Annotated in this window: 52 protein-coding genes and 2 pseudogenes; 10 read left to right on the plus strand and 44 right to left on the minus strand. The window is 41.0% G+C overall.

Going from position 1 to position 57,671, the window contains the following annotated elements; genetic code table 11:
* From IEY34_RS28840 to IEY34_RS28915, 16 genes are all read right to left on the minus strand, one after another.
* The coding region (locus IEY34_RS28840; protein ID WP_189018582.1) for a hypothetical protein at positions 1–215 on the minus strand (215 nt) is incomplete at its 3' end.
* Positions 202–747, minus strand: coding sequence for a hypothetical protein (locus IEY34_RS28845; RefSeq protein WP_189018584.1), 546 nt, complete (start codon positions 745–747; stop codon positions 202–204). The genes IEY34_RS28840 and IEY34_RS28845, both read right to left, overlap by 14 nt.
* Before the next feature lie 17 nt (positions 748–764).
* Positions 765–1,130, minus strand: a complete 366-nt coding sequence (locus tag IEY34_RS28850; RefSeq protein ID WP_189018586.1) for a hypothetical protein — start codon at positions 1,128–1,130, stop codon at positions 765–767.
* Between the two features lie 71 nt (positions 1,131–1,201).
* The gene (locus IEY34_RS28855) at positions 1,202–1,714 is read right to left on the minus strand and encodes a DUF1634 domain-containing protein (RefSeq protein WP_189018587.1); all 513 of its coding nucleotides are present in this window, start codon (positions 1,712–1,714) and stop codon (positions 1,202–1,204) included.
* Between the two features lie 42 nt (positions 1,715–1,756).
* Positions 1,757–2,254: a hypothetical protein gene (locus IEY34_RS28860; protein WP_189018589.1), complete on the minus strand. Its 498-nt coding sequence runs from the start codon at positions 2,252–2,254 to the stop codon at positions 1,757–1,759.
* Positions 2,255–2,266: 12 nt separating this feature from the next.
* Positions 2,267–4,351, minus strand: a complete 2,085-nt coding sequence (locus tag IEY34_RS28865; RefSeq protein WP_189018591.1) for a hypothetical protein — start codon at positions 4,349–4,351, stop codon at positions 2,267–2,269.
* Complete coding sequence (locus IEY34_RS28870) at positions 4,348–6,198, minus strand: P-loop NTPase family protein (RefSeq protein WP_189018593.1); 1,851 nt, start codon at positions 6,196–6,198, stop codon at positions 4,348–4,350. Before IEY34_RS28870 ends, IEY34_RS28865 begins: the two co-directional genes overlap by 4 nt.
* Positions 6,191–7,030, minus strand: a complete 840-nt coding sequence (locus IEY34_RS28875) for a hypothetical protein (RefSeq protein WP_189018595.1) — start codon at positions 7,028–7,030, stop codon at positions 6,191–6,193. The genes IEY34_RS28870 and IEY34_RS28875 overlap by 8 nt, the downstream gene beginning before the upstream one ends.
* The gene (locus IEY34_RS28880) at positions 7,024–7,605 is read right to left on the minus strand and encodes a hypothetical protein (RefSeq protein ID WP_189018597.1); all 582 of its coding nucleotides are present in this window, start codon (positions 7,603–7,605) and stop codon (positions 7,024–7,026) included. Before IEY34_RS28880 ends, IEY34_RS28875 begins: the two co-directional genes overlap by 7 nt.
* 4 nt (positions 7,606–7,609) lie before the next feature.
* A complete protein-coding gene (locus IEY34_RS28885) occupies positions 7,610–8,773 on the minus strand; it encodes an SAF domain-containing protein (protein WP_189018599.1) in 1,164 nt (387 codons plus the stop codon).
* A gap of 273 nt (positions 8,774–9,046) precedes the next feature.
* Positions 9,047–10,405, minus strand: a complete 1,359-nt coding sequence (locus tag IEY34_RS28890; protein WP_189018601.1) for a stalk domain-containing protein — start codon at positions 10,403–10,405, stop codon at positions 9,047–9,049.
* An 89-nt stretch (positions 10,406–10,494) separates the two neighbouring features.
* Positions 10,495–10,791 carry a WXG100 family type VII secretion target gene (locus IEY34_RS28895; RefSeq protein WP_189018603.1) on the minus strand — a complete coding sequence of 99 codons (297 nt, stop codon included), beginning with the start codon at positions 10,789–10,791 and terminating at the stop codon, positions 10,495–10,497.
* A gap of 90 nt (positions 10,792–10,881) precedes the next feature.
* Entirely contained in the window at positions 10,882–11,244 is a 363-nt protein-coding gene (locus IEY34_RS28900) for a hypothetical protein (RefSeq protein WP_189018605.1), read from the minus strand.
* Positions 11,241–11,915, minus strand: coding sequence for a hypothetical protein (locus IEY34_RS28905; RefSeq protein ID WP_189018606.1), 675 nt, complete (start codon positions 11,913–11,915; stop codon positions 11,241–11,243). The genes IEY34_RS28900 and IEY34_RS28905 overlap by 4 nt, the downstream gene beginning before the upstream one ends.
* 49 nt (positions 11,916–11,964) lie before the next feature.
* Positions 11,965–15,975, minus strand: a complete 4,011-nt coding sequence (gene essC, locus IEY34_RS28910; protein WP_189018608.1) for a type VII secretion protein EssC — start codon at positions 15,973–15,975, stop codon at positions 11,965–11,967.
* A gap of 34 nt (positions 15,976–16,009) precedes the next feature.
* Positions 16,010–17,245, minus strand: a complete 1,236-nt coding sequence (locus IEY34_RS28915) for a hypothetical protein (protein WP_189018610.1) — start codon at positions 17,243–17,245, stop codon at positions 16,010–16,012.
* 211 nt (positions 17,246–17,456) lie between these two features.
* Here IEY34_RS28915 and IEY34_RS28920 point away from each other — a divergent pair, with 211 nt between their 5' ends.
* Positions 17,457–18,146 (plus strand): YHYH domain-containing protein, encoded by a 690-nt coding sequence (locus IEY34_RS28920; protein ID WP_189018612.1) that lies wholly within the window; start codon positions 17,457–17,459, stop codon positions 18,144–18,146.
* Between the two features lie 214 nt (positions 18,147–18,360).
* On the opposite strand, the gene IEY34_RS28925 is transcribed toward IEY34_RS28920, so the two are convergent.
* From IEY34_RS28925 to IEY34_RS28970, 10 genes are all read right to left on the minus strand, one after another.
* Complete coding sequence (locus IEY34_RS28925) at positions 18,361–18,528, minus strand: hypothetical protein (protein WP_189018614.1); 168 nt, start codon at positions 18,526–18,528, stop codon at positions 18,361–18,363.
* Between the two features lie 300 nt (positions 18,529–18,828).
* Positions 18,829–20,916, minus strand: a complete 2,088-nt coding sequence (locus IEY34_RS28930) for a TerD family protein (protein ID WP_189018616.1) — start codon at positions 20,914–20,916, stop codon at positions 18,829–18,831.
* Between the two features lie 448 nt (positions 20,917–21,364).
* The gene (locus tag IEY34_RS28935) at positions 21,365–21,598 is read right to left on the minus strand and encodes a hypothetical protein (protein WP_079414673.1); all 234 of its coding nucleotides are present in this window, start codon (positions 21,596–21,598) and stop codon (positions 21,365–21,367) included.
* Positions 21,599–22,021: 423 nt separating this feature from the next.
* On the minus strand, positions 22,022–22,366 hold the full coding sequence (locus IEY34_RS28940) for an RNA polymerase sigma factor (RefSeq protein WP_189018618.1): 345 nt from the start codon (positions 22,364–22,366) through the stop codon (positions 22,022–22,024).
* 186 nt (positions 22,367–22,552) lie between these two features.
* Positions 22,553–22,903 carry a DUF805 domain-containing protein gene (locus IEY34_RS28945; RefSeq protein WP_189018620.1) on the minus strand — a complete coding sequence of 117 codons (351 nt, stop codon included), beginning with the start codon at positions 22,901–22,903 and terminating at the stop codon, positions 22,553–22,555.
* A 212-nt stretch (positions 22,904–23,115) separates the two neighbouring features.
* Positions 23,116–23,793, minus strand: coding sequence for a DUF1266 domain-containing protein (locus tag IEY34_RS28950; protein WP_189018622.1), 678 nt, complete (start codon positions 23,791–23,793; stop codon positions 23,116–23,118).
* 17 nt (positions 23,794–23,810) lie between these two features.
* Positions 23,811–25,772: a J domain-containing protein gene (locus IEY34_RS28955; protein ID WP_189018624.1), complete on the minus strand. Its 1,962-nt coding sequence runs from the start codon at positions 25,770–25,772 to the stop codon at positions 23,811–23,813.
* A gap of 2 nt (positions 25,773–25,774) precedes the next feature.
* Positions 25,775–27,472, minus strand: coding sequence for a molecular chaperone HscC (locus IEY34_RS28960; RefSeq protein WP_189018626.1), 1,698 nt, complete (start codon positions 27,470–27,472; stop codon positions 25,775–25,777).
* A 163-nt stretch (positions 27,473–27,635) separates the two neighbouring features.
* The gene (locus IEY34_RS28965) at positions 27,636–29,546 is read right to left on the minus strand and encodes a leucine-rich repeat domain-containing protein (protein ID WP_189018628.1); all 1,911 of its coding nucleotides are present in this window, start codon (positions 29,544–29,546) and stop codon (positions 27,636–27,638) included.
* Positions 29,547–29,600: 54 nt separating this feature from the next.
* Positions 29,601–32,369, minus strand: a complete 2,769-nt coding sequence (locus tag IEY34_RS28970) for an AAA domain-containing protein (RefSeq protein WP_189018630.1) — start codon at positions 32,367–32,369, stop codon at positions 29,601–29,603.
* Positions 32,370–33,024: 655 nt separating this feature from the next.
* Between IEY34_RS28970 and IEY34_RS37610 the strand changes: the two genes are divergently transcribed.
* Positions 33,025–33,366: a helix-turn-helix domain-containing protein gene (locus tag IEY34_RS37610; protein ID WP_189018632.1), complete on the plus strand. Its 342-nt coding sequence runs from the start codon at positions 33,025–33,027 to the stop codon at positions 33,364–33,366.
* 203 nt (positions 33,367–33,569) lie between these two features.
* On the opposite strand, the gene IEY34_RS28980 is transcribed toward IEY34_RS37610, so the two are convergent.
* The 3 genes from IEY34_RS28980 to cysD all read right to left on the minus strand — a co-directional run bounded on the left by IEY34_RS28980 (position 33,570) and on the right by cysD (position 36,895).
* On the minus strand, positions 33,570–34,193 hold the full coding sequence (locus tag IEY34_RS28980; protein WP_189018633.1) for a hypothetical protein: 624 nt from the start codon (positions 34,191–34,193) through the stop codon (positions 33,570–33,572).
* 118 nt (positions 34,194–34,311) lie between these two features.
* A complete protein-coding gene (locus tag IEY34_RS28985) occupies positions 34,312–35,970 on the minus strand; it encodes a GTP-binding protein (protein ID WP_189018635.1) in 1,659 nt (552 codons plus the stop codon).
* A 1-nt stretch (position 35,971) separates the two neighbouring features.
* Positions 35,972–36,895: a sulfate adenylyltransferase subunit CysD gene (gene cysD / locus IEY34_RS28990; protein WP_268240196.1), complete on the minus strand. Its 924-nt coding sequence runs from the start codon at positions 36,893–36,895 to the stop codon at positions 35,972–35,974.
* Positions 36,896–37,357: 462 nt separating this feature from the next.
* On the opposite strand from cysD, the gene IEY34_RS28995 reads away from it, so the two are divergent.
* Positions 37,358–37,696 carry a hypothetical protein gene (locus tag IEY34_RS28995; RefSeq protein ID WP_189018637.1) on the plus strand — a complete coding sequence of 113 codons (339 nt, stop codon included), beginning with the start codon at positions 37,358–37,360 and terminating at the stop codon, positions 37,694–37,696.
* A gap of 369 nt (positions 37,697–38,065) precedes the next feature.
* Here the strand turns inward: IEY34_RS28995 and IEY34_RS29000 are convergent, their stop codons facing one another.
* Positions 38,066–38,710, minus strand: coding sequence for a DUF7986 domain-containing protein (locus IEY34_RS29000; RefSeq protein ID WP_189018639.1), 645 nt, complete (start codon positions 38,708–38,710; stop codon positions 38,066–38,068).
* 191 nt (positions 38,711–38,901) lie between these two features.
* Complete coding sequence (locus IEY34_RS29005; RefSeq protein WP_189018641.1) at positions 38,902–39,159, minus strand: hypothetical protein; 258 nt, start codon at positions 39,157–39,159, stop codon at positions 38,902–38,904.
* 260 nt (positions 39,160–39,419) lie between these two features.
* On the opposite strand from IEY34_RS29005, the gene IEY34_RS29010 reads away from it, so the two are divergent.
* Together IEY34_RS29010 and IEY34_RS29015 are read left to right on the plus strand one after the other, a co-directional pair.
* On the plus strand, positions 39,420–39,767 hold the full coding sequence (locus IEY34_RS29010) for a helix-turn-helix domain-containing protein (protein ID WP_189018644.1): 348 nt from the start codon (positions 39,420–39,422) through the stop codon (positions 39,765–39,767).
* Positions 39,768–39,894: 127 nt separating this feature from the next.
* The gene (locus IEY34_RS29015) at positions 39,895–40,278 is read left to right on the plus strand and encodes a (deoxy)nucleoside triphosphate pyrophosphohydrolase (RefSeq protein WP_189018646.1); all 384 of its coding nucleotides are present in this window, start codon (positions 39,895–39,897) and stop codon (positions 40,276–40,278) included.
* 7 nt (positions 40,279–40,285) lie between these two features.
* Here the strand turns inward: IEY34_RS29015 and IEY34_RS29020 are convergent, their stop codons facing one another.
* Positions 40,286–43,480 (minus strand): DUF3427 domain-containing protein, encoded by a 3,195-nt coding sequence (locus IEY34_RS29020; RefSeq protein ID WP_189018648.1) that lies wholly within the window; start codon positions 43,478–43,480, stop codon positions 40,286–40,288.
* 557 nt (positions 43,481–44,037) lie between these two features.
* Here IEY34_RS29020 and IEY34_RS29025 point away from each other — a divergent pair.
* On the plus strand, positions 44,038–45,384 hold the full coding sequence (locus IEY34_RS29025; protein WP_189018650.1) for a fibronectin type III domain-containing protein: 1,347 nt from the start codon (positions 44,038–44,040) through the stop codon (positions 45,382–45,384).
* Positions 45,385–45,705: 321 nt separating this feature from the next.
* Here IEY34_RS29025 and IEY34_RS29030 read toward each other — a convergent pair.
* The 3 genes and pseudogenes from IEY34_RS29030 to IEY34_RS29040 all read right to left on the minus strand — a co-directional run bounded on the left by IEY34_RS29030 (position 45,706) and on the right by IEY34_RS29040 (position 48,360).
* Positions 45,706–46,303, minus strand: a pseudogene (locus IEY34_RS29030) (recombinase family protein).
* Positions 46,304–46,423: 120 nt separating this feature from the next.
* Entirely contained in the window at positions 46,424–47,221 is a 798-nt protein-coding gene (locus IEY34_RS29035) for a hypothetical protein (RefSeq protein WP_189018652.1), read from the minus strand.
* A 242-nt stretch (positions 47,222–47,463) separates the two neighbouring features.
* Complete coding sequence (locus IEY34_RS29040) at positions 47,464–48,360, minus strand: helix-turn-helix domain-containing protein (protein WP_189018654.1); 897 nt, start codon at positions 48,358–48,360, stop codon at positions 47,464–47,466.
* A 202-nt stretch (positions 48,361–48,562) separates the two neighbouring features.
* Here IEY34_RS29040 and IEY34_RS29045 point away from each other — a divergent pair, with 202 nt between their 5' ends.
* A complete protein-coding gene (locus IEY34_RS29045; RefSeq protein WP_189018656.1) occupies positions 48,563–49,075 on the plus strand; it encodes a nuclear transport factor 2 family protein in 513 nt (170 codons plus the stop codon).
* Here IEY34_RS29045 and IEY34_RS29050 read toward each other — a convergent pair.
* Both IEY34_RS29050 and IEY34_RS29055 read right to left on the minus strand, forming a co-directional pair.
* Positions 49,008–49,574 carry a YdeI/OmpD-associated family protein gene (locus IEY34_RS29050; RefSeq protein WP_189018658.1) on the minus strand — a complete coding sequence of 189 codons (567 nt, stop codon included), beginning with the start codon at positions 49,572–49,574 and terminating at the stop codon, positions 49,008–49,010. The two genes, IEY34_RS29045 and IEY34_RS29050, sit on opposite strands and share 68 nt — an antisense overlap.
* A gap of 82 nt (positions 49,575–49,656) precedes the next feature.
* A complete protein-coding gene (locus tag IEY34_RS29055; protein ID WP_189018660.1) occupies positions 49,657–50,121 on the minus strand; it encodes a VOC family protein in 465 nt (154 codons plus the stop codon).
* A gap of 97 nt (positions 50,122–50,218) precedes the next feature.
* Between IEY34_RS29055 and IEY34_RS29060 the strand changes: the two genes are divergently transcribed.
* Complete coding sequence (locus IEY34_RS29060) at positions 50,219–51,130, plus strand: helix-turn-helix transcriptional regulator (protein WP_189018662.1); 912 nt, start codon at positions 50,219–50,221, stop codon at positions 51,128–51,130.
* Here the strand turns inward: IEY34_RS29060 and IEY34_RS29065 are convergent.
* Positions 51,121–52,644, minus strand: coding sequence for an MFS transporter (locus IEY34_RS29065; RefSeq protein ID WP_189018664.1), 1,524 nt, complete (start codon positions 52,642–52,644; stop codon positions 51,121–51,123). The two genes, IEY34_RS29060 and IEY34_RS29065, sit on opposite strands and share 10 nt — an antisense overlap.
* Before the next feature lie 174 nt (positions 52,645–52,818).
* Here IEY34_RS29065 and IEY34_RS29070 point away from each other — a divergent pair, with 174 nt between their 5' ends.
* Complete coding sequence (locus tag IEY34_RS29070; RefSeq protein WP_189018666.1) at positions 52,819–53,271, plus strand: Lrp/AsnC family transcriptional regulator; 453 nt, start codon at positions 52,819–52,821, stop codon at positions 53,269–53,271.
* 44 nt (positions 53,272–53,315) lie between these two features.
* On the opposite strand, the gene IEY34_RS29075 is transcribed toward IEY34_RS29070, so the two are convergent.
* The 3 genes and pseudogenes from IEY34_RS29075 to IEY34_RS29085 form a co-directional block, all read right to left on the minus strand.
* Positions 53,316–53,765: an SRPBCC family protein gene (locus IEY34_RS29075; protein WP_189018668.1), complete on the minus strand. Its 450-nt coding sequence runs from the start codon at positions 53,763–53,765 to the stop codon at positions 53,316–53,318.
* Positions 53,766–53,779: 14 nt separating this feature from the next.
* Entirely contained in the window at positions 53,780–54,154 is a 375-nt protein-coding gene (locus tag IEY34_RS29080; protein WP_229757896.1) for an ArsR/SmtB family transcription factor, read from the minus strand.
* A 52-nt stretch (positions 54,155–54,206) separates the two neighbouring features.
* A pseudogene (locus IEY34_RS29085) lies at positions 54,207–54,835 on the minus strand (NAD(P)H-dependent oxidoreductase).
* Positions 54,836–55,567: 732 nt separating this feature from the next.
* Here IEY34_RS29085 and IEY34_RS29090 point away from each other — a divergent pair.
* Complete coding sequence (locus tag IEY34_RS29090; RefSeq protein WP_189018669.1) at positions 55,568–55,942, plus strand: hypothetical protein; 375 nt, start codon at positions 55,568–55,570, stop codon at positions 55,940–55,942.
* A gap of 95 nt (positions 55,943–56,037) precedes the next feature.
* On the opposite strand, the gene IEY34_RS37950 is transcribed toward IEY34_RS29090, so the two are convergent.
* From IEY34_RS37950 to IEY34_RS29105, 3 genes are all read right to left on the minus strand, one after another.
* The gene (locus IEY34_RS37950) at positions 56,038–56,145 is read right to left on the minus strand and encodes a hypothetical protein (protein ID WP_189018689.1); all 108 of its coding nucleotides are present in this window, start codon (positions 56,143–56,145) and stop codon (positions 56,038–56,040) included.
* Positions 56,146–56,251: 106 nt separating this feature from the next.
* Entirely contained in the window at positions 56,252–56,707 is a 456-nt protein-coding gene (locus tag IEY34_RS29100) for an Rpn family recombination-promoting nuclease/putative transposase (protein ID WP_189018691.1), read from the minus strand.
* Positions 56,708–56,933: 226 nt separating this feature from the next.
* Positions 56,934–57,299, minus strand: coding sequence for a hypothetical protein (locus IEY34_RS29105; protein ID WP_189018671.1), 366 nt, complete (start codon positions 57,297–57,299; stop codon positions 56,934–56,936).
* Between the last annotated feature and the right edge of the window lie 372 nt (positions 57,300–57,671).

The raw sequence follows: 57,671 nt of genomic DNA on the forward strand, positions 1-57,671 counted from the left end.
TGCTTTTGTTCATGATACCGAACGGCGGTCGTCGTTTGTTGTGACTCCATTCTAGCCAAATATGCACCCGCATCGTCCACCGCAGCCTGAAAATCATCCTCATATTGTTTGTGCAGGGTAACACTTCGATCGTACGAATCCTGTCTGGCATCATGCACAAATACGAGGGGGATGGCGATAATTAAAAATAATAAGACAAGACTAAGGGGCTTCACTTCGTACCATCCCCCCCTTTTTAATGGCAATCGGAACCGCTTGTCCTCTGAATAGGAAAGAGCGAAGCCTGCCTGCAAGGGTAATGCCACGTGATTGAATGCGAACGTTAAATATATCTCCAACATGCATGGTATATCTCCGCGATACATCATCATCTGCAAGCCGCGCACTTGGATACAGCGTACTGAGTATTTCTTTGGTAAAGTATCCGTCATACCGAACTGTAAATGTCTGTTGGAACGTCCCAAAGTTATTGGGATTCGTATAGGTAGGTTCAATGACCTTTTTGTAGCGCTCCAAGGTAACATCGAATACAGCATTAGAAGTATCCAGCGAACGTAAGAATTGGTTGTAATCCCGCACGTCTACGTAGCCCTTCCCCCTAACGGTATCAACAAACTGTGTAATCGCCGCATCGGATACTTGGTAGGTCATATCGTCGACCTTCTCGGCTTGTCTGTATGCGGGGTACACACCGAATACAATTGCAAGAAGCACAATAATAACTGCTCCTTTAAAGGCATCGATCACTATGGCAGCCTCCCTTCTTAATGAGTTGCACGGATCGTTGCAATGTTGCCGACTGCATCTCTAGTTATACGGATGTTGTAAGACAATCCAGGAACTCCTCGCAAGTCAACAGTTGTAATATCCGTCGTGTCCGTAATGCTCAAACCATCGATAATTAATTGAAAGTTGCCTGCAAGCGCAGAAGGAACCATACCGATTAGCTGCTCACCTTTTATGGAGGTTAGATCGGCAGTTCCTGTGTATTTGGCTGGCGCGATTTGCTGCGACACAGCTTCACCTGTATGAATAGTGCCTATAGATTCATGCTTTAGAAAAATAAATCCACTTACAGCAAAGAGAATCCAAGCAAATATCGTTAGTAAGAAACTCCGGAGATTTTCCAAGTAGGCTGCCTCCATACTAATTTAAGTAAAACAATGAAAACCGTCCCTTCAAGGAACGGCATCAAAAAGCATTATTTTTGCTTAAACTCAATTAAACGTACTTCAGAGTTCGCATCTCGGAAAATATTTGACGCAAAAATACCTGTTGGATTAATGTAATTATCACTTTTTGTTGCATCTTGCATCTGTGAAAGTGTTATTTGTTTTCCAGAGCAAGTATAACTTGACACTTGTACTTGCTCACCTGAACTTGGTGGTGTTGCATAGCAAATATCGTAGTTATTTTTAGAAAAAAACCCACTTCCTGTCGTTTTACCATTAACCCCAGTATTGACATGAATCGAAAACTGCGGACGTCCCGCATACTTCGTAGCCGCGTCAATCACATCTTGCCCCGTAACATCCTTATTATCGTAAGTGCTGAACTCGGCTTGACTTAACATCTGCGACTGAGACATCGTCTGCTCATGAGCACGGTTGAAGTACCCATTAGCAACAAAGTAAATCCCCACTCCCGCTGCAATAATTAACAGCGTTACAATCACGCCAATTGCCCATTTTAACCCTATCGAAATATTTTCCATAATAAATTCCCTCCTAATAGTTATGTTGTTATTGAGCCATTGTTATTGAGCCATGAAATAGATGCCGGTCACTCGATCATTGGCATCCTTAAGCACCGTAGATCGGAAACGAGCTTGTGGCGGGATATAATACGAGCTTGTATTGTTCGTAACCTGATTCAAGCTGATATTACAGCTTTGAGTCCCTGTTGTTAGTTTCCCCGTAGAAAAATCAAACCCAGCACAAGATGAAGTACTTTCATTAGGCTGCATGCCGAAGTTAAGGGTCCAGCTATTCGTGTTCGTTTGAATGTAGAGATAAAACACATCGTGATACGAGTACCGACGATAAGCGGTTAGAATTTGAGATCCACTTGTTATCTGGTTGTCATAAGCAGAATATTCATCATCCACCACCGCTCTTGCTTGCTGAGCCGCTTGCGCATTGGAAGTCGTAATAATGGGTACTACTTTATTCCAGAGAGCAACACCGGCCATGATGATTGTTAGTGTAAGGCATACGCCTATCGTCCACTTTAGAAAGGTCGCTATATTTTCCACGTCGCTCCCCCTTTACATCGTATTCGTTACGGTCGTTAATTCGCCGAGTTGTTGGAATGCTAGATAGACGAATGGAATTAACAGGTAAAGCGCAAAGGTTGCAGAAAGCGGGACAAACCCGATGAAGTTTCCGATCGTGCTTTTATTGGTGACCATTTTCTCGTAGTATTCTTTCCGCTGTTCCATCGCAAAGCTTCGTTCAATCTCCATATCATCGAAGGCGTCCTTGACGGGAATTAACTCTGCAGCAACCTGAAGCCGGTCTGCCAGCCTTTCCAGCGGTATGAATCTGGCATCATCTTTCAAGTTCTCCAGCGCTTGCCAGGCTCCCGCTTCATAATCCAGTGTGCAGCGTAGAAGCTGGTCATTAAAGATGTAGCTATATCGGTGAAACCACTCGATAATTTCGTAAACCGTTATGCTTGGTATACGAGAAAGCATCATGACAATGGTGTTAAAGCCATCCACTTCGTTCTGCATCTCCCACATGCGCATTTGCTTTTTAATTGTCATAATCAAGTTGGGCAATTGATAGGACACTACCGCAAGGAAGAAAGCAATAATGAGTTCATACCATCTGTAATACTCATTTCTGTATTCACTGACTTGTTTGCTTATTTGCAAAGCATACTTATTGCGATCGAGATCATAAGGGAGAAATGTATTATTCCCTTGTATACGTTCAATCACCAAGGGAACAATTTCTTCTTGTTTCATATTCTTAGCAAGGATCTCATTGACTAAGGCCACTTCAAACTCATAACGCTCCCGGCTAAGCAGCACCTGCGAGGAGGATTGATTGCCCCCCGTCATAATTTCCTGATTGGGATACACCAAATTGTGCTTAACATGCTCATGGATATACACTTGTGAAACGATAGTGCCTATGAATAGAAAGACTGCAAACAAGAACTTCTGCAAGTAAAAGGCGTGCAAGGTAAGCTTGGAATTCGCATCCTTCAATTGCTGGGATACTTTGAAATGGGTCCCTTCATATTCAGCCGGAACAACGCGATCCACGATAGAATATAGCCACTTGAATTTCAAAAGACGATTCAGCCATTTCCCCTCGTCTTGCACAGCCTGTGCATCTCCATCCAAGCCCTTCACAACCCGCAATGCGAAGAATGAAGCAATATAGATGACATAGAGTAAAATAAGCGAATACAAGCCCCATGCCGAGTTATAGTAGTTGGAGACAATCGGAAATTGGGATTCCGACCACTTCCGCATAGGCTCAAGCATAAATACCGGAGATACGGCGACGAATACGATTCCTGCGAGCATACGATCTAAGCGATCTCTGCGGCTCACATCCATATGGATTTCTTCGCGTATGTTGCCAAGCGCTTGCAAGTACAGTGATTTTTCTCCTTTGGTCACATCGGCATCCCCGTACTCACTTATCTTATAGCTGACTCCCGCTAGTTGTTTCATGTATCGATTCGGAGCAACATCATAATAGATTCTTAGTTCCTCTTCAGGATCAACGGCCTCCAGAATCTCTGCTATTTTGCGAGCATGAGCAGCTACAATGGGTTTAGAGCGTTCACTAGAACGTTCAATACTTTCTCTGACCCTGTGAGTTTGATGATATTCGTGTCGGATATCCAGAATCATTTCGGCTTCGCCTCGAAGCATTTGTTTTTCCGTCCTGCCAATGAACATATCACTCATGAAACTTCCGATATATAAGGATGTAAGCACGATGGCGAATCTTGTAGACCACGCGCTTGTCAATATAAAAGAAAAGATCAGAATGATAAGAATCAAGCCAATAATTAAACTTGTAATACTCGCTGCTTTTCCTCTTACAATGTTCTCGTCGCCTGCATGGATGATCATTAAGCGAGATCGAATTCGAAGCAGCATGTTTCTAATAACTGGAATTTCAAGCAGATAAGGGTACATACTTTCACAAAAGCGCAGCCATCTTCCATCCTTAGGCTTCTGAGCCATCATAGCTAGAATACGTTTTTGTTCCTGATAATTGGAGCCTTGCATTTTGTTTTGAACAACAAGCAGAAGCAACAATAAAACACCCAGCAAGGAAACAAGTGAAATGAGAATAACAGCTATCATATTTTGTATACTCATGCGACCTGACCCCAATGCTTATCTAGAAATTGAAGAAACCCTTCTGCGTCTTCCTCATCCATTTTGCTTATCATTTCCTTGACCCGATCCAAGCTGATTGGATTCTTGGCCACATACTGCCCCTCTTCAAAAGCAATAATGGTGTTAATTTCGTATGTCTTTGGCTTCAGGGACTCGTAATGAGCCACCATCGTATCCATGAAAGCATCTAGCTTATCTGTGAGCTGCTGCTTCTCCTTATAGGCCTTCGGCAATTCATTCTGTTCATCTAGAGCCACTATTTCTGTAATGTGAGCAATATTACGACGTCCTTCACCTGACAAGTTCAAATGAGCATTCCATCCTAGAGCTTCAGCAACTTGTTTCTCAGCTTCCTTCTCATCTCTGAAATCACCATTAGCAATAAGGCTGTTTCGCAAAGAATTCATCAGTTTAGATGGCGTCTTGGCGTGGTGGGAGAAAAGCGTATAATCCGATCCCGTTTGCGACATCTGAATGGCATAACTAACTTGTGCATGTGTCGCTGCTTCACCTAGAATGTTGACCGCACCATCCGTTTTCTTCTGAATATCGAGTCCTTCCTGCCCGCTATTGGTAGCCGTTTCACGGAAGGTTAATATATTTTTGTGAGGATACAACCTTCTTGCCCACATTTCGAAACTCAACTCTTGAATACGAATATTCTTCATCTGAATCAGGCCGATCAACGACTTTAATAAGGTTGTTTTACCTGCTCCCTGTCTTCCCGTAATAGCGGTAACCTGCTGCCCTAATATTAAATAAGTCAAAAGAGTAATCGGTAATTCAGCATTATCGTCCTTAAACTGCTCTTCTAGTGCAACGAGCTCATCATTAAATTTTCGAACGAAAAATGCCCAGCTTTCCGCCATTTTAGGTCGTACAACGACCACCCTGCTGCTATCCGCCATATCGTTAACGACATAGCCTCTGGCCTGATTAAGTTGATACGGGTTACCAAAGCCGTATATATTCGAGCATACCCGAATCAACTCTTTTTCCGTACCGAAGCTCAAGTATGCCAGATGAATAGATTTCCCCTGATAGAAAATCCATACGGCATCGTAGGAACGTGCGACTTCTTGTTTCTGATCCATATATTTCTGTGCATCCAAGGCTTGAATAACATCCGGCGGTAAGCCGCTCGTGCCCCCATTAACACCATCAATATTCTGATCTCTGATTTCATCGATAACACCTAGACCCTTGTACTTTTGATAAACACGCTGCACAACAATATCCAACTTATCATCAAACGTTAACACAGGATCTTCAAGTGCATAGACCTCGCGAATTTGATCTTTGGTAATGCGATAGCCCTTGGTGCCATCCGAATACAAGGTCTTTTGATCCAAATGATGTTTACTAATGAGCTTCTTCAGCGCATCTTGGCCGAATTCTTTCTGGAAAACATGAAGCAATATTTCCGCACAATCTTGTTCGGTTAAACGCTGTGGACGATCGAAAGGAATGACTTTATTAATGTTCTCTTCATTCAATTGGTATTTACTTATTAACGTGTTTTTCATGTATAGTTTGACATATTTCTTGGATGCAATATTGCCATACATGCAAGAACGGAGTGCCTTGCGCAAATCATTTCTGCGAGATTTCCTACGATTGTATTCCTCTTTAGATGGATTCCCTTTGTAGAGAGAGGCAGACATGTAGTCTTGCAAGTTCTTTGCAATGAAGTTCTTTATTTCTTCAATATCATAGATGAGATGCTCATCTATATTGCTTTTTAAGCCCCGCTTCCGAATAAGCATATAGCCTAACCCAATGAGTATTAGTACAGCAATTAGGACGGTTAAAAGTACGTTAACCATACATCTCTTCCTCCGAAGGAGGTAAGATCTCAAGCGATGTTAAAATTCGCTTCCCCATTTCACGAACGGCCTCGGTAAAGAAGACATCCTCATTGAAACTAAGAAACTTCTTTTTCACGGATCTTACTTTCATTAGAAATTGGATAATATGCTGCTCATTCTGTGCATCCAAATATTTGAAATGGTGTGGCACATAACCAATATGCTTCATAGATATCTTGTGTTCCTTGGCAATGCGATTTCGTGACATACTTGAAGCACGGAGATAGGATCCAATACAAAAAATAACCGGCTTCTTATTGAGAACCTCAGGCCAATCCTCTCCTCGATTGAAAAAAGGATCCAGCACCGATTTGTTCTGATTGATATTAACCACAATTAAATCGGCCTGCTCCATGACTAAATTAGATAGTTCATTTCTCGTTCCCGAAGAAACATCCACGAACATGAGCTCATAAGCCTGCGGTTTCTGAGCTTGCTTAATAAATTCGGGCAATATGCTCTTGAATTTATGACTGTCACCAGAAGTCATACCGGCAAGCATATCCAATCGGTTTTTCACAAGAGATTCAGCGTTATCCCTTACTCGCTCTGGTGTGAGCATATTGCATTCCGCTAGTCGGTAGATACCGTCCATACCTCCAGCCGATTCCGAGTCTCTCTCAACTTGTCGAAGCTTCGAATAGGCCTTCTCCAATGTGGAGCGTTCGAGGTGGGTGTGCGTTAACAGAATACGAATATGGTGATCCAATGCAAGCATGGTTGCTATTGCAATCATGTTGCTTGTTGTATTGACTTGACCATGTACTGGCCCCCAAAAAGCGACTAACACGTAAGTACACCTCTTTTCCTTGCATATGACCACAGTTTCTTAATATCCTTGATCGGGAGCTCACAAATGTCTGTCAGCACGTTTCCTACTGTTTCGCTAAACTCCTTATCCAGGTCCTTAAGCTCAACGCGACCGTCATGTACCCAGTCAATTCGTCGTCTTGGGTCATCATAATAGGAATAGACTGGTGCTTCACTTGGCACATTTTTCTCGATGTAGTTAAGATTGACACCACATTCTGCTTCCATAACCAGAAGCGCATCAGGTGTAATCGTTTTGAGAAGTTCATCGATATGCGCTAGTGAACTCCTTTCGAAATTTGTGGCAAGAAGACACTTCGCAAATTCAACATCAACCGGATAACGGTTATGCCAATCATAAATGGTTATAGCAAATGGGAAAGGGGGAATGTGATTTACGATTTTCACACCGGATGCCTCCCCTTGGAAGTAGCGATAATGACGGTCATTGTCTGTAACGATCATGACGGATTCTTCCTTATAGGCACCAAGCATAATTGCAAGAGTAAGAACGAAATCATATTTATCACAATTTCCAGCGACTAGAATATTCATACACTCATTCTCCTCCCAACAAGTTAGGTGTGCTCGATGAATCTGCAGGGGCAAGATTAGGTGGAATTTCGCTTACCGTTGAAGGGAAGATCGTATCCTGGCCCGAATTGGAACTTGCAGCACCATTCTTAGCCGCCTTATCTTTACTAGTGGATTCCTTAGTTGAGTTATTGGTTGTTCCTGGTTGTTGAATAGTAGGGTTATTGGATTGGTTGGCGATACTGTTAACTCCGCCTTGAACTGGTTTCTGTTGCTGGTCCGTTGGTGTTGCTGCTGTTGCACCATCTGGTTTCTTCCTTTTGATGACACCACTATTCTGTGGGGCATCTGCACCGACACGAACCTTCTTCGCCTCTTCTATCTCTTTTAATCGATCATCTAAACTTTTGCGTAATCGATCTACTAATCCCCATTTGGCTCTATCAACAATCATGGGATCTGATTTCAGAAGTGAAATAACATCCAAATTAGGCAAATAATTAGCTATAGGAGCCGCTTGCATTTCAGGCTCGACATAAGCCTTCATATACAGTTCAGCGTTATTGATATAGGCATCTACCAAGGCAGATTGGAGCATCAATGCCTCTTCTTCATTATCCGTAAAAAATGCTTGCTGCTTATCTAAATCGAAATCATTCAATTTCTTCTTAGAGATGACAACGTAGTCTTCCCCATTGGGAAATACAACGCGAATATCAACCGTAGTCTGACCTTTCTCCGCTCTCAGAGGCAGCTTGATATACTCCGTCTCTTCTTTCCTAACATCTGCAGCCAGCGGCCCGCTCGCATAGACCATCTCGACAGTAATGGCTGATGAGGTAAGAGCATTAATTTTAATCGTCTTGCCCACGACATCTTCCTTTTTCAGTACTAAATTGGTAGGCGTGAAGTAATCCGGCAATTCTTGTTTTTTTACGTCCGCTTCTAGAATGGTCTCTCCTGCTTTTTTATCTGTAAGTAGGACCCAGCCCACCCGATTTTTACTCTCGTAAATCTTTAGCTTTTCTTTCTCTTCCAGTAATTGTTGTTGGAAATTAGAACGTTCTTTAATTAACTTCGCATTATAAAACCTATAACTAGCGAAACCCACTGAGCTTGTTGCTACAGTTACAATAATTCCAACATAAATAGAATACTTCAGGATCGTCTGTCTTCTACGCGATTTCAAACCTAAACCACCTTTCTAGGTGAATACGACTATATGAAATGGTGCCATTTTAGGACTTTATTGCTTACTTCGTCAAATAAAAACAACACAGAAATTAAATTGTGTCTTTAAGACTATCTTTCATATATACCTCATCTTTCCAGTTGAATTATAAGTTAACAATAGTCATATGAAAAGAGCTTTTGGTAAATTTTGTGTCGATATTAGGCAATTCTTTGTCTAAAACAAGGATGAACAACCAATTCATGTCGAATTAAGTCGAATCATAAAGTTTTATCTATTGAAAACATGAAGCTCCATTACTGGCTTGCGCTCGAATAGGGTACTAGACCAGAATCGAATTTCACTATCGGTCAGTATAATTCGACTATTCTCAATACTACCTACTTTGATTTGGGTCGGAATCCCCGATACATAGGTCATATCCTGATTTAGAAAACCAAATTTATAGGACGAACCTTGACCATCCATGTATAAGTAGTACAAATTACCTTCATGAAACCATTTCAAAGGATTACCCATGGCTGTAGGACTAATCTTTTCAACCAAATCATTACCCTTAGAATCATAGAGAAGATCACCAGTATCAATTTTCAGCTGTTTATAACCGTTATCCGTTAGGATATAGAGAATTTTCTTGGCAGATGAATAGATGTAACTAGTGTTTATACCACTTTGGGGAAGAATCTTGAATATATCTTTGACTTCGATATAATTATTGCTCTCCCAGTAGCCATTGCTTGTCTTATAGATTCGATAGTCGCCGCCACTGCCATAAAGTAAATTCATTTCACCATCTATGTAGACGGGATTAATACTCTCGACTTTATTGGTTGGATAGGACATCTTAAAAATGTAGGATTCGTTGCTAAATCCATACTCATTTGAAGTTATCTTCTTGAGCCCCACATCATCTCTCCAATAGAACGATCCATCTTCGAAGAAATAGGAATACCTTACGATCTGACTATCTCGTCGCTGACTCGACATCAATTGATTTTTAATGATCCATTTCCCATCTTTGGCCACGGAGACATATATATTCGTCAAGGCTGTCTGGGTCCATGGAAACTGTTCCTCTTTAACCCACATTGCATAGGTATAGCCATTCTTCTCGCTGATGTAAGGTTGCGTGTAACTTGGAAATTTAGGCGTGTAGTCTAGGTCTATGAAACTTTCCCCAGCGTAAGGCTTGTAGCTCCCTTTTTTTTCTACGCCATTCGTAATATCGACATAGTTAGAGCTTTCATACCATTTTACGATCTTCCCCGATGATTCACTGATGAATCTCAAAGGTACCATGGTACTTCCATTCCTAATTTGCGGAACAACCTGAAGCTCTTTCGTAGTTTGATTGACGATGGCATATTTATTGCCAAGAAATAAATCAATAACAAGATCATTTTTCTTACCGCTAATCTTACGGGTTTGTTCATCCCACGTCACAGTTAAACCCATTTTCTCGAAAACAGGTCTGAACTGAACCATTAGCGTCCCATCTATCATGACTGGCTTCACATCGAAATCAATTTTAGTACCTAAATAGTAAACACCTATCTCATTCTCCGCATAGACCTTATGCGTACTTGCCATGCTTAACACAATCAGGATTAACACGATTAATTTCCTCATCAACCCTATCACCCTTTCTAAACCCCTACGGTCATTATGAGCCTAAAAAAAAGCCGTGCATTGGCTGCACAGCAATTCTCTTCATCCTATTAAAATTTCTTGATTGCACTCTGAATGGCTTCGTCTGCTGTCCTATAGTGGCCTGCAGAAGCTTTTAGAAATAATGAATAGTCTTCGAGCATTTTCGAGAAATTATCGAATGTTTGCTTTAATTCTTTAAACTTGTCTGCAAATTGTTTCTGTGCAGTACTGTCCCAAGCATTTGATAATCCGTCAATCGTAGTATTTGCTTGAACGATCATCCTATCAAAACTATCCTTATGCCCCGCCATTTCTTTTGACTTGCCCTCAAGTAAGTGATAGTCCACTTTTAAATATTCTGTCATCTTATCCAATCCCTCCAATAATAAATTTATGATATCAACTCTTCAAATTTAAAAAGAGTAATAACCCATCAAAGATTTTCCCTGCCTCATTTACGCTTTTCGTGATTGTGTATTCGATTGTGCTTGTGCATAAGCTTGTGCTTGTGCATAGGCTTGCGCTTGTGCTTGAGCCCTTACTGCAGCTTGTCTTTGTTGCTCTTGCCTAATCTCTTCCCCTTGCAGGGTTGTTGCGATGCCTTGAATCCTGCTTTGGAGGGATTGCAGCAAGCGTGTGACACTATCACAATCTCGTATCCATTCATCGCACTTCCCTTGAAATTCAGCCTGTCCCAGTTTATTCCAATAACTTGAAGTGTCCTTGGACTTCGATCTCATCTCATTTGCTAGATTAGTAGCACTAGTAATTATGGGGTTAAGCTTAGTAGCCGCAGCGAAAGCATAGGTTGAGTTCATACGATCACTCCTAAATCCATCACATAGTGGACCAACTTATTCATCATTCCATCGTAATCTATCGGGATAAGTCGAAATTTATGGCTTTCACCATCGGAATCTGCCTCTAATTGCGCATACAGCAGCGTTGAATCCTTCTTAATAAAACTTAACTCGCTAACATCGATAATTTCGTTTTCTTGGATCTTATAAGAAATTAGCGTACAGGAGTCTGCGCCTGCTTCTTCGCCTTGCGACTCCACTGTTAGTCCTTTTCTTTCAACAATAATCGCCAGTAAATCATGAGCAGCCCATATTTGCTGAAGCAGATAGACATCTTGTTCTTTTCTCACTAATTCCACGATATTGTTATCATGTAGAAAGTATTGGAAGTGAAACTCCTCGCCATGCATACCTACTGTCTGTGTGATGACTCTATCCGCATAGGCGATAGCACTTAACAGCGTATGAAAGTCTTCTTGAATCTTCACTGTTCCATCGAAATTAACTTGAATGAGAGATTTGCCCTCAAGCTTCCGTATAACTTGATCTACGAACTTCCGAACCTCCGGAAGCGACATCTCCGCTAACCCATCAAACTCAATGCCAGGGAGCGTTTTACCCCCAATAAGTGCAATGAGATAACAGAGTTCGCTAGTTGAAAGAGAATTCTTGCTAAGTATGCTGTTCATAGTTACCTCCAACAACTTATTCCCATTTTAGTTAAAATATTGATATTCGTCAACATTGCTCATAATTCGACACAAGTTTGATTTTTATTTTTTGATTTTGTCGAATCAGCCAGCCAATATCTTCGCCTAATTCTCGGTTCTGTTCGGAGTATGACATACCCATCAATTCTTGATTGAAAGCCGTGTGTTGCTGCAGCGTACCCCCTGTAAGAATCGCATTTTTTTGTTCAATTAATGCGCTCAGGAAGTTGAATGAATTTTTCAATCTGTTCAAATCACCTGCCAGTGAACTAACGAACATATAGATGCCAAGACCTTTTCCGTACCGAGCCATTCTCTCCAAATTCTGTTTGACCTCATCGTTTAGAAGTGATTCAGACTCTTGTAAGCTAGGCATACATATTAGCTGCATGGGATAGTGATCATGTATAAACTTGATCTCATTAAACGTCTCAGGATCATCCAGATTTGCTGCTGCCTCACGTGCTGCATTCTTTCTGTTCTGAAGCTCATCAATGATTTGATTGATACAGATTTGCACTGCTTCTTCGGAAGTCAGATAGGATTCTATGTCTCCCGACTTTTTGAGCTTCTGCAGTGGAGATACTGCACCCTCAATGACATGAATGTTAAGATGATGGGTGTTAAATAACTTGTTCCAAATCTGGATCCAAGCATGCATCATCTGCTGATTCTGAACATCATCGGTATAGGAGAAGACACAACTAAAGAAATCTTTGGACTTCAAGGCAACCGGGAAGGTACTCTCTAAATCTAACCCGATTGGGAATGGAGCAGGACCATCTAACTCCACATGACTTTCCTCATTTTGTGCAAAGCGATTCATTAACTCTTGAACACTTAATTTCTTAGGAATGTTCGGTATTTTCCTCGCCCTTTTGCCTTCCCAACCCTCATTTAACTGCTTGCCCATCGTCCGAATGCCTAGTGTCATTTCTTCATCGTTAGTGCCGAAGTTGGGAAGTGCCGTTTGGAACTCTAAGGGAACATCCAATTTCACCAATCCCCGTCCGGGTACATGCAATGGTTCAACAGTCGTCCTACCGACAAGAGAATAATAATCCGATTTATCCGCCATTTGCAGCGTAATGACTTGTCTCACATTCTGCGTAATTTTATAAGAAAAGGCATTGCTCGTTGTTCCAGTTAGGATAAGATGAACCCCATAGTTTCCACCTTCACGTAGGAAAGTAACCAATTGTCCCACGTAATCATTATAATTCTCTGAATAGGCCGTAAAATTATCAATAAAGACTACGATCGCCGGTATTTTGGAGGCGGTTATTTGACGATAGGCGAATATATTCCCCACACCTACAGTTGCAAATAATCGTTTGCGTTCATCCAGCTCATCCGCCAGCATTTTCAACAATTTTATAAGCTTATCCTCATCTTCTAAATAAACTACGTCACCTAGCTGTGGCAGTTCATGGAAAACAGCAAGCGTTCGAGATCCATAATCCAACACATACATATGGAGTTCATCCGCTGTATAAGAAGTAGCAAGGGAGGTTATCATCGACTTGATTAAAGTCGTTTTTCCGCTATTGGGCGCACCATAAATAAGAAGATGACCTTCTTTGCCTAGATCAAGCTGAAGTGCGAATTGACTTTGTGCGGCCGGGTGATCAACAATCCCAATCGTAACTACCAGCCCATCTACAGAAGAGACTGCCTTCAGTTTCTCACCAACTTGATTGTATAACAATCCGCATTCTTCTAAGGCTATTCGTTCCGGTAATGGATCTAGCCATAGAGGCTGTACGGGCTTAATGTCCTTCTCTTTGGCTTCTTTAATAATATGTGAAACTACGGCATCTAATTGTGTGGGCGGCTTCTCCGACTGCGGTTGGTCATCCTTGGACCCAATCTGCGTCCTATTCCCATTCTTACCTACTTTAAATACAACGGGTACAGAACTTTTCTGTTGTTTAATTTCATATGGCGCTCCACTCCATGCCGATTGGAATAAGGAAAAGAGCTCATTATTTCCAACTTGCAGATAGCCACGTCCTCGTTCCTTAATGTCCGCTGCTTCCGGCCTCTTCAGCATCTCTTGGCTGTCCGAAATATCCTGAACCTTCAAACAAAGCTTGAATCTGGAGTTGCTCCATATTTGATCATTTACTACGCCCGACGGTTTCTGTGTGGCGAGTACAAGGTGAATCCCAAGACTCCTGCCTACACGAGCAGCACTAATGAGTTCAACCATGAATTCGGGCTGGTCAGATTTCAACTCTGCGAACTCATCGACAATGATAATTAAATGCGGTAGCGGTTCTTTCGCAGAGCCCTCTCTATAATTCACCATGTAAGCATCAATGCTGTTCACACCAATTTGTCCGAAAAGAAGCTGTCTTCTCTTCAACTCACTTTTGATGGATACTAAGGAACGACTAATTTCATTGCCACCCAGATTGGTAATCGTTCCAACCAGATGCGGCAATCCTCGGAAGGCATTCGCCATGCCACCACCTTTGTAGTCAACTAATACCATAGCAACTTCATGAGGATGATAATTGACAGCTAACGCAAGGATTAGCGATTGCAGCAATTCACTTTTACCTGAGCCTGTTGTTCCTGCAACAAGTCCATGTGGACCATAAGATTTCTCGTGCATATCAAAAATGAATAACTTCCCGCCACTCGCTTTCCCAAGAGGCACACCCAAAGAGCGATCTGCCTGGTTAATGTTCCAGCGTTTCAGGATCTGCAAGTCAGCTACTTGATCCACTTGAAATATTTCCAGAAAAGTCACTAGCAAAGGAATTTTATTCTTTCCACCTGTTTCTTTCAGCTTAATTGGTGATAAATAGCGTGCGAATTGTTCGGCTTTGGCTTTACTTACATAATCGGGTTCAAACATCCGCCCATACTCCTTCAGACTATGGGTTAAATCTCTTCGCACATAGCCCTCTTTGTCTACAGCCTCAATAATGGTCTGACAGTTTAACGGCAAATCCAAATCAACACGTTCGGATAAGAATATACTCGTTAACCCCAAGGAAGATTGTGTTGAGAGTAAGTAACTAAAAAAGTCGAGATTCTCCAATAACTCAGGATTCAAGACAAAGAAAATATAATGGGGGAGCCTATTTTGATTACTTGCCTCAGAATACCCATTTTTTCGAGATTCTCTAGCTTTCAACTGCTGCTGTAAATCTTCGGTAATTTGGAGAACATCATATGGCGTTGATGCCATATATTTCACACTTCGATCATCGTTCCATACATGCGGCAGCCATCTTAGCCACTCCCATTCCAACTGCTCTTCCGGCGGGTACACGAATACCGTTTTCACCTCATCATAGCCGTGATGAGTACTGATATGAATTACAATCGCGTTAATAAGCTCACGTAATTTCTCGCGTTTTCCGACTAGTCCTAATAACCCAATTTCACGAAAGGGTATAGCAAATGGAATGCCTGAAACCTGATTTACGGGCTCACATTGCTTTTTAAGTTCCGTCAAGAGAATATTCTCTTCGCCTGTAGATTTATTCATTTCAGGGAAAATCGTCTTCATCTGCAGCAATTGTGTGCCAATGCCTAGACGTGTATGCAGGAAATCAGTTTCAATTGATGTTCGTTCCCACAAGGCTTTACCTAAATTGCTTGTAATTTCTATACAACTCTCAATGCTAGGATGGACAAGGTGCATAACTTCGCGCTGCTTCGCATTAGCATTCTGCAAAGCCTGTACTAGCGAAATACTATATTGTCTGTACTTGAGTTTTTTCTCGTTTTCTGATTTCGCATGTTTACGCAGAGATACGAAATAACTTAACAACGCTACGAGAATCGTTACAATTGTCATGCCCACAACCGAGAAAATAATCTTCCTGGACTTCATAACAACAGAAGTTAGAATCGACATCATCATCATAGCAATAGGCGGGAAGAGCATATTCAGCCAAGATATGGCAGGTTTGTTCGCTTTGCTTGGCGGTGTTTCAATTTCTACGTCACCAACTAAATACGAGGGTACAATTCTAGGCGTTCGTTGAACCATTAATTCTTGACGTTCTTTATTTATCACCAGGATGCCTCCAACATGTTAATATAAAGCCTGATTAGCCAGGTACACGAATTAGCAAACCAATACTAATGGCTAGAATTGTAATGACCGCCGCAATAAGTGCAAAGATAACAAATCCCGATCGACGCACATGAAATCTTTTCTTAATGGAGAAAAAGTGACTAACCCACTTCACTGTTTGAGCATCCGGATAAATGGGGTCAGCACAATTAGGTAGAATTGTAATGGTGGAGTCCGTAAATTCCTTCTGCAATTCTTTCGCGACATCATCCTTGGATTGCAGCAGAATTAAACGCGTTCTCTTTCTTTCTTGTGAACCTAGTTCTTGCAACAAGGTATGCAGCCGATCTATTTTCCATCGCGCACCGTTCGCAACTAGAAGGGGCATATGGGTTCGTGTCCAATCCACTTCCCGTTCTTTCTCTGGGACTACCGTAAATGCTTGATACCAAAAAATAACATGCGTATAGTCACTTTCCATTAAATCGTGAAAGTTCCACTCCGCGTGGGGTCTCATGTAATCTACCCCTTCGAAATCAAATAGCTCCGAAGACGTATCCTCTTTCTCCCCTTCAAATATCATTCTTTCGATAGACTCTATTTCTTGCGATGACTCCGCGCAAACTAGCGGTCTATAGCCTAACTTAACCAACGAAGAAGCCAAGGTGAAGACACAATTACTTACATCCACTTCTGTATCTGCTCCGCATAGACCAATAAGCAGTGGTCCGTGCAGGACATTAGAACTATTAACGTTAATCTCAATCGGATTATTAGCTGCTCTTCTAGCTTTTGTTAGAATCGGATCTGTTGCCTGCTCCTCAACTGGATTGTTATTTAGCTCCTCATCTGACTGACTGGCTTCTTTATTCTTATTCTTAGAACGAAGAAGGAGATCCTTAATAGCATTCCCAAAGCTTTCATTGGCCTTTGCTTTCCTAAGCTTCTTATCCTTGGCTTTCTTCTCTTCTTCACTTAATTCCGCTTCAACTTCGGGTTGTTGCTTTATTTGGGTAGAAATTCGAAGATAGCCCCCGCCGATCACGGCCAAATCCTTTAAACATTGGTCCATAGGAATGACTTGCCAGTTTAACTCGGGTCCAGCAACTTGAATTTCGTAATAAACATCCTCATTAGCAATTTGGCTTTCAATTTCTAATATCAGTAATAGTTGTGGCAAATAGTCACTCATTGTAATGTCATCTTCAAGAGCGATATCCATTTTATTCATCTCGTTAGTTTCTTCAAATAATGTCAGTTCGACCAGCATCTCATTCACCTCTGGATACACTTGTTACTTACTCACCTGATATTTATCGCATAAATCGGTAAAATTCGCCAATATACACTAGAATAACAGATTTTATATATGTGGTAAATAAAGGGATGATTAAATCTATCTGCCTTAATTTGATCAACCTAGCAATCTCTGCTAAGATCATCTAGGAAAATACTACTATTTTTAGGGGATGACAAGGGAAATGACACTCAAAAGAATTGGACTAACATTATTATCATTCATGATTACCTTATCTGTATCACAATCCGTTTATGCCCACCCTGGCAGAACAGATGCCAACGGAGGACATAATTGTTCGGCAGCCTCTAAGGCTAAGGGCTTGTGTACGGGATATCATTATCACAACGGTGGATCTTCATCGGGCAGCGGCGGTGGCGGTTCTTCATCCGGGGGATCAACGTCAAATAATAAACCTGCAGAACCCGTCGAAACTGTCCCTAGCGGACAAGTTAAAGTTAGTAAGCCAACCTACAGTATTTATGTAAACGGGACTTCTGTACCTAATTCGTCCTTGGAATACCCAATCATTTCGTATAAGGATATTACCTATTTCCCTATGACTTATAAATTCACTCAGGCGCTTGCCCTGGAAACAGTCTGGGATGCAGATGTAGGATTTGCAATCCGTAAAACGGCCAACAAAGCCGGTAAACTTGAGCTAGACAACGGCTCTACAAGCGGAAACTTGTATGCCAGCAAACCCGATTTCAATATCTATGTAAACGACGTCTGGATTGATAATAATGCCGAAGAGTACCCTTTATTGGTATTGAATGATGTTACTTATTTCCCAATGACCTGGCACTATGCCGTGGATGAGTTAGGTTTGAACATTAAGCTTGAGAATAATGCTTTTTATATTTCAAAATAATAACTCGGTAGAGGGATAGCCCTCCCCAATCTGTAAAGGAAAGAGCCTGCCCCAAGTAGCCAATCGACCTTGAGGCAGGCTCCTTTACGAACTCATTAACCTTTGTTTGCTCAAAATGGTACAACTAGAAAATCCAACGAATCCCAGATGTGTTATTCGTATCAAAAGCTCACTTAACCGCCATTACTCTGCCTTATAACGCCAATTTAGTTCGTTAGATCTTCAGAGTAGCCATTTTCTCACCAATAAGCATCATCCGGTTCGTTAGAGTGACTGATTGATTGTGAGCCGGTTCGGCGTTGCTCACCTCTGCGTTAAGGCTGTTTTTCAACGTTACAGTTCCTACTTTAGCCGCAGACGCCTCTGTAACGCTGAATTTCAACCTTAACCCACCCGAAATACCCATCACGGTGCTCTTTCTCTGCCTGTAAGATTGTTTTTCAGCGTTAAAGTTCCCATTTTAGCCCTAGGCGCTCCCATAACGCTGAATTACAACCTTAACCCACCCGCGAAATGCCGATCACGGTGCTCTTCCTCTGCCTTATTTGCTCAGAATTGCCAAACCAGAAAACCTACCGAATCCCAGACAAGTTACCCCCAGCAAATGCCCACCTCCGCCAACAAAACCAAAAAGGCCGCTCCCAGGTTTTCAACCCTTGGAGACAGCCTCTTTCGTTCCACTTCAAGCAATAAACTCCGCCATAATCCGACTAATATCAAAAGGTGTAATCCCTTCACTCACAGAAAACACCGTCTGCGCACACTCGGCTCGCTCCACGACTCGCCCCCTAGCCATAGCATGCAGCATGAATACATCGTGCAAGTTAGGCTTCTTCAAAGTAGTCATGGCCTTCCCCATCAGGACCATCCCTTTTTGATTCTCCTCGACATTGTTGTAGTAGTAAGGATGCTTCTTCAGGGCCAAGTCGCACCAAATGATCTCCCGCTCCACCAAATCCAAAATAACGGGTATCGCAATCCTCGTATCTGCGGCTAGATCGATGCGATCGAGCACCGTCGAAGGCTCAAAAATCTCCCCCGAACTCGGATACTTCCTCATCATCCACCCCGCAAAACACTCCGGCAGCTCACAGTATGGCTGTTCCGTGAACGAGTTCAGCGAAGCGACAATGTAGCGTCCACCATATTGCACAATAGAAGGAATATCCATATCGATGAATTCACAAGCGCCATGAGGAGCCGAGGTAATATCCCCGCTGTGAGCAGCTGTATATCGATCGGAACGCAGATTGGTGTAGGAGATATGCTCGACATACTGCCAACGCTCATCATACATCACAGCCGAGAGGTCAATATCGACTCTTCCTGTATGCTTGCCGTTAACAGTCCCTTCTTTCCACCACAAGAAAAAGCGAATCGTATCCCCTTCCGGCATCTCCAGCCGACTGCCGCGAACGATCGTACGGAGTGCCTTACTCGCCGACCTCTGAGCAAAAGGCATCATATACCGCCTCAACCTCTCATCCACATAAACGTCTCCAAGTGAGGGAAGCTCGGAGAACCGCTTCATTAACGCGCTTTGACATATTTGCACAATCGCCTCACACGTTTCGGCTTCTATATCAGGCAGCGTGTTCTGGATCGCTACGGCTTTACCTACATTTCCTTTTGGGAAAAATGTCCGCAGATCCTGCCTTTCATTCCGATGCTGAAAATGAGCCATCACTTGCAGCAGCACTGGCGTTGACACATCCGCGGCAACTGCAGCGAACTTTGCCACCATTGGGAGGGCATTATCGCTGATCCTAAGCAAATGATCCAGTCGTCTGGCGAACTCGCCGGCGCGATTCTTCAATAGATCCGCAGCTAAGCCTGCATCCATCTGGCGAAGCGCATGCTCAACTTTGCCACCGAACGTTGCATAGGGTTTATTATTGCGCAGGATGTCAAAAGCTGCCTTGCAGCCGTCATATTTATGCTTATATTCAGCCGGATGCAGGATTTCTCCGAGACGAATCCAGCGATTTTTGTAGCGCAGCATATCCTCAACCTTGTTCCCGCATTGCTCTAGCAACTCCAACAGCAAACGCCTCTCTGGGCGTCTGAACTTCCGGAACTGCGTAATCGTTGCAAGGCTTACGTCCCCATCCGACAGTGCAGCGGCTAATCGCAGGATATCCGTGGCCGTTTTCAGGTATTTTCCGATGAGCTTGATGTCGGCCTTCTCATATTTAAGAAGCGCGGCCACGACGAATCCCACATTTTCTTTTAAAGGGATCTCGTCCGGCAGCACCGTACTCAAATCCTCATAAGAAGCGATAACCCACTGAATATCTTCCTTGTCCGCCTCGGATATCGAACTTTTCGCTTCAATCAGATTCCGAATGACCTGATTAAAATCTTCCGAACTCCCTAGATCAATCATGGTCAAATCAACCTGATCCAGCAAAGGAAATCTCTCCAGCGCAGCATGCTCCGGCAGTTTTAGCGTTAAATAATGATGGATCGCTTGCAAATAAAGCTCTGCATCACTTGCCATCATGACTTGCTGCGGGAAATTGGGATACATAGGCCGGAACACGGCATTCGCCCCTACGAGCGACTTCAAATCCTCCACCAATGGATGATACATGTCTAGAAACTTATCAACCGATAACGTTTGGACAACAGCTATCAGCCTTTCCGAAAAGGTAAATCCTAAGTTCTCTACATTTTTCATTGCTGTTGCGATGTATGTCAGAGGAAGACGGTTATGACCAGGATGCACCATGATCTTCCTATTTCGTTTTAGATAAATGGTATTTCTCATTGCGGCATAACGCCTCCTCATAGGTTCTGGATACAATCAGGGAACTTGCCTCTCTAGGTCGCCAATGATGTTAGAAGGAAGAGAGGCAATAGCCTGATTCGATGTCACTTCTGGAAAGCTGCCGCCCTAAGATCGGGGTTTGTAGAAGGAAGGACGGCAATGGCCTGAAGTAACGTCATCATCCCATATTTTGGAGGGGGTGAACATGGTGAAAGTATGGCGATGATATAAATTGCGAACAAGCAACTGGCAAAACAAAAAACCACCGCCGCTTAATTCGGGGGAGGTTAAAGTAAATTGAACCTAGATTTTTATAATAGGAATTGTAAGTTCCTCGAAAAATATATCGGCATTTTATCTCTCGAAGCTTGTTGAATAAAATCGATTACAACGTCCTCATTAACAAGAATCGCAATTGCAATATTGGTGTCAAGTAAATAACCTCGGCTCATGAATCCCAATCCTCACGAGATCTTTTCACTTCGTCGAGCAGTTCTTTGCCTCTTTCAGGAGATAACATCCCAGCTGCCTCAAGAAGATCATCTACGGAATAATCATCATCTTGGGCTTCAACTGTTTGCTTATCAAGATCAATAAGTACTCGGGCATTATTTATATTTAGTTTTTGAAGCATTAATTTAATTGCACTTGCCGTCTGAAAATCAATTTTTTTGGGGATCAAGGCTATCCCTCCAATGCAATTTTATATATTTTCATTATACCACACGTTTTAAAGTTCCAAACATTCTGTCTCACTCTCTTGTTAATGTTGAAAGTGCGGATGGCAAATTTAATAGTAAAGGAAACAAAAAACCTAGAAATCATTTCTAGGTTTTTTGCACCTTGCACTTTACGGTTAGTAATGGAGATTCAGTTTTTAATCGGAATTTCTTTATCAAAAAATACGATCGATGCGATTTCCTTATCATTTATAACATGTTCAAAAGTTTTAATCGTAAGCATTTGGTCATTTAGATAATCTAGCACATGCAATCCAGTAAAAATACTAGTTGTTTCTGAGGTACCATCTTTATAATTTATCGTGATAGGGTAGTTATCCAAATGTTTATATACACCAATTTCCTTTAATCTACCGGCGGCTTCGTTATAATGCCTCATAACCAAACATGGTAATGTTATGATCTATCTGATAAAGGTTAGAGTACTCCTTGAAATCCAGCTTAAAAGCTGTTTCCCAAGAACCTGGTATGACCGTTTTAACGTCTTTACAGTAATTTCTGGTGGTTACTATCAACCACGCTTTTTCATGTTCGTGGTCATTGAAGACCATTCGAGATTTGATCAGTTTTAAAAATACAGATTGAACAGCGTCTTCTGCATCAACGGGATTTTTCAAATAGATATAGCACAGCCTGTAAACTTGATCGACATGCCGTTGATAGAGTTCAGCCAACTCTTTATCCGTACGCAATAAAGAATTGTTTTCCATTTATTCGCCTCCTACATACAACACGATTGATGACTCGAAAATATCCCATTATCCTGATTTCTGTTTTGAGCCTTTTATAATACCTTAAAATTAATGAACCCATCCAAGCTTACTCTCGCACAAAATAATGACAAAAAAAGCGACCTCGAACAATTCGAGGTCACTCTTTTACTTTTACAGGTTAATTTAAGCAAATTGCTTAGGATTCGGACCATATTTATTCGTATTAGGCTCACTGTCTTGGCAGTTGAATACGATAAGAATAATAGAGCCGACAAATGGGATTAAACTGATCAAAACCCACCAAGCGCTCCTCCCCGTATCATGCAGTCTCCGAAAAGAGACAGCTAGAGACGGCAAAAGAACTGCCAAAGAATACAGCAAAGGTAAAACGGAGTTAAGTCCAATTATTGTATCCAAGATGACTAGAATTGTACTAGCGATCGCATTGAAGAGTAGAAACATCCAGTATTCCTTGCGTCGTGCTCTGCCTGAAAACCCTACGTAATCTTTAAATACCTTTAAATACCAACCCATTTAAAATCCCCCTTAATCGTCATAAAAACCTATAAAATAATTACTGTCGACTTTATCTTACAACATTTCGTGCAAAAAAGGATAAAGTTTTACATAATTCTCAATAAAGATTGTGTAAAATTCGACATTTTTCTGTATCAAGTATGCTAAACAGGGTCTCGAAAGAATTAAACTCTCCATTCCGTTGCAGGAAGGAGAGCATTATTTATCATCTACTTACCAAGATCCATCTCCCACTCCAGCTGGCGAAATGGACTGTTCTTCGCTGCAAACCACTTTGTGATTAAAGCCTGATTCTTTTTCACATAAGTCGAGGAGGTTTCCGCCGCATCAAACTGGCTTCCGGTCACATAAGCCGCAACATACTCTTCCCATCCGGAATAGGATTGCTGGATAAGCTGCGCTACATGCTGCATGCGATTTAGGCCTTCTTGTTTGGTCAAATACCTAAGCGTTACCCCCACACGGCATAAATACAAATACTGGGCATAATCATAAGCCGCGATGCCATTCTCGGGCAGCTTCCTGCAGTAGTAATTGACAATAGAAATCCTGATCGTCTCTTTTTGCTTTTTGGGCAAGGATTGGACATAGTCCATCCGTTCTGTCTCTGAGAGAGCCGACAAACGGTGATGGATTTCAAGATACGACTGCCTGTTTCCTTCTTGGAGCAGCCATCCCAGCTTGGATTTCAAACCTTGCGCGTTATGAATCTGCCACTCTTCTCTCAATCGGTTGGTCAACCGCTTTTTAGCCACAATAGAGTCCCTCAAGAATCCATACTTGTACATTGTAAAATAATACGCCAAACGGCCTTTCAGGCAGACCGCCGTCAGTGCCCGCATATACAGTTGCCTATCTTTTGCCTTGCGGTTTTGCCATATCGTCATGGATGTAGCTCCGTCATTTAGAATTGAACTGCTCTGTATGTTCTCCTGATTTCCCGAATCAAGAGGGCTAAGATACAACAGATAAGTCCTGCATACACGTACAATGCTTTTGGTGCCCGCCATTCTTCTGGAAGAGGAGGAGGTATATTTGTCAAAACCAACTCATTTTCATCTCTAGCCTCTATATACGTATCGACATTCAGGTTGTCGAGATAAGAATCGAATCTCGGATCGTTGCTGATCCTGCTCTCCACCGCCTTCAACAGGTCTGGTGACGCAATCTTGGTAGCCCTGCCCTTTAATTTATACAACGGGGGCTTGTACAAAGCTGCAGACCAATGATGAATATTTCCTGTAAAAATAACGGTCTTATCGTCTAGATAACCCAAGCATACATAACCATAATCCGGACTTATCCCCCCAACTTCGTTAAAACCCGGGTAAATAGCTTTGGTAGTTCCACTGCTTTCATCCCGTATATAATCGGAGTACATATCAGGACATTTAACCATCGTAAGCCCCACGATAATGTTCTGTTTCTGTTGCCCAGATCGTCTTAAATCTTCCTGTGTTTGAACCTCTACGGCGCTTTGCGTCGTGGAAATGGCTTTCGGTGCTAATGGTTCCGGATATGGGGCGCTATCCTTACTCAATGTCCCATTTAGGAAAAGCAGACCAATGACAAGCAACAAACCGTAGATCCACGTTCTTCTCAGCAAAATATGCAGGAACATGACCGTTGCGCCTATCCAAGCGGGTTTTCCAAGCTCTTTAAATAGCGGGGCTAAAACCCGTTTGTCGGGCTTTTCGGATTTAGCCATCAGCGACTCTGCCAATTGCGCATTAACTTGTGCCAGGCCGGTAGTTGCTTCGAAATCATAGGGATTTTGATTAAGCACTTGTATATAACGCGTTTTGGCGTGCTCCATCTCGCCCAGCATCATGTAGCACCTCGCCTGCAGCCACAGGGCGTGCAAACTCTCCGGCTTGCGGGAGAGAATATGTTCGCAGTCCCCGATAGCGTCGTGATAGTGCTCGGCACTATATTGGATTTGCGCGCGGTAATAATACCCATCCAATTCATCAGGGCTCACTCGGATCGCGTGGTTGCACGCAATAAGCGCCCGCTCGGCGTCGCCTATACGCAAGTAATACTCGCACTGCATACGAAGCAGATCCGGGTCGTCCGGATAAATCGCATGCGCTTCCGTCATGCACCGCCCGGCAAGTTCCAGATCGTTCGCGATCAAAGCATCAAGCGCTTGTTCCCGATAATCTACAAATCTATCGTAGTCCACGCCTTCATACGCTTTAAAATGACTATACCGAAGCTCCCATAGCTGATCCAGCTGTTTAAAGATGTAAGTGATTAACTGTTCAGGAAAGCGCCTAAGGAGATACTCCTTCTCTTCCCGCCACCGGAAATTGCTTTCCAGCAGCTGCCAGACGTCCTTGGGAAAATGGTGGTGAGTTTGCAGGAACTGCATGACCCTGTCATTTAACTGCTGTTTGTACCCCACCTGCCATAAGACATCCGAGCTTAACAATAACGTCCACTTCTCGCTATCTATTCGTGAGAAAAAGTGCTGATACAAAGCTTGGAACTGGCCCATAAAATCATTAATCTGCATCGCCATGCTGGGCGCAGGATTGATAATAGTATCTTGCAAATGGACTTTTGGCGGCGGCGGAATTCGCTCATCTAGCAACGGTTCGCGGTCGGCTTCCTGCTCACGCTCGCGGTCATCCGACTCAAGCACGGGCTCAGGAATCAGAATATCGAGCCCGGCAGGAACATCCATTTGTTTTTTTCGCTGGGCCTTCGCGTATTTAATGGCTCGGTCATAGGCCTCTCTCAACTTCTGGTACCCTTCCGGGTCCTCCTCCGGATGGAAGATTTTCAGCTTTTGCGCATAAGCCTTTTTGATTACGGACTCATCATCCGTTGGACTAATGCCCAGTAGGCTCCACCATGTCATGGCTAATCATGCCACCTCTCCATTTGCGACAGCTTTGCTTTCAAATCTGCGGCGGCTTTTTTGATCTCCATCTCTTTTTGCGTGGCTAGGACGCTTTCAAAGCGGTTTAACCACAACGCGATTTCAGCGCGTTTCTCACTAAGCGATTCTTCATATAGACGCTCACCTTTTGCAAGCAGCAGCCTGTTCTCCGTTCGCTCTCTTGGATGAATCTTAATGTCTTGGAGCATAAGCAGGCGCTCCTCGATCTCTTGCGGGGAAAGAGCGCCGGGACTTTTTTCAATGATCATTTTATTTTTCATGCCAGTTTTGATCGTTACGACCTCAACTTCCAAAATTCCGTTAATGTCATACGTATACCGGATGTCGATAGACTGCTCGCCGGCACGGTCAGACGGGAGGGCGATATTCATTTCTCCCAGTTTCATGTTGTTTTCAACGCGACGGCTCTCGCCTTGATAGATTTCGAGACGAATACTTGTCTGATAGTCGGCAATTGTACATACACGCTCGACTTTGCTGACCGGAATCGGCGTATTACGCTCTATAATAGGAAGAAAATAACCGGACTCATGCTTCCCGTTCCCCAACATTTCCGCCACCGAGGTACCCAGGGTATACGGACATACATCCGTTAAAATAATCTCTTGAAGCGCTTCATTTCTCTCTTTCAAGGCAACCTGAATCGCAGCGCCCAAAGCGACGGCTTCATCAGGATTAATGTGCAAATAGGGCAGGCGCCCGAACATTTTACCGACAACGGACTTGATGACCGGCATGCGTGTGGCGCCGCCAATCAGAATAATCGTGTCGAGATCTTCCGGCAAGAGCTCCGCATCCCTGAGCGCACGCTCGATCGGCTGCCGCAAACGAAGCAATAGCGGGGTGACGAGCTTCTCAAAGTCGGCACGGTCGAGGCTGATTTCATAGGTTTGGCCGCCTATGGCGAAGCTCATTTTGCCCACATTGTTATGTCCCAGCACGCGTTTGCACAATTCGGCCTGCTTGTGAATGGCAGAGCGGGCCTTCGTGTCCAGCTGCTGAACATCAATACCTTGAGAGTCGACAAAATGAGAAGCTAATATCTGGGTAAAATCTTCACCGCCTAAGTAATTGTCGCCCGCAATCGACTTCACTTCCATAACGCCTTCAAACAACTCCAGAATCGACACGTCAAAAGTCCCGCCACCCAAATCGAAAACAAGAAATTTCGTTTCCGCTTCCTTTTGGTGCAGGCCGTAGGAAATGGCCGCAGCCGTCGGCTCGCTCAGAAGCCGCTCCACCTTCAGCCCCGCAAGTTCGGCAGCCCGCTTCGTCGCTTTGCGCTGGGTATCATTGAAATAGGCCGGAACGCTAATGACCGCTTCCGTCACCTGCTCGCCTAGGAAATCCTCCGCGTCCCCTTTCAGAGCCCTGATCACAAAAGAGGACAATTCTTCCGGCGAGAATGAATATTTGCCTAATTGAAACATTTTCTCTGTGCCCATGTGTCGTTTGAACGTAGATACGGTTACCTGCGGATGCGTAATGAGCCGTTCTTTGGCAATCTGCCCGACCAGAATCTCGCCATTCTCATCAACACTAATCACAGATGGTGTCAAATGTTCCCCAAGTACATTCGGTATAATAGCAGGACCGTTATCGGTCCAATAAGCAACAAGGCTATTCGTCGTTCCCAAATCAATTCCTATCGTAGTCATAGCTGCAATCCCCATTTTCATAAAATAATTGGCAATAATTATATCGGATAATTATACCATTTTTGTTACACCTTCGGCATTTTGGGATACATACAAAAAAGGCGTTTATGCATTAATTATGCAAAACGCCGAGAATACCGAGGTATCGCCGCTTCCTGTTTCTTCAGTCCCTTTTAACAATAACCATACGTTCCCCTGCATCCCAACTTACCTCTGCCCCAAGAGCTTCACTGACAAAGCGCACCGGAACTAAGGTCGTACCATTCAATAACCGCGGTGCCGCATCTAGACGTACCTCTTTATTGTTAATTAAAGCTTTATCTGAACCGATTACTAACTTAACGCTTATATCCCCTTTTTCAGCAGTAATACTTTGCATATCCCCATCCCAGAACACCTGAGCTCCTAAAACGCTGAAAATTCGGCGCATAGGTACAAGAACAGTTCCGTCCTTCATCAAAGGCTCCTCATCCGCTTCAAAGTCCAATAAGTTATCATCTAACTTCAAAACGATCTGATCCCCATACTTAACAACAACACCTAATTTATGCTTTCCCTTAACAGCTTCAAGCGCTTGCTCACTCAAAGGATTATTAATCAGGTTAATCTCCCAGAGATTCGTATGATCCCGCAGGGCATTAATATCCGAAACACGGTTATGTTCGAGATTCAAACTCTTTAATTTAGACAGTCTGTAAAGGGGAGAAATATCTTCAACATTATTTCTGCTTAAAGTAAGACTTGTTAATGAGGTTAATCTTTGCAAAGGCTTGAGATCATCTACTTCATTCCCTGATAGGTTTAATCCATCTAATCGTTGCAACTTAGTTAATGGACTTAAATCATTAATTTGATTATTGTTCAATCCTAAGTAAGTTAAATTCTTTAAGTCGCTCACGAATCCGATGTCTGAAAGATGCATATTGTTTAATGTCAGGAATCTTAGCATTTTTAGAGACACTAACTGTTTTAGATTAGAGACAGGGTTGCCATCTAGACTTAACATCCAAAGTTTATTTAAAGAGGATAGTGATGAAATATCTGCAACTTTATTGTTCTCTAGTTGAATGTATTCAAGATTGGTAAGCCTAGCGATTGGGGTAATATCTACAACCTTATTACTTCCTATCTCAAGACCTGTAAGGAAAGTTAATTCAGCTAGAGGAGCAATATCAACAATTTGATTATGATCTAGCCTTAGCGTAGCTAACTTACTCATTTTACTCAAAAAGGAAATGTCTTCGAGCTTCAATCCACCCAAATCCAGTGAACGGATCTCTTGAAGCGACTTGAGAAGGGAAAGATCCTGGATCGGATTATTATCGAGATTTACCATATTTAGTTTAGGCATGTTACTAACAACATCAATGTTGGTTACTTGGTTCCCACCAATCGAAAGAGCTTCAAGATTCTCGAGTTTGTGTAGAGGAGAAATATCTTTAAACCTATTATTAGCTATAAAAATAGAGCGCAGATTTACCAGATTGGCGAGAGGAGTGACATCCCGAATATGATTGAAATAGGCACCAAACGACTTTAATTGAGTAAGTTCACTTAATGGCGAGAGGTCTTCGATCTCATTCGCATAAACTTGTAGATTGGTTAGCTTTTTCAAGTTTTTTAACGGCCCTAGACTTTTAATTTTATTATGATAAAGATTCAAATCTGTTAATTCTGTTAAGTTTCTAAGTGGATTTAAATCCGTTATTTCATTGTAATCCAGAGTAATCCTTTGCAGTTTAACCAAACCTGCAAGTGGAGAAAGATCAGCAATCTTGTTCTGTTCAATACTTAATCGTGTTAAATTCGTTGCAAATTCAATCCCTTTGAGGCTTCGGATTCCCAACCAACTTGCCGAGGCAAGTTCAGTAAGAGATTGCATATCCTCCCCCGTTATGGTCCCTTCCGTTTTATGCAATTGCTTACGTATGAAAGCTTCAAAGGCCGGGTCATCGAAAGTAACAGTGGCGGATTCAGCATACGTGGTTTTGAAAGTTGTAAATGGCGTCATTACTGAAACAGATATAGCTGATATTAAGATTATTTTGAAAATGAAACCTCGATTAAATAACAATTTCAGCCCTCCTTGTTTGGCCATGTACGTGTTTTATCACATTTTTAATTATCGTTAACTTCTTTCCAAATAAATACTATTCTTAACCTCGTTTAACTTCAATTTAAGTTTTTCTCTTTCGTTACTACCAGTCGTCGGAAACCTGATAAAAGGGACATCATATTTCTTAATAATACTATCTTTTAACTCGTCCCTTCTTAGCTGTTCGGGGTTATTTGCATGAGATGCAAACCCATCAACTTCTATGAGTAGAACAGGTTTATTATTTAATGAATGGTAGATAACGAAATCAACAGAGGCATTATGTTTAATATAACTGCGTTCTTTTTCCGTAAATTGATCTATGCTACTCAATAGATTTTTCAAATAAATCTGTGTCCCTGCCGTAAAACAGTTGTACTCTGAATCGCTTAATAAATCCTGAATATAAGTCCACATAATATTTTCAGATTTAAATCTAGATACATTTAAAAGTCTACTTTGTAACTCTATAAGTTTCTCAGAGTAATCCTTATAGAGTAGGTCAAAAATAGAAACGATGTCACTTTGAATAATATTTTCATCCAATGCATTGTATTCCATATATCGAATTAAATCGCTGACTTCCTTACTTTCTTTTTCAAACAACGATTGATCAGTTATGAGGATAAATTGATCTCGAGCCCTTGATACAGCAACATTAATAATGCAAGGATCATCGACAAAAGGAATACCAAATCTTCCCATGTAGGAATGATCCAGAACAGTGGAGAATAACATGATGGACTTTTCTCTACCTTGATATTTATGTACAGTATCTGCTTCAATTTGAGAATCTAGTAGTGAAAGAGCTGTCTTTACCTGTTTACGATAGGGCGCTGCAAAACCAATATCCTCCGCATCTTCTACATGCCGTAGTGGATTCTCCAAATATTGAACTATGACGTCTAGCTCTCTTTGATTGAAATTCCCTTTATCATTACCTCGAGTTACCCTTCTCATGTGATTTCCCTTTTCCGTGCGAATAAGGACTAATGGACTCAAAATCTCATTTCCAAGGGTAAAGGGTATTAACTCCTCATTATAATATTTCTTATTACAGAAGTTGATGATCTGAGGATGGCATCTGTAGTGCTCCCTTAGCAACACTCTAGGCAACGATTTTTCAAATATTTTAATCACAGATGACAGAATATTATGTTCAAAATAATCATAAGCTTCTTCTACTTCGTTAGTGGCAATCTTCTTTTTAATATCCATTTCTACAATTTGTGGTAACTGTTTCATATCTCCCACTATTATCGCATTTTTGCAACATGATAAAGCTAATACACCAGTGAGTAAATCGACCTGTGAAGATTCGTCAATAATGACATAATCAAATAAAAAACCATCAGGAACACAGTTTCTTAAGGAATGAGTTGTACTCAAAATTACTGGATAATGTGTTATAAACTTATTGAAATTACCCTTTTTCTTATACGATGATTCATTCATTTGCAAAGGACTCTCATTTTTATATTTGATATGTAGCCTATGTCGAAATAACTTTGTAGATAGTTCTTCATGTTGCTTAAGTAAGGGGGTAAACTCCCCCCCATCCAACTCCTTTTGAATGGATGCAATCTTTTTCTTAAATTCTTCTATTTTCAGCTTATAATAGTGCTTCTGCAAATTTATAATATAACCAACTTCTTGTTCCTTAAGACTTTTAAAATCTCTAAAACCATGCTTCCAGAACATGTTTATTCTATGCAAAAATTTGTCTGATTTGTTTTTTTCCATTGCAATATGATAATCGGCTAGAAATGAAATGATACTCTCAGATGTCTTTCGATAAAACGGGAGATTAATAATTTCTTGGAGATTTTGATTGCTATAATAACTTTCAAAATGCTGCTGCTCCAAACAATATGCGGATAGTTTCTGCTGCAATTTGGCTTTACTATTATTAAGCTCCAACAAACTATGAATTCGATCATTTAACTTTTTTATTCCTTCAACTAACTCCAACTCTTCTCTATCACTTTCCCAGCCGGACTCCCTATAAACAGGTGCATTTTTAAAAAAATGCTTCTTATTGTCACTATTCCCCAAAGAAGCAGCAATAAATTCGTAACCATCTTTCACTAATTTATCTTTAACATTCTGAACTGCCGCGTTATTACCTGACACAACGGCTACCGTTTTATTAAGCATCACCAGATTTGCTATGATATTAAGAATTGTTTGAGTCTTCCCAGTACCTGGGGGCCCTTCTATAACGGATACGTTGCTTTTCAAGGCATGTTCCAGTGCCTGTTTTTGACTTAAATTAAATCTAAATGGAAAAATTGTATGATTTGAAGATGAAGAATCAATGATTAAATTGCTCTCGTTCATATAGCTACTTAGGACGCTTTGTGAATCAATATAATTGAGTTTGGAGAATTCCTTCAGTAAAAAGGCGTCCTTCTCGTCATCCGTATTCGTATATTTAGAAATATCAGTCCAATACTCTAGCAACTCCTGAATTTTAGACCGCTGATTTTTTGAACTATCCACTTTGATAAATTTATAGTCAAATAATTGGCTGTGACCAGCCTTAAATATAATTTTAGCCGTTTCCCCGAATATGAGCATTACCTTACTATTAAATAATTGATTGTTTCTGTAGAATAGTAATTTTTCATCAACATCAACGAGAATCGGATTTTCTAGCAACACTACATTCTGCTTATTGAACGCATATTCCTTGCCTCCTTGGTACTTCACTTTAACCTTTGACCCCTCTGGTTTAAATGACTCCACCTCAGACGTTTTATCTTCTTCATTTATCAAGACTAAATACTTATCCGGATCCATTTCTCTCATATCCTTTATATTTAATTGGGCAATAATGCCTTAGTATGAATATACTTAAATTCCACAATTAAACTTAATATCCCTTTATTCACCAATAAACATCAAAGTTCGTACCAAAATCTAAAAAACCTCCCATACAGGGAGGTTAAGGGTCTATCTTCCATCTTAAATATTGCCGTTAGCTTCCAAAATGCTAATTTTATTTTCCAATAAACTCTTCTCAAGTCTGACATGAAGTAATTCTATCTCTAAGTCTTGGTGCATAGTATGAATCGATGTTACTATGTCCTCTGCTGTTAGGATATGAATAGCATCTGCCTGTTCTGAAAGATACTTTAAAATAACTTCGATAATCTTTCTGCATACTTCGACTCTTTGGATGAGGACATTTTCTTCTGCTACGAATTCTCCGTATTTTATAACAACATCGTTAATAGCGCTCGCCTCCAATTAGAATCTTAGATACTAATGCCAAGACCGGAAACTTATCGTGTCTTTATAACAGGATAAAAATTGAATATAGAAACAAATCGTGTCTATTTCATTCAAATATATAGTCTTTATAGCAACTAGTCAAGCATAAAAGAAACTTATCGTGTCCATTATAGTACCAACAGATTCCTGTTCCTTATAATGGATTATGAGGTGATTGAAATTGTTCGGTAAACGATTAGCGGAACTCAGAAACAATAAGGGAATTAGCCAATATGAGTTAGCAGCGCGGATGAAATTATCCCGTGGGCAGCTCGCTAATTACGAACAAGGCACCCGAGAACCAGACTTTAATACACTTATTGCTCTGGCTGATTTTTTCGAAGTAAGTTTAGACTCCTTCATTGGGAGGAACTGGATTCCAAACGATACCAATAAAGAGTCAGCTAATGTGGCATTCTTCGGTGGGGTCAAAGAAATACTCACTGAGGAAGAAAGCAACTTTCTGAGAGAAAGTCTCCACTTGCTTCGTACATATGAGTTCAGTTTGAAGAAAAAGCAATAAAAAAACACCTGAATCCAGGTGTTTTTTTATTGTCTACTCATAACTATTTGTATGGTCAAAATCATGCTCAAACGCAGCCTCCAATTGAAGCTTTTTGCTCAAAGCCCCCAGCAACACATTTTTGCCGGACAACTTGTTCCCTTAATACTCTTTGGTACTTCTCGGCCGCGTCGTCCGTTCGTATGCAGACAGAAACAAAATAATCAACTCAATTTCTTAATCAGCTTCTCCACTCGCTTTCGTTTTGTATCTTTTTCAATCTCGTCGAGTCGTGAGATAAGCGTCTCTATGAACAAGGCTTTATTTTTCTCGTTAACGATAGATATTGCATTCTCCGCATACATTGGAAGCTGATTGGTCGGACATTTCTTAAGCTGTTCAATGAGTAAGGTGAAGGCATGATCAGCATATTGTTCAACAGCACAAAGTTTAATCAGGATATTTACGGCGTGATCTTTGGTGATCACCGATCCCTTATCAGCAATATCAACAATTGTGGCAAGTGATAAATAAATGGTTTCGGGATTTTCAAGAGTTATCACATCTAGTGCTGTCATAGCCCCCCAGACAAGTCGATTGTTCCCTTGATCAAGCAATGTTACGAACTCTTTGCTGTATTCAACAACTAAAGACGGTTTGATTACTCCGATTTCATAGAGAACTTTAATACAATCGCTTTGGATATTCTTGTCACTGCTATACAAGTTATCCACAAGCTCTTTCACAGCTCCCTTATCATCATGATCGGCAATATATTTCGCCAGTTCCTGATTAGGACCTTCATCTTTTCGGTTGAGTGAGGTTGCTAATTTATCAATTATCGTCATCTGTTTTTCTCCTTGCTTTAAAGTTACATTCATCATTTACATTGTCAACTCAGCCCATACTGCCCTAGCGGCATACAACAAAGAAAAGCCCAGAACCTTCGTCCTAGGCTTTCTCACATTATATCGAATAATCCATATCTTTGTTGTTAATTAAATACTTCACAACTCGTTTAACAATATCATTCGCATCCTCTTCAACAGAGGACTTTCTTGCATCCGCTCCGATTTCGATAAACGCTTCACCAATAAGCTCCCGCGCTCCCGCGTACGCAGCATCCGCCACTACCAACGCAACAAGCCCGGCGTCGTTCATCAATTTCGCCACTTCCGCCAAGCGTTGAGGCGATTCTCCTGCGCCGTTCTCGAGCAGCATCGTATGGTAGCCTCTCGCAACCAAGCGTTTCTCGACTTCCTTCGCAAGCGTTGCAGTCGCCGAAGCTGAGCCGCCAAACCAGATGGTTAGCGGATTTTGACCTTTCTGCTCGGCACGAACATCTCTCGTGACTTCTGCAAGCGACTGCGTCCCTTTGTCGGAACTTTGCAGTGCCGCATCGATAACGCCGCAAGCGGAAGTCATATTCGTAACGCGATCGATCAGAATAAAGCCGCCGATGCTTTTATTTTGTTCAAATGAATCAAACACGATATCATCCGAAACCGAAAATTCGCATTTCGCCAACTCATTTTTAACCAACTGATCGGTTGGAACCGTATTGCCGGTATTAATATCGATTTTATGCTTAATGGCTGTTACCGTACCCGGCAGCACTTTCGTGCCCACTTTGACCAAATAGTTTTTGCCCGGCGTCAGCACGGAATCATCCATCCAAAGAATCGTTGCGCTAAAGCTATCCGCCTCTTGGATTTTACTATCCTTCGTGAACACACAGCCGCGTGAAACATCGACTTCCCGATCCAATTGGATGGTAACCGGTTGTCCGGCATAAGCATACTCCCGATCTTGGTCGGTCACCAGGATGCGTTTCACTTTCGCCGTCTCGCGACTAGGCAGCGTCGTCAGCTCATCGCCAACCGCGATACGCCCAGCCTCGATCTGGCCTTGAAAGCCGCGGAACGTATGGTCCGGCCGGCATACCCGCTGAACAGGCATCATAAATTCTTTCGCATTGTCGTTCTGGTGCACATCGACATCTTCCAAATACGGCAGCAAAGCCTTGCCCTTGTACCAAGGAGAATTCGGCGAATTCTTCGTGATGTTATCCCCTTCCGTAGCCGAAACCGGGATGACCTGAATGCTTTCAAAGCGGAACTCCGCCGTCAACTTCGCGAATTCTTGCCCAATCGCATCAAACTTGTTCGGATCAAAACCGACCAAATCCATTTTATTCACAGCCAGAACTAGATGTTTAATCCCCATAAGCGCGCAAATCCGAGTGTGACGCTTGGTTTGCGTAATAATGCCTTTCGTTGCGTCCACAAGAATGATCGCCAGATCCGCAAAAGATGCGCCCACAGCCATGTTACGTGTATATTCTTCATGCCCCGGTGTATCCGCTACAATGAAAGAACGGTGATCCGTCGTAAAATACCGATAAGCCACATCAATCGTAATACCTTGCTCACGCTCGGCTAGCAGCCCGTCAAGCAGTAAGGAATAGTCAATTTTGCCGCCGCGGCTCCCAAGTCTGCTATCCAGTTCTAATGCTTTCTCTTGGTCGGCGAACAAAAGCTTGGCCTCATAAAGCATATGTCCGATTAAGGTGGATTTTCCGTCGTCTACACTTCCGCAAGTAATAAATTTAAGCAGACTTTTCATCTTAGAAATAACCCTCCCGTTTACGTCTTTCCATACTTCCCGCCGCTTCTTGGTCAATTACCCGAGTGGTCCGTTCGGATGAAACCGCACCAAGTGTTTCTTCAATAATGGCATCTATCGTGTCCGCTTCCGACTCGGCTCCGCCAGTAAGAGGATAGCAGCCTAATGTGCGAAACCGCATCTTCTTCATTTCAACTTGTTCATGAGGTTCGAGCTTCATGCGATCATCATCTACCAAGATGAGATGTCCTTCGCGTTCGATGACAGGTCTTTCTTGGGCAAAATAGAGCGGCACAATATCAATATTTTCTCGGCGAATGTATTGCCAGATATCTTTCTCTGTCCAGTTGGAGATTGGGAAAACGCGGATGCTCTCGCCTTTATTAATTCTTGTGTTGAAAAGCTTCCACATTTCCGGCCGTTGGTTTTTCGGATCCCAGGCATGATTCTTGTTCCGGAACGAGAAAATCCGCTCCTTCGCCCGCGACTTCTCCTCGTCACGTCTTCCGCCGCCGAACGCAGCCGTAAATCCGTATTTGTCCAATCCCTCTTTTAAGGCTTGGGTTTTCATAATATCCGTATACGCGGAACCATGATCAAAAGGGTTAATGCCTTGTTCAATCCCTTCTTGATTGGAGTGAACGAGCATTTTGATTCCGAATTCTTTGGCTTTGCGGTCGCGGAATTCAATCATTTCTTTGAACTTCCACGTTGTATCAATATGCATGAAAGGAAACGGCGGCTTCTCCGGATAGAAAGCCTTCAGCGCCAAATGCAGCATCACGGAACTATCCTTCCCGATCGAATACAGCATCACGGGATTCTCACATTCCGCCGCTACTTCTCTGATAATATAAATCGCTTCAGCCTCGAGTTGATCCAGATGCGTCATTTCATCTATAGAATCAAGCATCATTTTTTCCATGGAAAGGTGCCTCCTTTAATTCTCACTAAATCTATCGGTATTTTCTTATATACTATCAGATTCTAGCTTTTATGCAAAGTGGAAGAAAGTGAAAATTTCTATAATTCTATTATTTTTCTCGAAAATTGGCGTACTTTTTCTGAGAGAGTTACTTTACTGGTGTAATAGTCACTGTATGGCATTAAAATCCACTTCGTCACACCTGGATGGAACGGGGCCAGACAAGCGTGGGAAATCGGGTCCCTGTTCATTTTATCCATGAGATCATGAAATATTCTACTCATAATGAATTAAAGTTTCTGCGTCTAAAATAAACAACCCTGTCTTACAGACAGGGCCTACTCAGGGCTATCTTTGCGGTGAAGCTTATAGCCTTCCCCTGCGCTTATTGAGTGATCATATTCTTAATGTTATTATTTAGTCATTGATCTATTCTCATCTTTGTCTAAAGGAGAAAACACAATGAAGAATACGATTAGCAATTATTTAAATCTCATCGCTACAGTAAATGCAATTATACTGACGATTTTTTTTTTGTTTTTCAATCCCTACAAACAAGAAGACATAAATTTAGGACATGTTATTTCACTTACTTGCTTGCTCATCTTGCCTTCGATTGTGAGTCTTTTGTTCTCTCTTATGAATAAGAAACTGATAGCCATTATTGCTGCAATTATTACATTGCCATTGTGCTTATATTTTGGGGTTGCTAAGATTCCAAGTGTATTCAACCTTTACTTATTAACACCAATTCTTTATTTACTTGGAACGAAATTTAGATTCTTTAGTGAGAAAATTTGATAAGTAGTAAAAAGGAGACTGCATCCATATGCAAATCTCCTTTTTTCTTTTGAGAGGCTGTGAAGACTCTGTTAATCTCCTACATTGTTATTTAGGTTTGTAGTGATTGAATCGCTGCGCTATCTTACAACAACTATTTTGATTGCTTTAATGAATTTTTAGCCTTGCATAGGGGGCATCTATCGTTATTATGCTTATAAGTGTATACTGCGCCATGCTGAAAGGCCTCTACTATCGCCATGAACATTACGTCATGCTCTTAAGTTTTATATTCACATTTATTGCAGTAGACATATGCTTTCAGATTAGTTTCCTCCCATACACGAAGGAGAGTCAAGACACTCCCATATGTTTTATCTGCTCATGGCCTCACTTTACATTCTCAAACCTCGTTAAAATCCCGTCCGAACGATTCAAATGAAAATAGGTGATAAAGTTATCTAGCGACGTATCGCCGCTTTTCAGTTTCTTAAGCATTTTCCGGCTTCGATTCAAAATATAATCTTTATGATCAATGGAAAAAACAAATCCCAAGCCAGATGTCATGCTAAATCCCTCAAGATCGAGCACTCGTGTGTAGATCAGGGGACTGCTTATTGTGTTATTGCTTAAACTAATATCAATGATTTTAATAGGCTCGTTTAAGTCACTCATAATGTCATTTAGCATAAGCACCCCTTCCGTCTTATCGACGTGTATGACCTCGTATAAGGATGCCTTTGATTGCAGCATTGCCGCTAGCATTTCGTTCTCGACCTGGTTCTCTGAGGAGTAGTTCTCTGCGAACAGCGATAATATACTCTTTCCAGCACGGAATTTTTCATAAATATTAAAGTCATATAGAGCATCATACTCCGTCTCATGTTCCATAACCACCTGATCCCGGTTATTAAGGATACCCAGAGTATGAGCAGCTTGCTTGAAACCAACTTCATCAACGTAATCATCCAAAATTTTTGTATGCAGTTCTACTTGTGTTTGTCTATATTTCTTGTACCTCTCAATGTTGTTCAATGTTATGCCTCCATTCTGAATTCAGTCCCATTTAGTAATCGCGGTGCTAGATACCTTAACATAATTCTTCTTTTAACACTATGAAAAACCCTTCTTTGTGAGCTACGCAAAATATCTGTTCTATTAAATAAATTTGACGAAATCGGTGAAAAAGAAAAAACCTCCCATCTTGAGAGGTTGAGTAGATCCTGTTAATCCATTAGTCCTTTAAGCTTATTATCCAAAATCCCCTTCTCCAGCCTCAAATGAAGCAATTCCGTATCCAAATCCTGACCTATTGTATGAACCGAAGTAATAATGTCCTCTGCTGTAAGCAAGTGAATAGAATCTGCCTTCTCGGAGATGTAGGTTAGGATAATGTCTATTAGCTCTTTGCACACACTGATTCTATGAATGAGTATTTGTTCCTCTTTAATGGCTTCATTGTATTTGGCAAGGATATCGTTCATGTGGCTCACCTCCGATGATAGGCATGTTTATCCAACTTCTTTTCTGTTAATGCTGAGTTTAATAGCTCACAATAGCTATCGCGCAGGCTCCTACGAAAATGCGGAAATGATCTCCTTTCTGTATCATCCTTTTTAAATCCAATAAATTGGTACCTCGCCACTAATATTTAAACTTATAAGTGTAATTATTAATAATATACACTATTAAAGGTCTGTTTGCTACATTATTTAAAACCTACTCTATTACTGAGGTGGTTATTATGGGTAACTTACGTAAATTAGTTGGCGAACGGATCAGAATGGTTCGCAAACAAAGAGGATTTTCACAAGAAAAGCTCGGAGAACTGGCTCAATTGAAGAATTCATATATTGGGGATGTCGAGAGAGGCGCTCGGAACATCTCACTTGACTCACTGGATAAAATTATTGCCGCTCTCGATACGGATCTTGGAGCTTTCTTCAATTTTAATGAAATTGATGTTACATCCAATGATTTTGATAAAACGGCAGTGTTAGAGGTACATAAACAATTCCTTGAAGATAGAAGCGTTGATGAAATTAAATTGATACATAAAATATCTAGGGATATTCTGCTTACGAAAAAATGAAATCAAAAGAGCGACATCGAATTGGTTTTCGAGGTCGCTCTTTTATTAGTTTATCCTGTTATTTGAACCTCATTAAATTAAAGCTATAATATAAGTACATCTAAATTAGAGTAGGAGATTACAAAACATGAAAAAAGTCGATGTTGTCGGCGCGGTTATTTATAATGAAAAGAACGAAGTGCTATGTGCACTCCGCTCTCAACAAATGTCATTGCCTGGTTATTGGGAGTTCCCTGGAGGGAAAATCGAAGACAATGAAACCCCTCAAGAAAGCCTAGCTCGTGAAATTAAAGAAGAATTAAACTGTATAATTGAGGTAGGCGAACTTGTTGTGGATGCTACTCACGAGTATCCCAACGTTATTGTAAGATTAATTACTTATAAAGCTAAAATTATCGATGGCGATGCAGTTGCCAGTGAGCACGAGAAATTACTTTGGTTGCCTTTAAATAAACTTAAAGAGCTGGATTGGGCACCTGCCGACCTACCCACCCTCGCAGTCATTTGCTAATCAATGATTAACGAATAAAATCAGTATACATAGCTTCCGGAATAGGATCATGTAATTTCCAAGTGATATTCATTGGTTTATCACCATGGCTATTCACATAATCGATTTCACCTAGGTAAGTAAAGGGTAGAACTTCGTTATGCATCTTTTCAAACTTTCTTACGAATAAGTGTATATGAATCTCCTTACTGGTGTGATGAATAAATTCCTGGCCGCGCTGAGATTCGTGAGAAGTTGCATTCTGACTTTGCCAATGGAAGTGTTGCTGATCTACAAAATAGTCATGATACTGTAAGTGATCAGCGACCTTCTCCCCTTTATTCAAATTAATAAAGAGCAAATAATGATTCCCTACCCGGCTTACCCCCTCGCGCCAAGTACCTTCTTTCGCAGGCGATTCAAACAAGTAGATGAGATCATTTCTTGTGTAGTTTTGATACCTCACTACATTCTTCTGACTTTCAAAAAATACATCAGGTCTATAGAACCTTCTAAATTCAGCCAGGCCATATTCTAAGCGATCTTTCATATAATTAAATAATTCATTATTTGCTTTAATCTGCTGTAATATATTTGACCCAGTGAAACTACCACTATCATAACTCCCGAAAGACCAGGTCTGTTTAGCCAGTTTGGTTGCTAGCTTGTCCATGGCTTTATCAATCTTGTTACCTTGTATTTCCTCTGAAACACGTATTCCGAATCTATAGGCTAAATCCTCTAGCACATCGCCTCTAGTAATAGTTCCCTTCTCAAAAGTTACGGAAATAACTGAGAACTCAAAGGGCCATTTGAGTGGCAACATATCTTCCAATCTTCGAACTACTTCCAGCATTACATTATTATTCAATAGCTCAACGTCGAATGAATTAACATCCTTCATCTTCTTTTTCGTTTCAACCCACGAACCGTACTTCGCTATAAAAAAGTGCAAACTTGGAGCTCCATCATAGTATAGGAAGTCATTTAGCTCTGGTGGATAACCCAATTCTCTCTTAAATTGATTATAGAGCTCCATAAGTAACAGATCTCTATCCATACGTATGTTCTCAATCTTCTTGAGAATTTCTTTCCGTGAAACCTCTTCTAGATCTACGAAGCAGCCATCTGGTAAGTCAGCAAACTCAGTTTCGATAGCGATTCGCAAAGAATCCCGGTCAAATGCTTTATGATTATGTTGATCAGATAGGGCTAGCGGCACAATAAATGATTTTTGATAATTCCCAATGAAATCCAAAATGGTTACATATTCTTTCCCTGCAACTTTCCGCAATCCTCGACCAAGTTGTTGTATAAAAATAGTGGCCGATTCCGTCGGTCGCAAAAATAGAATCAAATTCACTTTAGGAATATCTACACCTTCGTTGAAAATATTTACAGTAAATATGATTTGAAGGGGATCATTATCACTTTCCAACTTACTAATGATATCTTGCCTTTCGTCCGGAGAATCATTACCTGTCAGACAAGCTGCCTTATAGCCTCGACTTGTAAACTCATCCGTCATATAACGAGCATGTTCAATTGAAGCGCAGAAACCCAAAGCCGTCATAACATTACCATCATGTCCAAACTTGTTAATCATATTAATTACATAATCAACACGTTCATGTGTGTTCAGAGCTCGTACTAGCTCTTTTTCAGCAAATTGACCGTTACTTAGCAACTCAATCTGTGCATAATCAATCGTAGGGTCACTCAAGCCAAAATACCGAAAAGGAGTCAAGAGCCCTTCTTTAAGTGCATCCCTTAAGCGAATTTCATATACGACATTATTATCACAAATTGCTAGAACATCCCTGCCGTCCATGCGATCCGGGGTTGCCGTAAGCCCTAGTAAGAACTTAGGTTTAAAATAATCAATTACCCTTCTATAGGTAGCTGCTTCAGCATGATGAAATTCATCAACGATAATATAATCAAAATAATCAGGCGTAAATTTCTCTAACACACCATCTCTAGAAAGAGTCTGAACAGTACTGAATAAGTACGGTTTATCCCAATCTTTCTCAATTCCAGTGAGCTTACCGCATAAATTATTAGCATCATCAAATATCTTTGCAAATGTTTTTCTAGAACTCTCTAGTATTTCATCTCTATGGGCAAGAAATAATACCCTATCCGCCCCGAAATTCTTCACGTCAAAAGCAGAAAGATACGTTTTACCAGTTCCAGTCGCAGCTATGACAACGCCCTTGTTGTGACCATTTAATCTAGTCTGCTCGAGTGCATGAAGGGCTCCCTCTTGCATTTTATTCGGTAAAATCCCCTTCTTTGTTGGGCTGTTGTCGTCATTCATAACATTTACCAGATCAACATGTTGCGCGGCTAAGTATGGATTGACTAACATAATTTTTTTATTGTTGTATTCATGTTCATAAGCTGTAATCAAATCTAAACTAAGCTGGATCGCCCTCTGATCATCCCAATACATTTGGAACGTTTTTCTGGCATTCTCATAGATCGAATAATACGTATCCCCTGGTAATTTCACATTCCACTCATGGCCTGTCTGTAAAGCAGAGTATGTTAAATTAGAAGAACCAATTATCACCGTATTTAGACTAGATTTACGCTCGAACATATATGCCTTGGTATGGAAAGATACTCGACCAGAGTCAAATACTTTTGTCTCCACATTTGGCATCTCTAATAAGCGGCGAAGCGCTTTAGGCTCTGTAATCTTGAGATAAGTTGATGTTAATATCTTAACTTTCTTGGTTGGATCTTCTCTTCTTAGATCATCTAGGGCTCTAATTAGCAGTTGTAGTCCTGACCACCGCACAAAACTAACCATAAAAAACGCATTATCCGCGGTTAACAACTCATATTTAAGGGCCTTAAATAAATGTATAGGGTCCGCAGTTGAATTCGTTAGCAGAAGCGGATGCGATAGGAATAATTCAGGATACATCGGCAATGAAATATCATCATTCCTGTAATGAATTGCTTTAAGCGGCATATCCAAGTCATATGAGGCCAAATCAGGAATGATTGCCCTTAGTTGGTTCGTTAATTCTAGTATTTTGGCATGCTGGTTTTGATCTGCTAAATATCTGAAAGATTTACTGATATCTTTCATTACTTGCTGTATTAATGCATTGTTATGATTCTGTGGTAGTAGGTTATATGTAATTTGATTGGAGGGATATTCTTTGTTTTTATGTAATATCTCTTCAAAAACTCCTTGATGCTCTCTCACGTTGTGCCTCCTAGAATTAGAAAATGCTTCCTGTATTATTATACTGGATAAAATGAGATATGGAATAAAGAAAAGACTGCGAGAACCGTGAATAATATTAGGCTGATGGCTATAAACGGGCTCCTTTCGTCACCCGTCCCTTTCGAGCCTGACCAAATGTTGACCGAGATAAGCACCACCAAAAAACATATCTAACCGCTATAAACAGCGATATCAGGATTCAAACAATAATGGAGCACCACTGATGCACCAATTAACGTGACTTATAAAACTCAATATATAGCCAATAAATGAGCTGTTTTAATGGAATCTACATCTTATCAATTTAGGATTAATTTACTAAAAACACTTTTAAAAATAAACATAGTAAAACCAACTTCGAGCATAGCAAGTCGAAGTTGGTTTTTTAATTTTTACACTTCCCCACTAAATCATGAAAATACTATATCATTTTATTTGAGTTATCATATATTACAAAATATACCATTCTATGTTTAGACAAGATATGACAATCAAAGTATGATTATGCGGTAAATACATACTGAGGAGAGATTGAATTGAAGAAGATAGTTAAGTTTATTGGATCTATTACGATTCTTACTGTTATTAGTCTATTGATGTTAACACCTGTTTTTGCAGCAAATGAGTACTCTCAGAATAAAATTCCTGCTATGACAACTGCTACTTTACCATCAGGTATAGTTACAGCAAGTTCCGAGCTTGCTGGTACGAATGCATGGAAAGCTTTTGACGGAAATAGTGTTTATCAAGATACAGCTTATCATGGATGGGGTACTCCTCAGAAGACTGGTTGGTTAGCTTATGAGTTTACTTCTTCAAAGATAATTAGTAAATATGTTCTCTCACATTCTAATCAATGGTGGCAAACGTTACCAAAAGATTGGACTTTTGAAGGTTGGAATGGTTCTAGCTGGATTATATTAGATACAAGGTCTGGTATAACAGATTGGGTGACAAACACAGTTAAAGAATTTACCTTCAATAATACAAATAGTTATTCTAAATATAGAATAAATGTTACAGCAAATAATGGCTCGGTTTCAAATACTAACAATCTTATCATCGTTGAGTTGCAAATGATGGAGAAATTACAAAGTGTACCAAGTGCCCCCTTAACGCTTTCCGCGATTGGTGGAGATAGCATAGTAAACTTAGAATGGTCTCCTTCAGTTGGAGCAACTGGTTACAACATAAAAAGGTCAACTACTATAGGCGGGCCTTACACTACAATTGCTACAAGTGTTACTCAAACTACTTACGCAGACACAACTGTAACTAACGGCACAACTTATTATTATGTTGTTACTGCTGTGAATTCTGCTGGCGAAAGCATAAACTCAAATGAAGCATCAGCCAAGCCTACAGCTCCTATTTCACAAACTAGAGTTATTCTAAAAGTAACTTTAATAAATGGACTTGAACAAGAATATAATCTGTCTAAATTAGAATTTGATGCATATTTAAGTTGGTTCGATACAAGATCAGTTGGTACTGGGCCAGCAAAATACACTTTTGATAATCAACATCTTAATGGACCCTTTTCATCACGTAAGAATAGTGTGGTATTTGATAAAATCATGAAATTTGACTACGATGAATATGCAATTGATGGAAGCAAATCTACTACTGAAATTACAACTGTTACAAATGGAGTGGTATTAACGCTTACACTTCAGAATGGGACAGTAGAGGAGATCATACTTTCAAATTCTGATTTTAGCTCATTTGCAACTTGGTATGATTCAAAAACAAATGGAACTGGATTGTCTAGATATACATTTACTAATCCACTGCCCAAAGGTCCATTCCTAAATCGTTCAAATGTTGTGATTTTTGATAAAATAACAGAAATTGATATAGATACTTTTGGATCTACTAACTAAACTCAAATGCCCTCATTTGTCTACTATCAGTTCAATGAGGGCTTTTTTTACTTTATTTGCTTTCAAATACATGTTCGCGCGTTACTGTCCGTATAACATTTAAGGATAATTATGGATATTTAAAAACTACTTTCCTCATTACAATGGGTAAATGTCATTGCACTAGCAGGCTGCAGCTCAACACCAAAGACAATAGATGCAGCAGCTAAACCTGCTCAAACTCCAATTTCATTAAGTGCTTCCGCATCACCAAAACCAACTGAGATCTCATCGCTGCAGACTGAGCTGCTATATAAAGTTAGTAATCGAGAGTGAGGGATCTCATGAATTTATTAGTTCAAATTCTTTGACTCGGCGATAAAAAGTATTATCACTCATACCCAGCGCCTTGTATGCAGCAGTAGCGGTTATTTCTTCCGATTTCCAAGCTTTATATTGCTCAATGAATGCCGCGGATAGTTCTTTCTTTGGCCCGCCGAATTGTATTCCTGCATCCATAGCAACGTCTATTCCTTCTTTTTGCCGCTGCTTATTTTTCTTACGCTCCTGCTTTGCCACATAAGCCAGCATGGAAAGGAACTGATCCTCTAGCAGCTTCCCCTTGTCGTCCATTGATTTAAATTTGCGACTATCGAAAAGCAGCTCATTCTCAATCACAACGATATCCGCGCCGATTTCCCTTGTTATGTACTTCCATTCGGATATAATGCCATCATAGTTGCGTCCTAGACGATCCAGAGCGTCTATATAGAGCAAGTTACCTTCGCGAAATCCCTTTACTTCTCACGTTCAAAATCCTTTTTCCTGACGCCTTATCAACGAAAATATATTTATCGGGAATCCCCAGCTCACGCGTTTTCACAAGCTGTCTTTCTGTATTCTGATCTTTAGCACTGGCTCGAACATATCTTAAAGTCAATAACTTTGGTTTCATTTAAAGCCCTCCATTGAAGTAATTCCACTTGTTTTATACAATTAAAAAAAGCACCGGTTACCGGTGCAACTTCATTATTTCAGATTGTAATCAACTAATTTGTTTCTACTCTAGATCCAAATTATATATCCTCAATGTTTTAGGATAAGAACTCTTTCTATCAATCCATAAATAGGCACAAATAATAAAAATATAAATTAATCCAAGAATAATAAAAAACCACTTTAATGGTGTTACCATTTCGTTGCTAAGCACTGGGGCTAAAATTGAAACAGAACCAAAGAAGATAATCACTCCTAACCTAGAAGAGTTATTCAATGTTAAATTGAATCCGCTAATACGAAATGATGTTATTCTCTCGTTAAGATCATTTATTCTCCCACGATCAATAATACCTTTTGGAATTCCTTTAATGGTTCCTTTAATAAGAGGATACTTTTTTTGATCCGTGTGAAGTAATTCTATTACAGCGCCATCATTAGGGTCTAAAAAATCGAAATTAAGATTAACTATATTTGAACAATCTACATCGCTTTGAACAGATAATTTATTGATTCTGCGATTCTCTTTAATAATATTCGCTCTAAGAATTTGTGTGCCTTCAGAGAATTCTAGTCTAAGCCTATCATCTTTAATAATGTCATTCCCATTAACTGTCGTAGTACCAGAATTCCATAATACTATATGGCTTTTTGTAAGCCTGGGTACGCTAATCCCTTTATACAAAATATCTACGTCATCAGATAAAGACTTTCTTTTTCCAATAAGTCTAATAAAGCTTGTCTTATAAGAGACCTGATTTTTAACACGCGTAAATTTATAGAACACTATGGAAAATATGATACTAAGTGCTCCTATGAAAGATCCAATCCAACCCTGATTAATAAAATCCATTGCTCCCATTTCAGTGATAATCCCCTTTTTATATTAATAAAAAGAGATTATCACCTTTCATCCTAAATTGGAACATTTTTCCTAGCTATCACCACGGATCGGTCATCCCAAGTGTGGGATGAACAATAATGCCCTCATCGTTGAGCTCGCTGGCAACCGTTAGCTTCCCAATCCGCACCAAATTATCGACAACCTGCCATCAGTATGGAACATCAGATGAGCCCCTACGACCGATCAACACCATAGTCATCTTATCCCTCAACAACAGAATTCTCAGCAGCGCCACGATGCCTCATCACCGAAGGAGAAACCCCATACTTCTTCTTCCAAACCTTCGAGAAGTGCGATACGTTTTCAAAGCCTGTAGCCAAACAGACCTCCGTTATGGATATTCTTGAGTGGCTTAGTAGTTCCTTTGCCTTTTCTAACCGACGGTTGCGAATCCATTGAAATGCAGGCTCATTATAGATCTTCCGGAATTCCCGTTTGAAGGTTGATAAGCTTTTGCCGGACAGATAGGCCAGATCCTGAAGCGATACGGGGTTTAGCAGGTTCTTCTCCACCACCTCAACAATGCTTGTGGGACGCTGCTGCCTCAGCTGCAGAATTTGGTTCAATAGCCCTTGGTCTGCATCCAATATATCAAAAAGAAGCTCCAGCATTTTCAGTTTAATTAATTCGTCTTGAATGCCCTCCGGCTCTGCAAAATAGGGCTTGAGTGAAGCCATATAGCTTAACAGGCGCTCATTCACCGGATGAACAGTAGCCGCGGCAGGCGATACAGATTTGGAAGAAGGAAGACTGGATATTTTCATAAAATCATGAAGCAATTCATCCTTCAGAAAGAACATCATGTAATCCAATACATGCCTCGAATCCGCTTCCCCATACTTCTCATACTCAACGACGATTCCTTTATGCAAGAGCGCCATTTCATTTTTCCTTACTGTATGTTCCTGATCACCGTATCTGACAATGTAGACCCCTTCCAGAACAACTAATAAACATGCTCCTGCAGATACATTCTCCCCGTCTTGATGTCCGAATAGGCGCATGCCCCCATGACCGACAATCCTTTCATCTTCAAAACGCCAACACTGGCTAGACTCTGAGGCATTTTCACAGGCCTTGCTAATTACGGACCCCATTCGTCTCACTCCTTATCTGAATACAAGATAACATGAAGTCACCATTGCAATCCAATAGGGAGTCGCTGGAATTCGATGTCCGTTAGAATGAGCCAAATTGACAAACAAAATGAGCCGCATAACAAAGCTTTGATTACTCGGCTCGGTTACTATGAGGATAGAAGGAACGGATACAAACAAATTGAAAAAAGGTGAGGACAAAATGGAAAATGTGAAAATACGATCCTTTGAAGAAGCTGCTGACCATGATGCGATACGTGATCTCATTGATGCATATGCCTATTGTGCAGACACGAGGGATGCGGAAGGTCAAATGGCACTATTTACGGAGGATACTCTTTTTAGAGTATTTATGGATGAACGTCAGGCAGAACCATCCCAAATCGTTACTAGTAGGAAGGAATTAGCACCTATTTTTGATAACCTAAATACTTATGTCTCCACCATGCATGTTAATGGCCAAAGTAAGATCATCTTATCTGGTGATACGGCAATTGGGACAACCTATTGTAATGCTCATCATTTAACAATTGAAGGTGATGACAAGAAACTAATGGTAGCAGCTATAAGATATAGCGACGATTTCATCAAACTGAATAATCAGTGGTTTTTCAAAAAAAGAGACCTAAAGGTTACATGGGTTGAAACTAAACCTCTAGACGTCCATTATCATTCCACTGCCCATACATTTTGTTTTCTCTCGTATTTATTATGAATTTGTCCAATCTGCTCCTATACAATTCTGGCTGATGCTTATTGCTTTGTATCGTGTCGATCCGAACTCTTTGATAAAGATCTGGAAATGCCATGAAATTATCGTACACTTGCTTTTCCTCTTTCAGCCTTTGCTCTATCTCTTCATCTATTCTAAAAGAATTGTGATCCATATCAGGAACAACCCTTCTTCCTTCGTCTCTCATTAACCCCAACTTGTCGAGGCGGCGGACACGTTCTTTATTTAATTCCGTCCATGAACTTTTTTTACTTCTAGGAGACAACCTCTGAGCCAGCTCCGTTTCAGAAATTTTCTTTTTGACTCCATCGATCCATCCAAAGCACAAAGCTTCCTCGACCGCGTCCAAATATAACAACGTATTCGGGGTAGGCGTCATACTAACCACGACCCAGCAAAACTTTTTCGTCTTTCCATGTTCCTGCAGCCAAATCCTCACATCTTCTCTCGATTTTGCTGGAATCAAATTTTCAATTTCCATATACATGATCCTTTCTAAATTTTTCAAGAAGAATATACAAGAAAAAATGGTCTGCAATTGCAAGACCATTCTCAAGAATGAGTTACTGTTTGTTGGAAATGACTTTATCAAGAAACTTATCTGCGTCACTATTGAATTTCCACGAAATCCCGAACTTATCAACCAGCATGCCAAAGCACGAAGACCAAGGCGTATTGGATAACGGCATGATAACATAGCCACCAACCGATAAATGATTAAAGTATTCTTCCAGTTTTTGTTTATCATCGATGACTAGGCTAATCAGGACATTATTTCCTTTCACCAACTCACCTGTTACCGTCTTCATGGAAGGCAAAATATCCGACATCATGATTTTCCCGCCTGCGAATTCTATGGAAGACTCCATAATCATAGTTAACTCATTTTCTGGCAGTGGATAGTTTGGATCTTGTGGGATATCGCTAAATTTAACTTTTTTCACTTCCGTTGCACGTAAAGCCTCCGAATAAAATTCAATCCCTTGTTCTGCATTTCCATCAAAGTTTAAATAGACAATAGCTGACATAAAGTAATACCTCCTTCTTGTGATAAATGTAGTATAATCTACAAAAGGTGACAGCTGTATGTCACCATTCTCAAATTAATTAGAGGAGGGGGAACATATGGACAAGATTGAGAGACTTATTTCTATCATCATGATCTTGCTGAGAAATAATATCGTTTCAACAACAGAATTCGCGCAATTATTTAACGTTTCCAAAAGAACGATTCTTCGCGATATGGAAACACTGAGCCTATCCAACATCCCGATCTATTCTATCAATGGCGTTCATGGCGGCTACGGTATTATGGATGAATACAAGGTTGATAAACGTCTTTTAAGCAGCTCCGACTTAGAGAATATATTAACTGCGCTTGGTGGATTGGAACAAATTCTAATTAGCGAAGAAGTTGACATTACGATCAAAAAAATAGAGGCAATGGTTAGCCCCTTGTCTCTGAAAAGTTCAATTCAACTGTCATTTTATGGTTGGGAGGGTCGGTCTGAAATTCTTCACACCTTGAGGACATTTCAAGAATCCATACTAAAGAGAAGGTTAGTTTCATTTGATTATATAGATAAAAACGGCACCGCGACGAATAGAATTGTCGAGCCCTATCAGCTTCATTTTAGCGAAACGAGTTGGTATCTGAAAGGATTCTGTTTACATCGTATGAGCAATAGAACGTTCAAATTATCTCGGATCGATAAGCTTACTATGGATGACAAAACATTTCACCCTAGAGAATATTTAATAGAACAAGAACGCGACGCAAGCTATCAACCGCAGCTAGTCGCTATTCAGGCATTAATTTCCCCTAGCATCCAAGATCAATTCATTGAAAGGTACGGTCGAAAAAGTATTGAAAACTATAGTTCTGAATTTTTATTAGCAACAATTGATGTCCCTCACAACAGTACAGGATTTCAATTTCTAGCAAGTTTCGGCACAAATCTCAAAATCGTAGAGCCCCAAACCTATGTTGAAGACTTTCGAAATTATTTGAAACAGATGATGGATAACTACGCTTGAGAAGATCTTGATCCAAAAATCATATAACTGATCGCGGCCAAAACCCACACGCCAATGCCCCCATAGAGCATCACCAAGCCAAATCCGTGCACAAGAGCCGCGTGGACCACAGCTCCGGACGCATCCAGAGAGGACAGTTCTGGCAAACCCTGCTTGAGAGAGGCCAAGTTTCCGGCAGCTATTTTCCCGGCCAAAGCCCGCAATTGCGTTGTATCGAGAGTCCCTGGAAGGGCCCGCTTCAAATAAGACAGGATGCCTTCCTGCAAAATGAAGCCCATCACGGCGATGTTGATGGCTAGACTGATCAATCTGGCACTCATGTCGATACCGGAAGCCATGCCTGCGCGGGTAATCGGTACTGAGCCAGTAGTCGTGTTGGTCACAGGCGTGTTGGTCAAGCCCAGCCCGATACCAGCCAACAGGGAACCTGGGAGCATGGTCAGCCAGTTGGCGTGATCGCCTCCACTGCCATATTTCATCATAATGAAGCCCAGACCGATGATGAAAAGACCCGATGGAATAACGATACGCGGCTGATAGCGCAGCGAAAGACGCTCTGCAAGTGGCGGGATCACCAGAGTAGGCAGCGCATAAGCTAAGAGCGACATCCCGGCGGCTACAATGCCATAACCAAGACCGCTCTGATAATAAATCGGCAGATAGACCATGAATGGCCAGAAGCTGAAATTCATCCCGATGGAGCCAAGGATAGCGCCGGAGAAATTGCGTATCTTGAATACGGAAAAGTCGAACATCGGATGGGCGCTGAACTTTTCCACAAATAGAAAAATAATGAAGCTTGCTGCCGTTGCACCAAGAATGCTGATGGAGGCTATGCTGGTAAAGCCTAGTTCGGCTCCTTGCGTGATAAAGTAGGCCAGACCAAAGACCGCCAACGAAAGCGTGACAATACCGATAACGTCCAGCTTTTTCGCTTGCGGATCACTGGATTCCTCCACACCCCCAAAGACAAGAATTAGCGTAAGGATGGTCAGCGGTACGTGGATTAGAAAAACCCAATGCCAGTTCAAAGCAGCCACGATCATCCCCCCGATAATGGGTCCAAACCCGAGGCCGATCCCGAACACGATCCCCCATGTTCCAAAGGCTTTGCTGCGTTCTCGTCCTTCCTGAAACCGATGCGAAAGAATCGCTATCTGGCAAATCTGCATCGCACCAGCACCCACACCTTGAAGAAACCGACTGACGATTAGAACCGAGGTACTTTGCGCCAAACCACAAATCAGGGATGTAACGCCAAACAAAACGAGGCTGATAATAAAAATACGCCTCCTTCCATAACGGTCAGCTAGGGACCCCACAGCCATCAGAACCGTCGCACAGGCAATGGTGTAGGCATTCATAATCCATTGCATATCCTTGAGATTGCCATGCAATACCTTTTCCAAGGTTGGCAGTATCACTGGCACACTGGAAATTTCGAGGCCGAACATTAGCGCGGACAAACATATCGCGGCTAATGCGATTATATTTTTGCTGGAATATTTGCTCATTGCTTGCCAATCCTCTCCGACTTCTCATGTGTGAATCGCCTTTATTCATGTGAGTTTTATTATATAATTTAAATCATTGATTTTACATAACACATCAAATCAAATATGATGATTACACAATGAAATAAATGTTATTTTAATAAAATACCTTAAATTTAAAGGAGCACACTCAAAGTGGATCATATAGATAAACAAATCCTCTTCTACCTTCAAAACCGGGCAAGGATTTCAATGACGGAACTAGGTAAAAGCGTGGGGTTGTCCCAACCTGCGGTAACGGAACGAGTTAAGAGAATGGAAGAAAAGGGAGTAATCGAAGAGTATCGTACCGTCATTTCTCCTGAAAAAATTGGGAAGCATGCGGCAGCCTATATATTGTTTCGGACTAGGGACTGCTTGGCGTTTCTTGATTTTGTCCATGCATCTCCCCATGTTGCCGAGTGCCACCGCATAAGCGGAGAACACAGTTATTTATTAAAAGTAGTGACAGAATCCACACGCACGCTCGAAGAGTTTAGCAATCAGTGCGATAAATATGGAACCTATACAGTCCTGATTGTCATGTCTTCACCGATCGATCATAGTCTTCTAATTCATTCTCTCAAAGAAGCAAATGGATTTGACTAATGCCAAGCAGATGCTCTTCCGCCAGTGGAGTATTTCGGAACACGTCAATTAAAATAGTTGCATAAACCGCCTTCTAAAGAATTTGTCCAACTATTATTGTGTTTTTTCGCTTCTTTCATCGTGGAGAACTCAGAATGCGTGATCACAAGCTCCGTCTTATTGTCCTTGCCGACAAAGCCAATCGTAACAAGCGTTTCCTCCGAACCGTCTCCTTCATTCACCCACTTCCAAGTAAACGATAGCTTATCATGCGGAACGATCTCAACATATCGACCTTCTAAAGTATGAACCTTGCCATTCGGAGCTTTCATATGAAAAAGGTATTTCCCTCCAACTAAAACGTCCATTACTTCAATGGTCGTCGTGAAGCCCACCAGCCCCCACCATTGCTTTAACTGTTCTTCCTTCGTCCAAGCCAAGAACACTCTTTCCTTGCTCGCGTTGTATACGTGATGAAGCTTAAGGAAAAATTTCTCATCCTGCATTGATATCATGAATAGTGCCTCCGTTAGTCTTCTTTAGATTGATTATCCAAAAAATGTTCAAGGTTGAACACTTGCGCAGTCCAAAACTTCCTCAAGTCCATTAACCACTCGTGAGCGTTTTCCACTACAGTTGGATTTAAATAATAAAATCGATACGTTCCTTCCTTGCGAACTGAAACTAAACCAGCCTTCTCCAACACCTTCAGGTGTTTAGAAACGGCTGGCAGTGACATCTCAAAGGGCTTAGCCAAATTCATGACCGTCATCTCGCCAACGGCCAAACGTCTTATGATTTCTCTTCTCGTCGGATCAGAAAGTACTTGGAAAACATCGTTTAATAGTTCATCGTTATATTTAACCATACGTTTAAGCTTAGGTGGATTTTTATCTAATGTCAAGCAGATATACCGGATTAGAACCCTCAATCTCGTTGGCTCTTGTCTGCAATAATTAGAAGCTCCGAGCAACTTCGCGCGCTTGTTGAACTGCCTTTTCTTTAATCGCTGACGCATTATCGGGATCTACAGCCATACCTTCAACGAAGATGCTTTCAAAGCTAGGAACCTCAAAAAACTCCATAATGGCATTCAGGTGACGATGCCCCATTTCTAAGTCCGCGAGAGCTGAGCCAGGTGATAATACACTTCCACTTGCTTGAATGTGAACCGCCTTTTTATCTCTCAGCAAGCCAACCCGACCTATACCCGTAACATGCCTGCAACGCAAATAGAGTCAATGTATACTTTCATAACGGGCGGAAATGAATAATTCCATATCGGATTTACGAATATATACTTATCTGCAGCAACGAATTGATCAACCAGTTCAACCAGACGACTTACTTTCGTTTTTTCTACATCGGTCAATTTATCAAAAACAGTGCCAGCCCCAAGCTTGCCCCAACCGCTAAAAACATCAGCATCAAGTTCAGGAATACCCATTTTATATAGATCAAGATGTACAACTTCATCATTCGGATTGGCGGATCGGTAAGCCTGCACGAATTCTTTTCCTACTGCCATGCTATATGATGTTTCATGATCATTCGGATTTGCTGTGATATATAATACGGTTGCCATGATTAAATTACCTACCTTCATTTTTTTTAGGACAAGTCATAAACATTTTCTCCAAGTCATCTCCTTCATCACATACCAATAAACGATAGCTTAAAAAAAATCGCCTCCATTTCTTATCTCCCGAAACTAATCCAAACAATCAAGAGCACATTCTTGAATTTAACCTAGTTGTTATTTAACCATTTGGTTATTTAACTACTATGTTAAATATATAGCGGTTTTTCTTCATTGTCAAGTAGAAGCAGACCAAATAGGTGCATCCAGACATCATGTTCACTTCGCTCAATACGAACGAGCTAGGTTTCGCTCCCCGATTGGGAATAAAAAAATAGCCCCCATTTTTGGGGGAACACGGAGTTACTCCAACTGCCTCGCGCAGAGGGAACTACAGGGCGCTATTCTACCCAAAGTGGCATTTTTGGGGGCTAAAGGGAACTACAGTACGTTATTTTGCTTTTTGCAGGGAAAATTCAGCGCTTTCGTGGAAATAAGACCCTGTAGTTCCGCTATGACCCTCGCTTCCCTGCTTTTTGCCTAAATAGCGCCCTCTAGTTCTCTTAATTCACCCGCCCATTAACTCAATGGCCCATGCGGTCAAAACCTCACTCTACGGTAAAAAGTAAAACCAACTGAGTTAAAGGGCGGATTTTTAGCTCATCTACTAAACTAACACCCTCGCATCTTAACTCTATTTGAATATACTAGTAGAAAATAATGGAGGAGGTGTTGGACATGCCCTTTTCGACTGGCCTGATTACAAATACTAGAGCATTTGGTACTGCGGCATCTACTATTGTTTTAAGCACAAGAAATATTGATACTGTTAACGCGGCAACGGTTACGTATCACATCTTTGCTTCTGCTGATTCAAGTGTATTTTATACTGCCTACATGTCATCGTTCATTGTCGATCCGAATTACTTTGACGTAAGAGAGTTTTTTATTGCTGGAAATGTTGCATATGAAGTTCAAGTTAGTGTAAGTGATTCAACTAGTACGTTAATCTCCGTTTTTGGAATTGATGAATCCGGAAACCTAGTAACCAATCAAGGTAAACTTCAAGAAGACCTTTCTTTTATTACTAGTTTAAGTCCAGTGATTCTTTAGAAAAAGGTGAGTATAGCCCTAAGTTACTATTTAGGGCTTTTTCTATTTTCTTGAATCCAAACAAGCTTAATTGAGTTTATTTGAAAAGCTGTTTATTAACCGCCCCCAAGCACACCATTCCCACTATTGTCACCGATAGTCGTTACCGTGCCATCGCTCATTAAAATGACCGTATGTAATGAGCCATTATTAATAGGGGGCAGCGCTCCCTATCCGTAAAAATAAGTGCAAAAAAAGAAGACCAGAGCGGCGGCCCTGATCCTCTTGTTACTCTTGAAATTAAGGCAATATCCATTGCTTAAATCGCGTTTAGTGCACCTGCTTGCCTAGCTCTTCGATTTCAGCTTCGGACAAGCCGGTTATTCTCGAAATCACCGAAACCGACAAACCTTCTTGTAACATGCCTGCTACAACTTCCTTATCCCTTTCCGCCTTGCCTTCGAGCCTTCCTTCCTCTCTGCCTCTGGACTCCACATAGTCCAATGCAGACTGCTCATCCAGAAGCGCCTTTTTCCGCGCCTCGTACAGCATCCGCGCTTCTTTGTCTTGGCTCAAAAATTCCAGCGTCGTCATTGCTTTTTTCAAGCCCGGTGTATCCATCGCTAACTCCTCCCATCGGTCTTGTGATGCGCCGTCAATGAACATCAACCACTTTAGAAGTCGACTGTCCATCTCTTGGGCTTTGATTCCCAGTTTCGGCAACTCCATGAAGTGAATTTCAATATCATCGATCAGTAGTTCGCCTGTATGGTCTTCCCTCTGAATTAGCCATGAGGCTTCACAAGGCCAGCTAGCCTATCATGCCCGCCACTCCATGTTAAAGTCTTTGGCATAACTATCGAGCATGGATCATGCAAAACTGCGAAGAATCAAAACCTCTGCCTCAACTTATTAAATTAAGAATTTTTATCGCTTTCAATTCAGTTAAAGTTATCTCGAAAGAACAAATGTCCAAAATGTATTTGTCTTTCAAAAACTCATTTCAAGTTTTTCACTTCGTTTCTTGATCATTATCCAAAATACTTGCTAAGACACGTAATTGCTCATCCGCTTGAAGTTCATGATATTTTTCAGCTAACTTAGCATATCTATTATAAGAGTCTCTGATAGTACTTTCAAAAATAGTTTTTAATTCATTAGACTTAGTATTGAAATCTAATACAATTTTATCATAGTTATAAAGTGGATCAGCATTATAAATTGTGTTTTCCCATGTGTTCAAAAGTCGATTCAACATGCCCTCATGGTCTAAATTTGACATTTGAGCAATATCCTGAAACCTATCATAAGTTTCACTGGTCATATGAATCCTTTTTGTCTTATTATGATTATTCGTTTTCGCACCACTTAATCGCATATTCTAACCTCCAGTGCGAATTATTTTATCACTATATTTATATAAAAATCCTTTGTAATCAATGCTTCTTGAATAATCTCGTGAATCACCTATATAAAAATGTGATGCCACCCTGCTCTGGAATCCAATCGATTATATATGCTGTTTTAATATTGGGGAAGTGTTTTCGTAGCACGAACAACATTCTTTGTCTATCTTTATCGTGGAAAAAGGACTTATGCTGTTTAATCAACGCTGTTCTAATATCTTCTTCTGTTTTCGTTCCTCTGAGTTTCATGTACTTCCCACCAACTTTATATGAAATTGCTCTTTTATTTATACTTTTTCTTGATAAATTTTTACTTCTAAAGGGAGATAGTTTTGAATAGGAAT

It is taken from the genome of Paenibacillus marchantiophytorum (genome assembly GCF_014640555.1).
GTDB classification, from domain to species: domain Bacteria; phylum Bacillota; class Bacilli; order Paenibacillales; family NBRC-103111; genus Paenibacillus_E; species Paenibacillus_E marchantiophytorum.

Excerpts from the sequence above, each read along its gene's own strand:
- IEY34_RS28855 (WP_189018587.1), bottom strand. The coding sequence starts at position 1,714 with ATGGAAAATATTTCGATAGGGTTAAAATGGGCAATTGGCGTGATTGTA.
- IEY34_RS28865 (WP_189018591.1), bottom strand. The coding sequence starts at position 4,351 with ATGAGTATACAAAATATGATAGCTGTTATTCTCATTTCACTTGTTTCC.
- IEY34_RS28870 (WP_189018593.1), bottom strand. The coding sequence starts at position 6,198 with ATGGTTAACGTACTTTTAACCGTCCTAATTGCTGTACTAATACTCATT.
- IEY34_RS28880 (WP_189018597.1), bottom strand. The coding sequence starts at position 7,605 with ATGAATATTCTAGTCGCTGGAAATTGTGATAAATATGATTTCGTTCTT.
- IEY34_RS28890 (WP_189018601.1), bottom strand. The coding sequence starts at position 10,405 with ATGAGGAAATTAATCGTGTTAATCCTGATTGTGTTAAGCATGGCAAGT.
- IEY34_RS28895 (WP_189018603.1), bottom strand. The coding sequence starts at position 10,791 with ATGACAGAATATTTAAAAGTGGACTATCACTTACTTGAGGGCAAGTCA.
- IEY34_RS28900 (WP_189018605.1), bottom strand. The coding sequence starts at position 11,244 with ATGAACTCAACCTATGCTTTCGCTGCGGCTACTAAGCTTAACCCCATA.
- IEY34_RS28905 (WP_189018606.1), bottom strand. The coding sequence starts at position 11,915 with ATGAACAGCATACTTAGCAAGAATTCTCTTTCAACTAGCGAACTCTGT.
- IEY34_RS28915 (WP_189018610.1), bottom strand. The coding sequence starts at position 17,245 with ATGCTGGTCGAACTGACATTATTTGAAGAAACTAACGAGATGAATAAA.
- IEY34_RS28920 (WP_189018612.1), top strand. The coding sequence starts at position 17,457 with ATGACACTCAAAAGAATTGGACTAACATTATTATCATTCATGATTACC.
- IEY34_RS28930 (WP_189018616.1), bottom strand. The coding sequence starts at position 20,916 with ATGAGAAATACCATTTATCTAAAACGAAATAGGAAGATCATGGTGCAT.
- IEY34_RS28940 (WP_189018618.1), bottom strand. The coding sequence starts at position 22,366 with ATGGAAAACAATTCTTTATTGCGTACGGATAAAGAGTTGGCTGAACTC.
- IEY34_RS28945 (WP_189018620.1), bottom strand. The coding sequence starts at position 22,903 with ATGGGTTGGTATTTAAAGGTATTTAAAGATTACGTAGGGTTTTCAGGC.
- IEY34_RS28950 (WP_189018622.1), bottom strand. The coding sequence starts at position 23,793 with ATGACGATATGGCAAAACCGCAAGGCAAAAGATAGGCAACTGTATATG.
- IEY34_RS28955 (WP_189018624.1), bottom strand. The coding sequence starts at position 25,772 with ATGACATGGTGGAGCCTACTGGGCATTAGTCCAACGGATGATGAGTCC.
- IEY34_RS28960 (WP_189018626.1), bottom strand. The coding sequence starts at position 27,472 with ATGACTACGATAGGAATTGATTTGGGAACGACGAATAGCCTTGTTGCT.
- IEY34_RS28970 (WP_189018630.1), bottom strand. The coding sequence starts at position 32,369 with ATGGATCCGGATAAGTATTTAGTCTTGATAAATGAAGAAGATAAAACG.
- IEY34_RS28980 (WP_189018633.1), bottom strand. The coding sequence starts at position 34,193 with ATGACGATAATTGATAAATTAGCAACCTCACTCAACCGAAAAGATGAA.
- IEY34_RS28985 (WP_189018635.1), bottom strand. The coding sequence starts at position 35,970 with ATGAAAAGTCTGCTTAAATTTATTACTTGCGGAAGTGTAGACGACGGA.
- cysD (WP_268240196.1), bottom strand. The coding sequence starts at position 36,895 with ATGGAAAAAATGATGCTTGATTCTATAGATGAAATGACGCATCTGGAT.
- IEY34_RS28995 (WP_189018637.1), top strand. The coding sequence starts at position 37,358 with ATGAAGAATACGATTAGCAATTATTTAAATCTCATCGCTACAGTAAAT.
- IEY34_RS29005 (WP_189018641.1), bottom strand. The coding sequence starts at position 39,159 with ATGAACGATATCCTTGCCAAATACAATGAAGCCATTAAAGAGGAACAA.
- IEY34_RS29010 (WP_189018644.1), top strand. The coding sequence starts at position 39,420 with ATGGGTAACTTACGTAAATTAGTTGGCGAACGGATCAGAATGGTTCGC.
- IEY34_RS29015 (WP_189018646.1), top strand. The coding sequence starts at position 39,895 with ATGAAAAAAGTCGATGTTGTCGGCGCGGTTATTTATAATGAAAAGAAC.
- IEY34_RS29035 (WP_189018652.1), bottom strand. The coding sequence starts at position 47,221 with ATGGGAGCAATGGATTTTATTAATCAGGGTTGGATTGGATCTTTCATA.
- IEY34_RS29040 (WP_189018654.1), bottom strand. The coding sequence starts at position 48,360 with ATGGGGTCCGTAATTAGCAAGGCCTGTGAAAATGCCTCAGAGTCTAGC.
- IEY34_RS29045 (WP_189018656.1), top strand. The coding sequence starts at position 48,563 with ATGGAAAATGTGAAAATACGATCCTTTGAAGAAGCTGCTGACCATGAT.
- IEY34_RS29050 (WP_189018658.1), bottom strand. The coding sequence starts at position 49,574 with ATGGAAATTGAAAATTTGATTCCAGCAAAATCGAGAGAAGATGTGAGG.
- IEY34_RS29055 (WP_189018660.1), bottom strand. The coding sequence starts at position 50,121 with ATGTCAGCTATTGTCTATTTAAACTTTGATGGAAATGCAGAACAAGGG.
- IEY34_RS29060 (WP_189018662.1), top strand. The coding sequence starts at position 50,219 with ATGGACAAGATTGAGAGACTTATTTCTATCATCATGATCTTGCTGAGA.
- IEY34_RS29065 (WP_189018664.1), bottom strand. The coding sequence starts at position 52,644 with ATGAGCAAATATTCCAGCAAAAATATAATCGCATTAGCCGCGATATGT.
- IEY34_RS29075 (WP_189018668.1), bottom strand. The coding sequence starts at position 53,765 with ATGATATCAATGCAGGATGAGAAATTTTTCCTTAAGCTTCATCACGTA.
- IEY34_RS29090 (WP_189018669.1), top strand. The coding sequence starts at position 55,568 with ATGCCCTTTTCGACTGGCCTGATTACAAATACTAGAGCATTTGGTACT.
- IEY34_RS29105 (WP_189018671.1), bottom strand. The coding sequence starts at position 57,299 with ATGCGATTAAGTGGTGCGAAAACGAATAATCATAATAAGACAAAAAGG.